The 57,671-nt window shown below is 27.0% G+C and carries 55 protein-coding genes, 4 tRNA genes, 2 pseudogenes and 2 riboswitches (2 of these 63 cut by a window edge); of the genes and pseudogenes, 24 read left to right on the forward strand and 37 right to left on the reverse strand.

Going from position 1 to position 57,671, the window contains the following annotated elements; genetic code table 11:
* The 5 genes from MKD34_RS14120 to MKD34_RS12670 form a co-directional block, all read right to left on the reverse strand.
* A protein-coding gene (locus MKD34_RS14120) for a hypothetical protein (RefSeq protein WP_345795455.1) crosses the window boundary here: on the reverse strand, positions 1 to 71 show its 5' portion. The gene continues 67 nt to the left of window position 1, outside the view; only the first 71 of its 138 coding nucleotides appear in the window; it begins with the start codon at positions 69 to 71; its stop codon lies off the left edge, out of view.
* A 1-nt stretch (position 72) separates the two neighbouring features.
* Positions 73 to 1,302: a restriction endonuclease subunit S gene (locus tag MKD34_RS12655; RefSeq protein WP_240221922.1), complete on the reverse strand. Its 1,230-nt coding sequence runs from the start codon at positions 1,300 to 1,302 to the stop codon at positions 73 to 75.
* Between the two features lies 1 nt (position 1,303).
* A complete protein-coding gene (fic, locus tag MKD34_RS12660) occupies positions 1,304 to 1,909 on the reverse strand; it encodes a protein adenylyltransferase Fic (RefSeq protein ID WP_240221924.1) in 606 nt (201 codons plus the stop codon).
* A gap of 1 nt (position 1,910) precedes the next feature.
* Complete coding sequence (locus tag MKD34_RS12665; RefSeq protein ID WP_240221926.1) at positions 1,911 to 3,461, reverse strand: type I restriction-modification system subunit M; 1,551 nt, start codon at positions 3,459 to 3,461, stop codon at positions 1,911 to 1,913.
* Between the two features lie 177 nt (positions 3,462 to 3,638).
* Positions 3,639 to 3,821, reverse strand: a complete 183-nt coding sequence (locus MKD34_RS12670; protein WP_240221928.1) for a hypothetical protein — start codon at positions 3,819 to 3,821, stop codon at positions 3,639 to 3,641.
* A 771-nt stretch (positions 3,822 to 4,592) separates the two neighbouring features.
* On the opposite strand from MKD34_RS12670, the gene MKD34_RS12675 reads away from it, so the two are divergent.
* Both MKD34_RS12675 and MKD34_RS12680 read left to right on the forward strand, forming a co-directional pair.
* Positions 4,593 to 6,812 carry a MobA/MobL family protein gene (locus tag MKD34_RS12675; protein ID WP_240221930.1) on the forward strand — a complete coding sequence of 740 codons (2,220 nt, stop codon included), beginning with the start codon at positions 4,593 to 4,595 and terminating at the stop codon, positions 6,810 to 6,812.
* Between the two features lie 31 nt (positions 6,813 to 6,843).
* Positions 6,844 to 7,827 (forward strand): S66 family peptidase, encoded by a 984-nt coding sequence (locus MKD34_RS12680; RefSeq protein ID WP_240221938.1) that lies wholly within the window; start codon positions 6,844 to 6,846, stop codon positions 7,825 to 7,827.
* A gap of 177 nt (positions 7,828 to 8,004) precedes the next feature.
* On the opposite strand, the gene MKD34_RS12685 is transcribed toward MKD34_RS12680, so the two are convergent.
* The 13 genes from MKD34_RS12685 to MKD34_RS12745 form a co-directional block, all read right to left on the reverse strand.
* The gene (locus MKD34_RS12685; protein WP_240221940.1) at positions 8,005 to 9,066 is read right to left on the reverse strand and encodes an ElyC/SanA/YdcF family protein; all 1,062 of its coding nucleotides are present in this window, start codon (positions 9,064 to 9,066) and stop codon (positions 8,005 to 8,007) included.
* Positions 9,059 to 9,796 carry a response regulator transcription factor gene (locus MKD34_RS12690; RefSeq protein ID WP_240221942.1) on the reverse strand — a complete coding sequence of 246 codons (738 nt, stop codon included), beginning with the start codon at positions 9,794 to 9,796 and terminating at the stop codon, positions 9,059 to 9,061. The genes MKD34_RS12685 and MKD34_RS12690 overlap by 8 nt, the downstream gene beginning before the upstream one ends.
* A 14-nt stretch (positions 9,797 to 9,810) precedes the next feature.
* Complete coding sequence (locus tag MKD34_RS12695) at positions 9,811 to 11,322, reverse strand: sensor histidine kinase (protein WP_240221950.1); 1,512 nt, start codon at positions 11,320 to 11,322, stop codon at positions 9,811 to 9,813.
* An 88-nt stretch (positions 11,323 to 11,410) separates the two neighbouring features.
* Entirely contained in the window at positions 11,411 to 12,319 is a 909-nt protein-coding gene (locus MKD34_RS12700; protein ID WP_240221952.1) for a substrate-binding domain-containing protein, read from the reverse strand.
* Positions 12,320 to 12,468: 149 nt separating this feature from the next.
* The gene (locus tag MKD34_RS12705; protein WP_240221954.1) at positions 12,469 to 12,930 is read right to left on the reverse strand and encodes a toxin-antitoxin system YwqK family antitoxin; all 462 of its coding nucleotides are present in this window, start codon (positions 12,928 to 12,930) and stop codon (positions 12,469 to 12,471) included.
* 47 nt (positions 12,931 to 12,977) lie between these two features.
* A complete protein-coding gene (locus MKD34_RS12710; protein WP_240221956.1) occupies positions 12,978 to 14,726 on the reverse strand; it encodes a toxin-antitoxin system YwqK family antitoxin in 1,749 nt (582 codons plus the stop codon).
* Position 14,727: 1 nt separating this feature from the next.
* Entirely contained in the window at positions 14,728 to 15,381 is a 654-nt protein-coding gene (locus tag MKD34_RS12715; RefSeq protein WP_240221958.1) for a hypothetical protein, read from the reverse strand.
* Positions 15,382 to 15,390: 9 nt separating this feature from the next.
* The gene (locus tag MKD34_RS12720; protein WP_240221960.1) at positions 15,391 to 16,860 is read right to left on the reverse strand and encodes a hypothetical protein; all 1,470 of its coding nucleotides are present in this window, start codon (positions 16,858 to 16,860) and stop codon (positions 15,391 to 15,393) included.
* Between the two features lie 26 nt (positions 16,861 to 16,886).
* Entirely contained in the window at positions 16,887 to 17,813 is a 927-nt protein-coding gene (locus MKD34_RS12725) for a toxin-antitoxin system YwqK family antitoxin (RefSeq protein ID WP_240221962.1), read from the reverse strand.
* A gap of 4 nt (positions 17,814 to 17,817) precedes the next feature.
* Complete coding sequence (locus MKD34_RS12730; protein ID WP_240221964.1) at positions 17,818 to 18,312, reverse strand: DUF2628 domain-containing protein; 495 nt, start codon at positions 18,310 to 18,312, stop codon at positions 17,818 to 17,820.
* On the reverse strand, positions 18,305 to 20,140 hold the full coding sequence (locus MKD34_RS12735; protein ID WP_240221966.1) for a toxin-antitoxin system YwqK family antitoxin: 1,836 nt from the start codon (positions 20,138 to 20,140) through the stop codon (positions 18,305 to 18,307). Before MKD34_RS12735 ends, MKD34_RS12730 begins: the two co-directional genes overlap by 8 nt.
* Positions 20,127 to 20,318, reverse strand: coding sequence for a hypothetical protein (locus MKD34_RS12740; RefSeq protein ID WP_240221967.1), 192 nt, complete (start codon positions 20,316 to 20,318; stop codon positions 20,127 to 20,129). The genes MKD34_RS12735 and MKD34_RS12740 overlap by 14 nt, the downstream gene beginning before the upstream one ends.
* A 393-nt stretch (positions 20,319 to 20,711) precedes the next feature.
* Entirely contained in the window at positions 20,712 to 21,281 is a 570-nt protein-coding gene (locus tag MKD34_RS12745; RefSeq protein ID WP_240221969.1) for a helix-turn-helix domain-containing protein, read from the reverse strand.
* Between the two features lie 146 nt (positions 21,282 to 21,427).
* Positions 21,428 to 21,524: riboswitch (purine riboswitch) on the forward strand.
* Positions 21,525 to 21,605: 81 nt separating this feature from the next.
* On the opposite strand from MKD34_RS12745, the gene MKD34_RS12750 reads away from it, so the two are divergent.
* Positions 21,606 to 22,355, forward strand: a complete 750-nt coding sequence (locus tag MKD34_RS12750) for a 5'-methylthioadenosine/adenosylhomocysteine nucleosidase (protein ID WP_240221971.1) — start codon at positions 21,606 to 21,608, stop codon at positions 22,353 to 22,355.
* A 23-nt stretch (positions 22,356 to 22,378) separates the two neighbouring features.
* Entirely contained in the window at positions 22,379 to 23,383 is a 1,005-nt protein-coding gene (locus MKD34_RS12755; protein ID WP_240221973.1) for a hypothetical protein, read from the forward strand.
* A 99-nt stretch (positions 23,384 to 23,482) separates the two neighbouring features.
* On the opposite strand, the gene MKD34_RS12760 is transcribed toward MKD34_RS12755, so the two are convergent.
* The 5 genes from MKD34_RS12760 to MKD34_RS12780 all read right to left on the reverse strand — a co-directional run bounded on the left by MKD34_RS12760 (position 23,483) and on the right by MKD34_RS12780 (position 33,851).
* Positions 23,483 to 25,492, reverse strand: a complete 2,010-nt coding sequence (locus tag MKD34_RS12760) for a M60 family metallopeptidase (RefSeq protein WP_240221975.1) — start codon at positions 25,490 to 25,492, stop codon at positions 23,483 to 23,485.
* A 17-nt stretch (positions 25,493 to 25,509) separates the two neighbouring features.
* On the reverse strand, positions 25,510 to 26,394 hold the full coding sequence (locus MKD34_RS12765) for an IS3 family transposase (protein WP_240219284.1): 885 nt from the start codon (positions 26,392 to 26,394) through the stop codon (positions 25,510 to 25,512).
* Positions 26,367 to 26,651, reverse strand: coding sequence for a transposase (locus MKD34_RS12770; RefSeq protein ID WP_240219283.1), 285 nt, complete (start codon positions 26,649 to 26,651; stop codon positions 26,367 to 26,369). The genes MKD34_RS12765 and MKD34_RS12770 overlap by 28 nt, the downstream gene beginning before the upstream one ends.
* Positions 26,652 to 26,724: 73 nt before the next feature.
* Positions 26,725 to 32,127 (reverse strand): discoidin domain-containing protein, encoded by a 5,403-nt coding sequence (locus tag MKD34_RS12775; protein WP_240221977.1) that lies wholly within the window; start codon positions 32,125 to 32,127, stop codon positions 26,725 to 26,727.
* A gap of 14 nt (positions 32,128 to 32,141) precedes the next feature.
* Complete coding sequence (locus tag MKD34_RS12780; protein ID WP_240221979.1) at positions 32,142 to 33,851, reverse strand: hypothetical protein; 1,710 nt, start codon at positions 33,849 to 33,851, stop codon at positions 32,142 to 32,144.
* A gap of 229 nt (positions 33,852 to 34,080) precedes the next feature.
* Here MKD34_RS12780 and MKD34_RS12785 point away from each other — a divergent pair, with 229 nt between their 5' ends.
* On the forward strand, positions 34,081 to 35,589 hold the full coding sequence (locus MKD34_RS12785) for a hypothetical protein (protein WP_240221629.1): 1,509 nt from the start codon (positions 34,081 to 34,083) through the stop codon (positions 35,587 to 35,589).
* 63 nt (positions 35,590 to 35,652) lie between these two features.
* Here the strand turns inward: MKD34_RS12785 and MKD34_RS12790 are convergent, their stop codons facing one another.
* Complete coding sequence (locus MKD34_RS12790) at positions 35,653 to 35,862, reverse strand: hypothetical protein (protein ID WP_240221631.1); 210 nt, start codon at positions 35,860 to 35,862, stop codon at positions 35,653 to 35,655.
* A 208-nt stretch (positions 35,863 to 36,070) separates the two neighbouring features.
* Between MKD34_RS12790 and MKD34_RS12795 the strand changes: the two genes are divergently transcribed.
* Positions 36,071 to 37,117, forward strand: a complete 1,047-nt coding sequence (locus tag MKD34_RS12795; protein ID WP_240221633.1) for a hypothetical protein — start codon at positions 36,071 to 36,073, stop codon at positions 37,115 to 37,117.
* 14 nt (positions 37,118 to 37,131) lie between these two features.
* On the opposite strand, the gene blaOXA is transcribed toward MKD34_RS12795, so the two are convergent.
* Both blaOXA and MKD34_RS12805 read right to left on the reverse strand, forming a co-directional pair.
* Positions 37,132 to 37,929, reverse strand: a complete 798-nt coding sequence (blaOXA, locus tag MKD34_RS12800) for a class D beta-lactamase (protein ID WP_240221635.1) — start codon at positions 37,927 to 37,929, stop codon at positions 37,132 to 37,134.
* 56 nt (positions 37,930 to 37,985) lie between these two features.
* Positions 37,986 to 38,456, reverse strand: coding sequence for a hypothetical protein (locus MKD34_RS12805; protein WP_240221637.1), 471 nt, complete (start codon positions 38,454 to 38,456; stop codon positions 37,986 to 37,988).
* 186 nt (positions 38,457 to 38,642) lie between these two features.
* Between MKD34_RS12805 and MKD34_RS14165 the strand changes: the two are divergent.
* A pseudogene (locus tag MKD34_RS14165) lies at positions 38,643 to 39,739 on the forward strand (RNA-guided endonuclease TnpB family protein).
* Positions 39,740 to 39,842: 103 nt separating this feature from the next.
* Here the strand turns inward: MKD34_RS14165 and MKD34_RS12815 are convergent.
* A complete protein-coding gene (locus tag MKD34_RS12815) occupies positions 39,843 to 40,127 on the reverse strand; it encodes a hypothetical protein (protein ID WP_240221638.1) in 285 nt (94 codons plus the stop codon).
* A gap of 336 nt (positions 40,128 to 40,463) precedes the next feature.
* Positions 40,464 to 40,751 (reverse strand): annotated as a pseudogene (locus MKD34_RS14170) (transposase).
* A gap of 686 nt (positions 40,752 to 41,437) precedes the next feature.
* Here MKD34_RS14170 and MKD34_RS12820 point away from each other — a divergent pair.
* The 4 genes from MKD34_RS12820 (at position 41,438) to MKD34_RS12830 (ending at position 45,463) form a co-directional block, all read left to right on the forward strand.
* On the forward strand, positions 41,438 to 43,216 hold the full coding sequence (locus MKD34_RS12820; protein ID WP_240221640.1) for a replication initiation protein: 1,779 nt from the start codon (positions 41,438 to 41,440) through the stop codon (positions 43,214 to 43,216).
* 296 nt (positions 43,217 to 43,512) lie between these two features.
* On the forward strand, positions 43,513 to 43,644 hold the full coding sequence (locus tag MKD34_RS14110; protein ID WP_023051805.1) for a hypothetical protein: 132 nt from the start codon (positions 43,513 to 43,515) through the stop codon (positions 43,642 to 43,644).
* Between the two features lie 10 nt (positions 43,645 to 43,654).
* Entirely contained in the window at positions 43,655 to 44,746 is a 1,092-nt protein-coding gene (locus MKD34_RS12825) for a ParA family protein (RefSeq protein WP_240221642.1), read from the forward strand.
* Between the two features lie 84 nt (positions 44,747 to 44,830).
* Positions 44,831 to 45,463 (forward strand): hypothetical protein, encoded by a 633-nt coding sequence (locus tag MKD34_RS12830; RefSeq protein WP_240221644.1) that lies wholly within the window; start codon positions 44,831 to 44,833, stop codon positions 45,461 to 45,463.
* A 104-nt stretch (positions 45,464 to 45,567) separates the two neighbouring features.
* Here MKD34_RS12830 and MKD34_RS12835 read toward each other — a convergent pair whose 3' ends face one another.
* Positions 45,568 to 45,765: a YwbE family protein gene (locus tag MKD34_RS12835; RefSeq protein WP_240221646.1), complete on the reverse strand. Its 198-nt coding sequence runs from the start codon at positions 45,763 to 45,765 to the stop codon at positions 45,568 to 45,570.
* 163 nt (positions 45,766 to 45,928) lie between these two features.
* Here MKD34_RS12835 and MKD34_RS12840 point away from each other — a divergent pair.
* The 4 genes from MKD34_RS12840 (at position 45,929) to MKD34_RS12855 (ending at position 46,289) form a co-directional block, all read left to right on the forward strand.
* Positions 45,929 to 46,016 (forward strand) — tRNA-Leu (locus MKD34_RS12840).
* A 12-nt stretch (positions 46,017 to 46,028) separates the two neighbouring features.
* Positions 46,029 to 46,104: transfer RNA gene (locus MKD34_RS12845), tRNA-Met, on the forward strand.
* Between the two features lie 28 nt (positions 46,105 to 46,132).
* Positions 46,133 to 46,208, forward strand: a tRNA-Lys gene (locus tag MKD34_RS12850).
* A gap of 6 nt (positions 46,209 to 46,214) precedes the next feature.
* Positions 46,215 to 46,289: transfer RNA gene (locus MKD34_RS12855), tRNA-Glu, on the forward strand.
* Between the two features lie 92 nt (positions 46,290 to 46,381).
* On the opposite strand, the gene MKD34_RS12860 is transcribed toward MKD34_RS12855, so the two are convergent.
* The 3 genes from MKD34_RS12860 to MKD34_RS12870 are packed head-to-tail and all read right to left on the reverse strand — an operon-like array spanning position 46,382 to position 47,657.
* Complete coding sequence (locus MKD34_RS12860; protein WP_240221648.1) at positions 46,382 to 46,933, reverse strand: YbhB/YbcL family Raf kinase inhibitor-like protein; 552 nt, start codon at positions 46,931 to 46,933, stop codon at positions 46,382 to 46,384.
* Between the two features lie 43 nt (positions 46,934 to 46,976).
* The gene (locus MKD34_RS12865) at positions 46,977 to 47,309 is read right to left on the reverse strand and encodes a winged helix-turn-helix transcriptional regulator (protein WP_240221650.1); all 333 of its coding nucleotides are present in this window, start codon (positions 47,307 to 47,309) and stop codon (positions 46,977 to 46,979) included.
* Between the two features lie 33 nt (positions 47,310 to 47,342).
* Complete coding sequence (locus MKD34_RS12870; RefSeq protein ID WP_240221652.1) at positions 47,343 to 47,657, reverse strand: FMN-binding protein; 315 nt, start codon at positions 47,655 to 47,657, stop codon at positions 47,343 to 47,345.
* Positions 47,658 to 47,832: 175 nt separating this feature from the next.
* On the opposite strand from MKD34_RS12870, the gene MKD34_RS12875 reads away from it, so the two are divergent.
* From MKD34_RS12875 to MKD34_RS12895, 5 genes are all read left to right on the forward strand, one after another.
* Positions 47,833 to 48,474: a peroxiredoxin-like family protein gene (locus tag MKD34_RS12875; RefSeq protein ID WP_240221654.1), complete on the forward strand. Its 642-nt coding sequence runs from the start codon at positions 47,833 to 47,835 to the stop codon at positions 48,472 to 48,474.
* Positions 48,475 to 48,511: 37 nt separating this feature from the next.
* Positions 48,512 to 48,766, forward strand: a complete 255-nt coding sequence (locus tag MKD34_RS12880; protein WP_240221656.1) for a glutaredoxin family protein — start codon at positions 48,512 to 48,514, stop codon at positions 48,764 to 48,766.
* A gap of 128 nt (positions 48,767 to 48,894) precedes the next feature.
* The gene (locus MKD34_RS12885) at positions 48,895 to 49,419 is read left to right on the forward strand and encodes a GNAT family N-acetyltransferase (RefSeq protein WP_240221658.1); all 525 of its coding nucleotides are present in this window, start codon (positions 48,895 to 48,897) and stop codon (positions 49,417 to 49,419) included.
* A complete protein-coding gene (locus MKD34_RS12890; protein ID WP_240221660.1) occupies positions 49,409 to 49,873 on the forward strand; it encodes a YbaK/EbsC family protein in 465 nt (154 codons plus the stop codon). Before MKD34_RS12885 ends, MKD34_RS12890 begins: the two co-directional genes overlap by 11 nt.
* Positions 49,861 to 50,406 carry a GNAT family N-acetyltransferase gene (locus MKD34_RS12895; protein ID WP_240221662.1) on the forward strand — a complete coding sequence of 182 codons (546 nt, stop codon included), beginning with the start codon at positions 49,861 to 49,863 and terminating at the stop codon, positions 50,404 to 50,406. Before MKD34_RS12890 ends, MKD34_RS12895 begins: the two co-directional genes overlap by 13 nt.
* Before the next feature lie 46 nt (positions 50,407 to 50,452).
* On the opposite strand, the gene MKD34_RS12900 is transcribed toward MKD34_RS12895, so the two are convergent.
* The gene (locus MKD34_RS12900; RefSeq protein ID WP_240221664.1) at positions 50,453 to 51,859 is read right to left on the reverse strand and encodes an ABC transporter substrate-binding protein; all 1,407 of its coding nucleotides are present in this window, start codon (positions 51,857 to 51,859) and stop codon (positions 50,453 to 50,455) included.
* Between the two features lie 370 nt (positions 51,860 to 52,229).
* On the opposite strand from MKD34_RS12900, the gene MKD34_RS12905 reads away from it, so the two are divergent.
* Positions 52,230 to 52,451: a hypothetical protein gene (locus MKD34_RS12905; RefSeq protein ID WP_240221666.1), complete on the forward strand. Its 222-nt coding sequence runs from the start codon at positions 52,230 to 52,232 to the stop codon at positions 52,449 to 52,451.
* Positions 52,452 to 52,508: 57 nt separating this feature from the next.
* Here the strand turns inward: MKD34_RS12905 and MKD34_RS12910 are convergent, their stop codons facing one another.
* Entirely contained in the window at positions 52,509 to 52,709 is a 201-nt protein-coding gene (locus MKD34_RS12910) for a cold-shock protein (RefSeq protein ID WP_023052431.1), read from the reverse strand.
* 256 nt (positions 52,710 to 52,965) lie between these two features.
* Complete coding sequence (gene add / locus MKD34_RS12915) at positions 52,966 to 53,970, reverse strand: adenosine deaminase (protein WP_240221668.1); 1,005 nt, start codon at positions 53,968 to 53,970, stop codon at positions 52,966 to 52,968.
* Between the two features lie 67 nt (positions 53,971 to 54,037).
* Positions 54,038 to 54,137, reverse strand: a riboswitch (purine riboswitch).
* 173 nt (positions 54,138 to 54,310) lie between these two features.
* Between add and MKD34_RS12920 the strand changes: the two genes are divergently transcribed.
* Positions 54,311 to 54,790, forward strand: coding sequence for a DUF1971 domain-containing protein (locus tag MKD34_RS12920; RefSeq protein ID WP_240221670.1), 480 nt, complete (start codon positions 54,311 to 54,313; stop codon positions 54,788 to 54,790).
* Positions 54,791 to 54,929: 139 nt separating this feature from the next.
* On the opposite strand, the gene MKD34_RS12925 is transcribed toward MKD34_RS12920, so the two are convergent.
* The gene (locus MKD34_RS12925; RefSeq protein ID WP_240221672.1) at positions 54,930 to 55,316 is read right to left on the reverse strand and encodes an arsenate-mycothiol transferase ArsC; all 387 of its coding nucleotides are present in this window, start codon (positions 55,314 to 55,316) and stop codon (positions 54,930 to 54,932) included.
* A 14-nt stretch (positions 55,317 to 55,330) separates the two neighbouring features.
* Positions 55,331 to 56,383: an ACR3 family arsenite efflux transporter gene (arsB, locus tag MKD34_RS12930; RefSeq protein WP_240221674.1), complete on the reverse strand. Its 1,053-nt coding sequence runs from the start codon at positions 56,381 to 56,383 to the stop codon at positions 55,331 to 55,333.
* A 184-nt stretch (positions 56,384 to 56,567) separates the two neighbouring features.
* Between arsB and MKD34_RS12935 the strand changes: the two genes are divergently transcribed.
* Positions 56,568 to 57,554 carry a permease gene (locus MKD34_RS12935; protein ID WP_240221676.1) on the forward strand — a complete coding sequence of 329 codons (987 nt, stop codon included), beginning with the start codon at positions 56,568 to 56,570 and terminating at the stop codon, positions 57,552 to 57,554.
* Between the two features lie 15 nt (positions 57,555 to 57,569).
* Positions 57,570 to 57,671: the 5' end (the start) of a thioredoxin family protein gene (locus MKD34_RS12940; protein ID WP_240221678.1), read on the forward strand. Its footprint extends 135 nt past the window's final position; 102 of the gene's 237 nt are visible here — the first part of the coding sequence; the start codon lies at positions 57,570 to 57,572; the stop codon falls past the right edge of the window.

Consider the following 57,671-nt stretch of genomic DNA (forward strand, 5'->3'; position numbering starts at 1 on the left):
TCTAAAATATTTTTTACTCTAACATATAGATTTTCTACTAATTCTAATTTATCTATTTTTTCATTTCCCATACTATTTCTCCAACTTTTTAAATGTAAGTAGTTTATCTCTATAGTATTCATACTGCTGTTTTCTTGCTTCTATCTCTGCTGGTAACCCCTCTTTAATATCATTCACAAGAGTGTCAAATCTATCCAGAATATCAACGATACGTTGTTGCTCTTCAAGAGAAGGGATAGGGACTAAAATTTTAGATAGTTTTGGTCCTGTTGTTGTTGCTCTTGTAGTAAATGAAGCATATCTAATGATTGTCTTTCTAGCTTCATTTGTTGAAAAATAATATGCTGAAAATTTAGGTAATAGCAAATCAGTAATAGGTCTTGCTCTCAGTACAAAGCCACTAAATACACAATTTGGAATATCTTCTATTAAAGTACACGACATTCCTATATCTTCTTTTGTTTCTGATGTTCTAGTAAAAAAAACATCTCCTTTTTTTGCACTATATCTTTCAATTTCATCAGAATTTACATCTACTAACCCTGAAAATTTCTCGTTTGTTAACCATCGATTTTTATAAACATCAGTAAAATTTATAATAGGTTGTCCATGACCAAAAGCATCTTTTTCTTTATTTAATCCATTTTTTATTTCAAATAGTTCACCAACTGATAAATATTTAATGGATTTATCTTTAAAATCAAAAAGTGAATTATGATAATATTCATACTGCTGTTTTCTCATTGTAAGCTCTGTTGTAAGCTCTGTTGTAAGCTCTGTAAATGTATCTAAAATACGCACAATTTCCTCTTGTACTGGTAATGGTGGTATAGGAATAACTATTTCTTTAACAATTTGTGCATTTATATTTGTTTGACTTCCTTGTCCCAGAGATTTTATGTATTCATATTTGCTCCATAAAAAATAAAATACATACCTATATAATGCTTGATTAGTGTCTACATCTATATTACAACACGCTTGATTTGTAGTCATTGGAATTTTATTTATTCCAACTTTCCCAACTGTAGCACCATACATTGCAATAATAACACAATTCTTGGGAATCCATTTAGCTGACGAATTATCTAAGCCTTGTTGTGTTATTTTGATCCCAGTATCTGGTATATCACCAAAATCGATCTCTTGAGTTCTTAACCATGGAATATCTCCACCATAATAACTATTAATATCTGTTTTTGGAGTTCCACCTGAAGTTATTTTTTTACTTATATCTTTTATTTTTTTATACTCCACCCCGTCAGGACATAATTCATCTATTAGTTGCTCTAACTTATTCATCTTAGACCTCCTCTGTAGTATATTCGCTGTAGCCTTCATAGTAGTAACTAACGTCAATACCTTTCATAAATAGAGTACGGTCATCTATTTCAGTTGTAAGAGCCTGCTTTAAAAGATATTTAATCTCAATATCTTTAATAACACTTCTCTCCATAGCTGATAGATATTCATCTTTATCTACTAAATTCCAATCAATTACTTGTTTAATATTTTCTTTTAATATTAAATCAAGCCATATACGAGTTGCTCTTCCATTCCCTTCACGGAAAGGATGAGCAATATTCATCTCTACATATTTCTCAATAATCTCTTCAAATGTTGTTTGTGGCATAGTATCTATATATTTTAACGAGTGCTCAAGATACATTAGTGGTGCAAAACGAAAGTTATTTTTAGCTATATTAACCGTTCTAATTTTCCCAGCAAAATCATAGATATCTTGGAATAGATATTTGTGGATATATTGAAGCCCTTCAAAAGTTCCTATCTGAACCGCTTTAATATCTCCAGAGTCAAAAAGTTGCTTAGCTTTTTGTTTGCTGATTTTCTCTTCCACTTTTGAAAGCTCTATCTGGCTAGTAATATGCAGTTTATTTTCTAAAATCATATTACTCCACCTCAATCTCTGCAACTATCTTATCTATTTCAATACGAAGCCTGTCTATATTGCTTACCGTCTTTTCAATTTTAGCATTTAGTTCTGTTATATCTATAACCTCTCTTGTATCTTTTGCTTCTACATAAGTGTTTACAGAAAGATTGTAATCCTCTTCAGCTATTTTAGAGTTATCAACAGATTTTGAAACATGGTCAATATCCTCTTTAGTATCAAATATTCTCAGAATCTCTTCAATATGCTCATCTGTTAAGATGTTATTATTTGTTTCTTTCTTGAAGAAATCCTCTCCACTAGCATCTATAAATTGAGTTTTAGAATCTTTTTTACTCTTAGAAAGAATTAAAATATTAACAGCTATTGAAGTTCCAAAGAAAAGATTAGGTGCTAACGATATAACTGTCTCAACAAAGTTATTTTCAATTAGATACTTTCTAATTTTCTGCTCTGCTCCACCACGATAGAATATTCCAGGGAAACAAACTATAGCAGCACGACCTTTACTAGAAAGATAATTTAAACAGTGAAGAACAAAAGCAAAGTCTGCTTTAGATTTAGGTGCTAATACTCCAGCAGGGGCAAAACGCTCATCATTGATAAGAGTTGGGTCATCACTACCAATCCAATTAACTGAATATGGAGGATTTGATACAATAGCATCAAATGGTTTTTCATCTCCAAAATGTGGATCTAAAAGAGTATTTCCTAATGCTATATCAAACTTATCGTAGTTTACATTGTGTAAAAACATATTCATACGAGCAAGGTTATACGTTGTGTGATTAATCTCTTGTCCATAGAAACCATCTTCAATAATATGGTCATCAAATTGCTTCTTAGCTTGTAGCAATAGTGAACCTGATCCAGCAGCAGGGTCATAAATTTTATTTATTGTGCTTTGGTTATGTGTTGCTAATTTTGCAATAAGCTTAGATACACTTTGAGGTGTAAAGAACTCTCCACCAGATTTACCTGCATTGGCTGCATAGTTAGATATTAAAAACTCATATGCATCACCAAATAGATCTATATGATTGTCTTCAAACTCTCCAAAGTTAAGACCTTCAACACCTTTAATAACAGCAGCTAAACGACTATTTTTATCTTTAACTGTATTTCCTAATCTATTACTTGTAGTATCAAAATCAGCAAACAATCCTTTTATATCAGATTCAGAAGGATAACCATTAGCAGAACTTTCAATAGCTGAAAATATTGCTGCTAAATCTGTATTTAAACTTTCATTACTGTTTGCATTTTTAGCAATGTTAATGAACAGTTGGCTTGGATAGATAAAATATCCCTTTGTTTTTATTGCGTCCTCTTTAATATCCTCTGTTATAACATCATCACTTAAATCTGCATATTTAAAGCTATCATCTCCAGCTTCAATATAATTAGAAAAGTTCTCACTAATAAATCTATAAAATAACGTTCCTAAAACGTATTGCTTAAAATCCCATCCATCTATTGAACCACGGACATCATTAGCTATTTTCCAAATCTGTGATTGCAATTCAGCTCTTTGTGCTATACTCGACATTTTTCTTCCTCCAATTTATATACAGTAATTTTATAATCTAATAATAATATAAAATTACTTCCTTTTATTATAATTTATTATATCATATGCAACTTAAAAATCACATACTGAAGACCTCTTCTAATAAAATTTGTATTAAAAAAGCTGTCAATAATGACAGCTTAAAATAGAATTAATTTATTCTAATTTCCATTCACCAAATTTTTCCCATTTTTCATTTCTATTTTCATGAACTACAATTTTTCTATTTTCTCCTAATTGTTTTATTAATTCATTAATGTAAACAAAGGTATTTTCATAGTCTTCTATCTCTTTAAATAATAAAACTTCCTCTTTTTCTAATAAACATACTCTATACATTATCTACCTGCCTTTTTTATTTTATATTCCCTATATAACACATTTAAAGAATTTTTTTTAATTTGTCTATTATTTTTATTATACCATATACTTTTTGACTATTACTGCATCTAGTATTATAGCTTACTAAGACTAAACTTAAATTAGTAGTATTTAACTTTAAATACTTTAAAAAATATATAACTCCTGCTTTAACATTTACTAAAATCTTAAATAGATTTACTTAATATTTTATCTTTTTTATACATAAGCTACACTGTAACAGTTCTTCCATTCTATTGATGCTACGTTATGATTAAAACCCTTTTCAACTTTCACAGTAGAAATTACCAGCAATATACTAATCTCATATTCACTTAAAAATATCACAATATCTTCGTAGATAAACTGAGCATTTTCTGAATTAAAAATATTTTCAAAAATAAACTTTTAAAAAAATACTCCTTTGGAAAAATATATATAAATTGCAAGTACAATAGTTAAATAATAGTACTTCTCCATTAGATTAAATCTTTCTTTGAAAAGTTAAGTAATTTTATGCTATTTATTTAAAGTATTAAAATCTTCATTTTTTGAAAAAATAGGAAGAATAAACAATTCAGAAAAATACAAAGAAATTGATCATTAACCTTGTATAAATACTCAACAAAAGTCACCAGAGTGCACGCTTAATAGTTTCTAGTTTTTGCCAAGGCAAATTTCTAGAAACTGCGTGTCTTAATGATAGGTTTGACCTTTCAGGTGTCTTCGACTTTTTTAGGAGGTGAAATCATGGCAAATTATCATTTGAATATATCTTATGGTACAATTGGAAAAGGTGGACCACATATTGACTATATTTTAGGACAAAATAAATATGCTAATAAACAAAATGAAATTAAATATACTAATCACAATTTGCCTAATTGGTGCAAATCTCCTAAAGAATTTTGGGTAGCTGGTGATGATAAAGAAAGAATAAATGGTACAGTGTATAAAGAGATTAGAATATCTCTTCCTAATGAACTATCTCACGAGAAGAATATTGAGCTTTTAAATGAGTTTATAGATACTATTCTAGAGGGAAAATATCACTATTCTGTATCTATTCATAGTAAAGAAAGTTCATACAAAAAAGAGATTTTAAATACTCATGCTCATATAATGTTTTCTCCAAGAGAACTTGATGGAATTGAGCGAAATAAAGATATTTTTTTTAAAAGAGCTAATGCTAAATCTCCAGAACATGGAGGTTGTAAGAAAAATACAAGTTGGAATAATATAGAAAAGTTATTAGAGATAAGAAAACTTTGGGAAGATATACAAAATAAATATTTAGAAAATGAAAAAAGTAATGAGAGAGTTTCATGTGAAACTTTAGAGAAACAAAGAGAGATTGCTTTAGAAAAAGGAGATATTTTTTTAGCTAAATCTTTAGATAGAGACCCCGTTCAAATAGATGGTTATCTATTAAAAAAATCTAAAGATAAATTAAATAAAATGGATAAAGATAAAATAGAATATTTTAAAATAATTAGAGAAATAAAAGAATTAAAAGATGAAATTCTAAAATTAGAAAGATTAGAAGCTGAAAAATCTTTGAAAAAAGACACAATAAAAGAGATTGATTTAGAGTTAAATACTTTTAACGATAGTAAATACCAAGATATTTTAGACACTCATGAGAAGTTAGAAGGAATTAATATGCAGATCTTAAAAGTTGAACATGAGCTTTTAAGTAGTTTTAATATGGAGAAAAATAGATTAGATTCTTTAAATCTATTATTGAAAAATTTAAACAATGATAAACTTAATTTAGAAAAGTATTTGGATCAATTTGAAGAAACAATACAAGAGAATGAGTTTAAAGTTTATGCAGAAGAAAAATTAAAAAATAGTTTCAATACTATGTTTAATATATTTAATCAAAGTAACTATGAAATAAAAAAAGCTGAGAAGATCTTAAAAAATATTCCAAGACAGTTGGAAAACTTAGAAACTACAAGTTTAAATATTCTGACTAAAGGTGAGTACTCTAAGTTAAAGAGAGAATTAGATTCTAATGAATTAAACTTAATGATATATAAATCTGGTTATAAGTATAAAGATGGTAGCGAGAAGAAGTTAAATTTCTTTAAAAAAGAGATTGAGAGATTAAGCGAATCGAATAAAATTATTCTATCTCAAATTAAGAAGATAAAAAGCGATTATTCCACTCCTGAAATGAAAAATAAAAAGATTAGAATTGAAAAAAGTATAGAGTCAAAATTGCTAAAAGAAAAAGAGTTGCAAGAATCTATCCTGTTGGATAGACAAATAACAGCTCTTATCCTTCGTAAAAAGCTCGTTAAGGTGGATAATAACGTTTTCGAGCACTATTTATCTAAAGTCGAGTCAGAACGCTTTAAATCGCATTTAAAAGCCTCGAAGTCATCTGAGATTTATAATTATTTTAAAAATATGAAATTTGAAGATATAGAACGACTAGCTTTAAATAGTTTAAGTAAGGGAAGATACTTTAAAGCTATGAAAGAATATGAAGTTTTAGATAAGAAAAGAATTGAGTTACAAATAAAAAGAGATTCATACTCAACTCTATCTAAAAAGTTATTACATTTAGGGGCTTTGTCTAGAGTGAATAAAGAACTTAAAAATGTTAATGCGTCTCTTTTAAAATTAGAAAAAGAGTTTAAAGAGATTCAAAGATCAATTGGTGATAAAAAATTTCATGAAGAAATATCTAAAATTAATAATTTAAGAAATAATATTGCTGATAGGTACTCTAAACAGAGTGATATGTTCAAAGAGAAATCTAAGCTTAATGAATTTTTTATTAAAGAGACAAATAAGCTAAAAAGAGATTTAGATTCTGAAAAAGATATATCTAATAGATTTACTAAAGCATCTTTAAAAACAAATTATATTAATTTAAGAGGAAAAATCTTAGGTAACTATTTAGTTGATTTTGAAATAGAGAAAAAGAAAAGAAAAAGTTTTGAAATGGATTTTTAAAATATATAAAAAATAAAACACAGGAGGCTATATGTTTAAATTAAAAAAAGGAGATCTTATTGGATATTATTCCCCATCTGCTCCAGCTACTTTTTTTGCACCTACACGATATAAAAGAGCTCAAATTTTTTTAGAAAGTAAAGGATTCAAATTAATTTCTGGAAATCTTTCAGGAAAAAGTCAAGGCTATAGATCTGGAAGTATTGTTGAAAGAGCCAATGAACTAAATACTCTTATTGAAAATAAAGAGGTTAAATGCATAATGTCAACTATTGGTGGAAGTAATTCAAACTCTATTTTGCCTTATTTAAATTTTGAGGAAATTAAAAAAAATCCAAAAATATTTATAGGATACTCTGATGTAACTGCAATTCTATTGGGTATATATGCCAAAACAGGTATTATAACTTTTTATGGTCCCGCTCTTGTGGCAAGCTTTGGAGAGTTCCCACCATTAGTCGAAGAAACTTTCTCATACTTTTCAGATATTTTAATGAATAACTTAAATCTACCTTATACATTTAAAACTCCTGACAAATATACTGATATGTTTATAAATTGGGAGGATCAAAATACCTCTAAAACTACTTACGAGAACAAATTAGTTACTGTTACTCCAGGGAAAGTTTCAGGACGATTAATAGGTGGAAATCTAAATACAATGTATGGAATTTGGGGAAGCGAATATATGCCTGAAATTAAAAAAGGGGATATTCTTTTCATTGAGGACTCTTTAAAATCTGCTGCTGATATAGAACGAAGTTTTTCCTTTTTAAAGCTTAATAAAGTTTTTGAAAAAGTCAGTGGAATTATTTTAGGTAAACACGAGCTTTTCAATGATCAAAACAGCGGAAAAAAACCTTATGAAATTTTGCTAGAGGTTCTTGGAGATACAAAGATTCCTTTTTTAGCTGAGTTCGACTGTTGTCACACTCATCCTATGATAACTCTTCCTATTGGAGGAGAAGTTGAACTGGATTCTACAAACAAAAAAGTAACACTTTTGAAGTTTTAAAAAATTTATAACTTTTAAAACTTTTTTATAAAATCTATGGTCCAAGTATTATAAAAAGTGTTAAAAGTAAAATAATTTTAATCCCCCCATTGAAGCCTCTCCCCCCCAGAGGCTTCTTTATTTTTTTATAATAGTAAAAATAAAATGAGGAAAATATTTTTCTCATTTTTTATCTGATTATTGCTGAATTCCAGGGTACGCCCAGATTCCAGATGTTCTAATTAAATCTCTATAGATAACTAATTTTTCAGCTTCAGAAACTTTTTGCGCTTCCTCTAAAGATGGATAATCTAAGTAAACTAAGTTTGAGTACTCAACATTTAATCCCTTTAAGTTAGCAGCCTCTTGGAACACACTTAGCCCTCTTCTAATATGGCTTGCACTACTTATAAGAGTTACCTTCTCAGGTTTTAAAGTTGCTAAAATCTCAGTTGAATAGATAGCATTTCCAACAGTATCTTTAGCTAAGTCATCCATATAGATCTGTTTAGCTGGAACTCCCTTTGAAACTAACCAGTTTCTCATTAGGAAAGCCTCTGTAACTCCACCCTTTTGAACTCCTCCTGAAACAATTATTGGTGACTTTGGATTTTTCTTGTATAACTCATACCCCTTCTTTAATCTCTCAACTAAAGTCGGTTTCATAACTCCACCCTCACCTAAAGCATATCCTAAAATTACAATGGCATGGTTCCCATTAACTTTGAAAGCCTCTGTGTTTAACTTTGCCTTTGAAAAGTTATCAGCCATAGCAAACTTCTCTAAGTATGATTGAGTTTTTTCTGGATGATTCTTTTTTAGAACCTCAATTGTTTCGTTAAATGTTTTCATATCCCCCATCTGTTTAGAGTACCCTGCAAGAAGAATTCCAGCCTCAAAATTATCTGGATACATAACTAAAATATCTCTATATGTTTGAAGAGCTTCTGGTGTTTTCTTTTGAATTATTTGAGTTGATGCAATACCAAATCTTAAATCTGTTCTGTAAGGACTAAGAGCACTAGCTTCTGCAAATGAGTTTTCAACTACATCGTATTTCCCCTTTAATGTAATCCCTTTGAAGAACTCCTTTTCAGCTTTACTTAAATCTCCACCATGCCAATAGTAGTGGATCCCTGTTTGTGTCAACTGAGCAATCTTCTCTTGATCATTTGAACTTGGGTACTTACTTGTTGAGCTACACCCTGTTAACATAATAAACCCTAATACCGCTGATAAAACTTTAATCTTTTTATTCATCTCTCCTCCTTAAAAAATCCCCTGGGGGTATATTAAAATATTTTTTAAATACAGTGCAAAAATGTTTATAGTCAGAAAATCCAACCATCTCAGAGATCTCATAGAGTTTATATATCTCCTCTTTTAAAAGCAAAATACTTTTAGAGACTCTATGTTTATTTAAAATATCTAAAAATGTTTCATCTGTCTCTTCCTTAATTTTTCTACTCAGATAGCTTGCGCTTACATCTAGCTCTAAAGCAATCTCTTTTATACTCAGCTTTGTTACATATCTATCTAAAATTATCTGAACTGTTTTTCTAACAAAAATATTGTACTCCTCACTCAGATATCTACTTATGGAATCACTTTCACTTTTATAAAAATTATTTCTAAATTTTTCAATTGTCTCTAAAAGAATATCCTCATCTAAAGGTTTCAGTATATAATCTAAAACTCCAAGTTGAATCCCTTTTTTTGCATATTCAAACTCACTATAGCTACTTAAAATTATAGCTTTAAATTGAAACCCCTCTTCCATGGCCTGCTCAATCATTTCCAGTCCATCTAGTATCGGCATCTTTATATCTGTTATCACAAGGTCAGGATTTAAAGTTTTTATGAGCTCCAATCCCTCTTTACCATTTTTCCCCTGCCCAACTATTTTACAATTTAATAGATCCCAAGAAATACTTTCTATCAGACCCTCTCTTATTATCTTTTCATCCTCTACAACTAAAACTTTTATCATTCTTACTCCATATCCTAAGGTAAAACTATTTTCACAAGAGTTCCTCTTCCCTTTCTACTCAAAATTTTTACCCCGTATTTCTCTCCATAGTGTAACTTTATTCTTCTGTTTACATTATATAGCCCTATGTGGTTAGTCACATTATCTTTTTTCAAATTTTTTCTTATCTCCATTAACTCATCTTTAGAAAGTCCATCTCCATCATCTAAAAAGTAGATAACTAGTCTTCCTTTTTGTAACTTTCCTCTTATATCTATATGAAGTTTATCCTTTGAAGAGAACCCATATTTTATTGAGTTTTCAACTATTGGTTGAAATATAAGTTTAGGTGTTTTTTGATTATTTAAATTACTCTCTATATCTATGGTGTAGGAGAAATCCTCTCCAAATCTATATTTTTGAATCTCTAAATAGCTCTCTATAAACTTTATATTTTCATCTAATGAAACGATAGTCTTTCTATTATCAATACTGAATCTAAGAATAGATGAGATATTTAAAATAATTTTATTGCTCATTTTCACATCTTTTTTTATGGTGTACTTTAACATCTCCAGTGTATTAAATAGAAAATGAGGATTAAATTGACTCTCCAACTGTTTAATCTCTAAATTGATGTTGTTTTCAAACTCTCTTTTATTTATCTCAATAAGATTTTTTATATCTAGTAACATCTTATTGTAAGAGGTCGCTATAATTCTAAGCTCATCATTGGTTTCCACCTCTAAAAAGTTATTTAGCTCCCCTTTTCCAGTACTTTTTATAGCACCGATTATCTTATCAATCACAGCTAGTTTTTTATTGATAAAATAGTTTATTGTCAAAAATATGCACGTAATTAAGAATATAAAAATCGTTATAAAATAAACAATCTGCTCAAAAATTTTAACTAACATAAAATCTAAATCTCTGTAGATATAGATATACAGTTTAGAATTATATACTCCTGATTTAAAAAAAATATTTTTCTTATTAACTGGCAGCTTCACTCTATTTAGATTATCTGAGTAGTTATTTGTATTTCTCTTTAAAATATATCCATTTTTATCTGTAAAAATATAGTTGCCGTTGATCTCAATTTTTTTAAAAATATCCTCAATTTCTGAATCTGAAACATAAAAAAGGATGTAGTTGTAACTTTTATCCGCTAAATTTTTAACTTTGCTACCCATTGTCAATATGGTTTTTTTCTCATTTAGAAATCTCATCTCTTCAGACTCTAAAATTATCCCCTCACTATTTTTCAGTTTTTTTAAAATCCCCCAATTGGGATTTAAACTGCTTCCCCTAACAAGAGGGCTGCTTTCAATAGTTGGTTTAAAATTTTTATCTAAAACTATGAAATTTCCTTTTAAATCAAACTCGTTTTTTATCTTATAAATATTTTCAAAATCTAAACTCCTATTTTTTAACTCTTTCAGCGCTAAATCATATTTAGATAGCAACTCATCCAAACTCTTTTGGATAAAGTTAAACTCCTTTTGACTCTCCTTTTTTATAGCTGAATATTGTAGAGAGTAGATCACAACATACCCAATTAGAGACAGGAAAATAATAGGAAATATAAAATAAAGTATCAGAAAATCTTTTATCTGTTTTTTTAAACTCACAAATTTATTTTGAGACATGGTTATTTTCCTTTAATAGGTTATCAAAGTTTTCAATCCAAAGAGATCTATTTTTTTCTATCTCAAACTGGTTTGGATCTATGAAAACCCTATTTTTTAATGTATTTAATTTTCTACTGAAAAATATATCATCTCTAACACTTCTTCTATTCAACGAAATGTTGGAAAAAAGTTGAGTGTCATAGCTACTTAAAAATTTTGTAAAAGCCTCTTTGCAAGAGTTTTTGTTTAAAACATAGACTCCGTCACTTTCAGCTAGCACACCCTCTTTCATATATACAATCTCTAAACTACTGTTTTTTCCCATAGCTTTTATCGCTGCAACTTCATGAGTTAACCCCACTATACTCTTTCCATTTACAACTTTTTCCACCACATCTTGAGAGGATTCTAAGTATATATTATCTGTATTTTTTAATAATTTTTTTATAAAGCTCCAAGGTTCATCCATTACATATAAAATATTTACTAAATGTTCAAAAGATGAGGACGACACCTTTGGGTTTGAATAAGCTATTCTCCCTTTTAGTCTAGGATCTAAAAGATCCTTGTACCCTTCAATAACAATATCTTTTTTTATATTTTTATTCACCAACAAGACATTTGGAATTATTGAAAAAGAGTATGACTCTTTTATAATGTGATTTAATGGAGCTACAGAAAGAGTTGTTCCACCAAAAAATACGTCAGGATAGTCTTGCTTTTGTTGCTTTAAAACTTTATTGACCAACTCCCCTGTTCCTCCAATCTCCACTTCAACCTTGCAATTATAATTCGATTCGAACTCTTTGATTAGGGGGTATAAAGTTTCTATCGAATGTGAAGAGTAAACTTTTATTGAGTTAGAGTAAGCGTATTGTATAACAATAATAAAGAAAATAATCAACTTCTTCACTGTAACCCTCCATTAAATAACATATATTAATTTTAATGTATTTATTGACTGATTTCAATACTTAAAAATATTATTTTATACTAAAAAATGAACTAGGATAAAATACCCTAGTTCATTTTCAAATTTTTTATTTTTTGCTCTTCAGTATCTTAATTTTTAATCTTTCCATTCTCGTAATAGCTTTCAATAATTCTATCTGCTTCTCCAACTTTACAAAACATTTCAGTTTTTAGTTGTCCATTTTCATAATATATTTTAACAACTCCATCCTCTATATCATCCTTATAAAATGCTTCTGTTCTCAATTGACCATTCTCATAATAATCCTTTGCAATACCATTTAACTTTCCATCTTTATATGTGAACTCCCCATATACTTTACCGTTTTTATAATATATTTTAGTCACTCCATTTAATTCTCCACTCTTATATACTCTTTCACTTTGAAGTTCTCCACTTTCAAAATAATCTTTAACAATCCCATTATCTTTTCCTTTTTCATAGATTAACTCAGTTTTTAATTGCCCACTTTTATAATATATCTTTGTCACTTCATTTTTATCACACGCACTAACAAATAATAGTATAATCAAAATTAAATATTTTTTCACATCTTCCTCCTAAAGCAGTTTTTTATACAACTCCAACTTTACTTTAGCTAATATGATGGCCAGTACTGAGGTCCAGCTTCCCACAAAACAACTTTTACCCCATTTCTATACTCACCATTTTCTTTTAATGCTCCATTGGAAAAATATATTTCATATGGACCGTCTAATACTCCTTTAACATAGTTAAGAGATGATATTAAATCACCTCTAGAAGAATCATAATTTTTCCAAATTCCACTTTCTAATCCATTTTCAAAGTATCCACTTTTTATAACAGTTTCTGCGTTGTATGGTGACCCTGTTATAGATGCTGCCCCTGGGAAATACCCTAAATTAAACTCTTCAAAATACCCATCTTTAACTATATCTTCATAAGATTTTATTTTTTCACTTTTTCTTTTTCCATAAAAAATTTCTTTTATTCCAAAATATTTAAGTGGGTCTTCATACCAACGAATCCCATCTTGAGAAGTTTTTCCAGGAGAGTAGTTTTGAAATACTATAAAAATCTCTTTATTATTAGAGTTCTTTAGAGAATACAGATTAAGCTCCTCATTTTCCAATTTTGCATCTAAAAGATTTAAATCTTTAAACTGTGTTAAAGACTCACGAGCTTTATAATACTCATATCCAGTTTTAGGATTAACTAATTTATCATATATTGAGTACGCTCTTTTATAGTGAGAATAGTTTATAACCTTCTCCAAAATAGAGTCTTTATAAGTTTTAATTTGTGATACCTCTCCATTTTCTTCAGAATACTTTATCTCCACTACTTCATTTTTAGAATTGTAAGTAGTTGAGGAAAATATGTGTAGCTCTTCTGATCTTCTATATAGAATATCTTTTCTAATCAGCACTCCATTAGTAAAATATTTTTTCACAGGAAGATAACGTTTTAAATCCTCTGAATACTCATAGGAGTTCCAAACTCCAGTTTTCCTATCCCTTTCATAGTTTCCATTTTCATATTCATTAAAATATTCTCCATTTTTTAGAATATTTTTCCCTGTTATCTCCCCTTGAAAAACTTCTTCTAAAGTTATTAGCCCCAATCTCTGAATTTGAAAAAGAAAATAGTAATTCCCATCACTAAATATCACACTACTTCCAATATTTTTTATAAAATTCAATTTATCAAGTGAATAGATTTTAAAATATTTTTGGAGATCAAATTTTTCATAATCTTGAGGAATAAGTTCGTATTGATAGAGATAAGCCTTACTATTATACTCATCTCTTCCCACTCGTTTTGAAACATCCCAAATATTATAATCATTAAAATTCACAACTTTATAGTAAGGTATCAGCTGTTCTAGCTCTTTTTTAGCTAAACTAGCATTAAAATTTTGAATATTTTCAATTTTTTTATTTAACTTTTGAGATGTAGCAATATTAAGTGTTTTAAAAAAGTCTATCACTTCCTCGCCTTCATACTCATTCTCTCCTATATATAAATTCCCTAACGAATACCCCTCTAAAGAGTTTTTATTATTTTCATTATAAATAACAAATATCTCTTTAATATTATCTTTGTTAAGGTCATATAAAAAGACACTTTTAATCTCTTTTTTCATATTTAAAGTATCTAAAACTGTGCTCAAATTTTCTTCTGGTATTTCAAAAATAACATCATATTTATTTTTATTTTTTTCAAACTTTAAAACTCCGTTAATTCTCATTGTCTCATCTTTATACAACTCCAACTCTAAATCTTTGTGGATTGAATCTCCATATAAATTTAATTGAAACAAAAAAATCATAGGTATTAAAAGTTTATAATAAAATTTCTTCATACTACACCCCTATTTTTAAGTAGTCTTCTAAAACATTCACATAGTTTTCTGGAATAAGAACATAATTAGCTTTATATATAACTATTCCTTTTTGAATCTCTTCTTCAGTACTAGTTGTTATTGCCCACTTTCCATTAATAACTCCTATCTCTCCCTTATATTTAGTTGGAACGTATGTGTCTTCATATGCAACATATAAGTTCCTCATAACTAAACCTGGTTTTAATCTAAAAAGTGGATCTTCTGATTCATATCTATTTATTTCTAAATTTTTAATCTCTTCTAATATTTTAGAAATAGTATCACACAACTCTTTATCAGTAAAAATTTTATATCCCCAAGATAGTTTGGTTATCTTTCCCTCTGTAGGTATTTTAAAATCCTCTTTTACATATAGTGCATTATCTAAAAAAGATCTATAAACTATAAATGTTTCTGTTGGGTCCCCTGTACTAAAGAGAGAGAATCCATCTCCTTTAGCTATTCTTTCTCCCTCTTTATGTCCACCTTGAGAGATAGTATAGGTATTCCCTTTCCAATGGATAGTATCTCCAAAAATTTCAGGAGGATTTTTTTCATAATTGAAGCAACTTTTAAAAAAAATAAAGATAATAATTCCAAATAAAATAAACTTAAATTTTTGTTTTTTCTTCATATATCTCTCCTAAATATCTTCAGCTTCTTCCAATTTATTTTTTATAAACCAATATTTGTATAGATATGTAAAAAACAGACATAGATATAGCAAAGCGATTAAAATATAAAGTTTAAACATCACTCTTAAATTTTGAAACTCCTCTTCACCAAAATCTTTTTTAGAGGCATCTAAAGTTATTACTTCAGTCATTTTATTTTTTTTTGTTATAATCCCTGCTGTGCTAAACTCCGTTCCATTTATAAATTCTAAAACTTGTTTTGAATTTTTTTTTAATAGATCATAACTGATACCTCCATTTGAAAAGCTATAGTAACGCCTTATATTTTCAGGTATCAAATCTATTTTAAGCATAAAATCATTTTTTCTAATCTCTCTTTGCTCTTTAAAAAACTCAATCTCTTTTTCATAAAAATTATAGACGTCACCTAGAGAAATATTCCTTTCATTTCTTAAAGGGTATAGTGGAAGTTCTTTAAGCAGAGTCAATATTTTCCTATCTTCACTCGGATTTTCTTTTTTTAAAATATAGATTATATCAGTTGAATCTTTTGACATAGCTCGAACTTTTTTTAAAATTAACTTGTCCCCTATTCCAAAATCTGAAAAGCTATACTCTTTCCCCTCCTCGATGATAATCTCTTTTCTAGTATCTCTATGTAATCCATCCCCATAGATTCTAAAAGTTTTAAATGAAAAAATTAAACTCACTATTAAAGTTGCAAAAATGAAGATCTCAATACATCTAAGACGACTAACTCTTGTAGTCAATCTCCCATTGGTTATAACATCATCTATTGAAAAAGTTGGAAAGTACCCTACCTTACATAGTTTATCTCCAATTTTATATAGTTTTGAAAAAAATATACCTCTTAAATTAAAAACAATAGCACACCCCACAACAACCGAAGTAAACACAGTCGTTAGTTTTGAAAAAGGATTAAAAAAAGCAACAAACAAAAGTATAAAAGATAAAATAAGATTACTAATATTTGGATCAGTTTTATCTCTTTCGCTTGGAAAACTTTTAATCTCTTTAACATAATCTAAAATATTAAATCCATCTATCTCAATAACATAAAAACTCCCAGAAGCGACAACTCCTTTTAAAGTTACCACCTCCCCTTTTTTTAAAAAGAACTCCTCTTTATTTATAAAATGAGTATTAAAAATATTTATTTTCCAATCATTGATGTAATGGAAGGGATATGTATATTTAATCCCATATTTCCCACGAAAACTTCGATCTTTTATCTTGACCTCTCCCTCTAAAAGAGTAACCGTACCTCTACTTTTCAATAAAAATATATTTTTATAAATTCTGCTCAACATAAGTAAATCTTTTTTAGATAAAATATCCCTAGTCTCTTTAATACTCTCTAACTTTTCCTTAGTCACTGGCTCAGAATAAAAACTATCATAAACATAGCACAGATAGCACCAAATAATAAAAAATGTAATTATTAAAATCTCTCCCATTTCCCCTCGCTTCAATAGATCTCTATTTAATTATCTAATTTATAAAACTTTTTATATAACTCGTTTTCTTCCTCTTCACTTAAAACACATTCATAAATAATATCTCCATTTTCTGAATACTCAACCTCTTTAAACCCTGTTCTTTTATCGCCATCATAAGTATCCATAACTTCATAAACCAATCTATTATTTTTAAAATTTTGTGTTTTTATCCATGTTCCACTTCCAAATCTGTTAGCTCCATTAATATCAAAGACAATTGGAGAGTCATATTTCAAAACTTGAACTATTGTAACATCCTTTAAATATTCATACTCCTCTTTCAAAAATCTATTTAAAGGTATATCATTAAAAATTTTAATCAATATCTTCCCATGAAAATCATAGTAAACTAAGGATATCAATTGATTATCTTTCCAAACCTCATCTGTTTGAATCTCTTTAGGTGAGTAATATGTTTTTTTTACTCCATCTAACTTCCCATCTTTCCAATTAGAAAACTCTTTGATACTACCATCCTCAAAGTACTCATAGTATTCACCTACATATTTCCCATTTTTTAAAGTGTATTCCAATCTTTTTTTATCAGTGTAAAGTGACTTTATTTTTCCTCTTCCAACCCATTCAACTCTAAACTCATCCTCATAGTATTTAATAATTTTTCCATTGTTAGCTCTAAACTCCTTATAGGCATCCACAGGAAAGAGAATAGTATCATATATAAAAGAGGATGTTCTATCTACTATATATACTGGAAAGGCTAAAGGACCTAAGGTCATTCCAAGAACAATATATAAAGTCCCTTCACTACTATTGCTACTCATCTCGAAATTAAGAGAGGGATATACACCAATATATCCCTCTCTTCTTTTAATTTTAGATGTAAAAGATGTTAAAAATATAAAAATAGCTATACAAATTCCTATTATTAATTTTTTATACGACCGCTTCATAATATTAATCTCTCAGCAAAAGCATTAAAATAACTCCAGTTGCTCCTGAAATGGCCATTGGCATTAAAACACCTAAAAGAAATCCATATAAAATTCCTATTTTTGAAACTCCTATTTTTTCATCACCCTTAGTTATTCTTCTTTTCAAAGATAGGAAATAGATATAGTTACCAAAAAATCCCATCAATCCCATTAAAGCATAATTTAAACTTCTGATAGTAGAAGTAGAAATAGTTGTTAAAGAAAATAATTCATACATCATCGCTAAGAATCCTAATAAAGCAACACAACAACCAACAATAAAAGTTTCAAAATACATCTGTCTATATCCCATCCATAGAGGACCTAAAAATAAGGCACAAAAATTAATTTTATTTTTTGGTCCTTTGAAAATGTTTAAATAGTATTCACCTTTTTTATCCACATATTTTAAAATATTTTCTTCGTTGCTCTCTAAAAACTCATTATTTTTTTGATTTGATTTTATATAATTACTCATTTATGCTCTCCTTTTTCTGAAACTGTCCAAATTCATTGTAATATTTTATTTCTGTAGGATTATATTTTTTTATAATTTCATCCCACTCAAATAGCAAATCTTTATATTCAATTTTATATACTTTCACTATAAAAGAATCATCTTCTAAATATGTAAATAGCTCCCTTATATAACTATCTTCATCATAATCATTAAGCTCTTGATATACTAAATCTCCAAAATCGTTATATTCAAACCTTTCAACAATTCTATTCTTAGCATCAAAATCTAAACTATAATCTAACTTCTCGTTCTCTTTAAAAAAATTAGAAAATGTTAATTTGCCATCTGCATCATATCCATGTTCCTCTTTCATAATCCCATTTTCTGAATAATTCATTACTATTTTTAAAGATTTATTTTGATTGAATGTCAGTAGCTCTCCTATCCAATAGAAAATATTTTTATCTCTAAAGAAAGTTCCTTTTTGCATTAAAATCCCATTTTCATCATAACGCTCTATAGAGTATCTATTTTCTTCAACTATCTTTTGTTTTTTTCTTAAATTTCCATTTTCATAGTAAGAGACACTTATCCTCTCATATCCTCTTAGCATATTGTATGAATAGTCCTCTTGGTTATGCTCACAAAGAGCCTCTTCCCACTGAGTATAACTCTCTATTGCTCCAGATTTATAGTATGATTTGGAATAGTTTAAATATGAATATCCCTCTATTAAATCATATTTGTTAATAGTCTTTAGTTCTCCTGTTTCATAAAACCACCGGGATATTCCAACTCTTAGTCCCTCTTCATAAGTCAACTTGGCATACAAACCTCCACTTTCATAGTAAAGATATGAGTCACTTATTGGAGCATTGTTAGTATAGTAAGTCTCATCCTCTAATTTTCCAGACTTATAGTATTTTAAAAACTGTCCACAACGTTTTCCATCTTCTAAATCTATAATACACTCCACCTGGCCATTGTTATAAAAACTTCTAAACTCACAATTTTCTTTTCCTAGAACATAAAAACTATCCGTTTTCAAAACTCCATTATCGTAGTAATCTTTATACTCTCCATCGATTAAGTTGTCCACATAGGAACAGATTTTTTTTAGCTGACCATTTTCATAAAAGGTCCAGCCCATTCCAATGTATTCATTATTATGGTTAAGAGTTCCTACACTCATCAAATTTCCATTTAAATAGTATTCCACAATTTTTGAAAACTTTTTAAAGTTATATGCTTTACTTTTTAATTCACCAGTTTCGTAAAATTCTATTGTTTGATTTAAATTTATTAAAAACTTTAAACTTCCATCCTCATAATAATATTTAGAAGTCCCAACAATCTCACCATTAGAATACTCCTGCTCTTCTAGTAAAACGTCCTTTTCATTATAAAGATAACGATAACCATTTTTTACAAATTCAAAATTTTCTACACAGTACTCCTTTAAAGCTGGATTAATAACAAGAGTATTGTATCCACTAGATGTTACAATTCTCTGAGATATTAAATTGTTTGTAGCATTTTCAAAAACTTCTATCTTTATTATATTTTTATCAGTTATATCAAAAGTTATATCTTCATAAGAGGATTCATTAAAAATACTTCTAATAACTCCTACATTCTCTAGAGAAAATTCCCAATACTCTAAAGCGTATTCATCATCTAAATAATACTCTATGTATTTATATTCATCTTCATTTCTATTAATAAAACTATTATAAGAAATATTTAAATACTCTATCTCATCATCATTGTTTAAATAATATATTGAATAGTATCCTTCTTCACTACTTAATTCAATTCTTCTTAAAAACATATTATTTTTCTTCAATTCTTTCCCTCTCTTGAATTCGATACCATAATTCATCTATAAAAAACGGAGATTTTATCTGCTCCATTATATTTTCTATAATAGTCATATCAATTTCATCTTTTTGAACTGCCTTTTTAGTATCTCCTATCTTTAAATATAAATTTTTAATCTCGTAATCTTTTATTATTGCTGTCAATTGTTCTCCACCATCTAAAATTAAAATCTCCTGAGGAATCTCCTCATTATCAAAACTTATTTTAATTTGAAGTCCAAGTTCTTTAGAAAACTCTTTGTATATTTTTATTTTATTCTCTTTTATCTGGACTGCTTCAATACTATAAAAATTATTTTTTAATATTATACTTTTATCTTCAAACTCAATTGGTGAAGCATCAATTGTAAATAAAAATAAAATATATATTGAAATTACAACAATTTTATTTATAGCACTCTCCCCCTTTCTTCTAATGAACTTATTCTATAACTTATTTTCCTTTTTAACAATCCCTAACACCCGACATTTTTTCTCTTAAAATTGACACTTGTCTAACATCTTTTAATATAAATACGACATGCTATATCTATAATTTTAAAACTTCATTTCTAACTCTTTAAAAACTTCAATATATTCTCTCTCTTCATCCTTTTTTATTTTTTTAGAACTACTATTTAGAAAGTATAAATTTAACACTCTTATATTATCCTCTGTAAACACGTTGTAGTACCCTCTTCCACCAAGTTCTTTTAGCTTTTCATTTTCTAAAATTAAAGATCTTTGTGCTCTTAGTTTTATTGAATTAGTTTCTATTCTTAAATCTCTTTCAAGAATTTCAACTATTCTTATAACTATATCTAATTTTTCTATATCAAAATTAACTGGATGAACTTTTAATATATATCCCTTAGATATCTCTTCCATTAAACCCCAAGTTTCATCTAAAGAAAAAGCTTTTTTATGTAAATACCCTTCAATCTTTATCTCTAATTTTTTAGCGATTAATAGAAGTGTTTCAAATTCTACCTTTTCTGCCTCATTTTCTGCTCTATGAATAGTCTTTTCAGAAATATCACAAATTTCAGCCAATTCCCTCTGTGTGATTTTTTTTACATTTCTAGCACTTTTTAATTTGTCTTGAATTACAATAAATTCAGCTTTCACCAATCTCTCCCCTCTTAATAAATATGTCTGTTTTATATAATATGTCTTAATTCTAATGTATTTATATGCCAATTTCAACATTTAAAAATATTATTTTATTGCATTGTTAAAAAACTTATGATATCATTTTCTTAGAAAGAAAAAGTTATAAAAATCACAATTAAACTCATATATACTTGGGATTGGCCAAGAGTTTCTACGAACTACCGTAAATAGTTCTCTATGAGGGATAAATATAATCGCTAATAATGAGAGTATGTATTCCCATAGGATTTATATGCTCTTTTTTTATTTTCTATAAAATTATTTAATGGGGAGAATTTAATGAAAAAACTTACACTACTTTTAACACTATTGACATCTACTTTAACTTTAGCTGAAAGAATAGCTATAATTGGAGCAATGGACTCTGAAATTAAAATTTTACTTTCTCAAATGAAAGATGTAAAAAAAGAGGAGAAAGCTTCTGTTACATTCTATAAAGGAAAATTAGAAAACAAAGATGTTGTAATTTTTAAATCTGGAATTGGAAAAGTAAATGCTGCTATGTCAACAACTATTGCCATGGAAGAATATGATGTAAATAAAATCATATTTACTGGAGTAGCTGGAGCTATTAACAACAATCTTAATATAACAGATGTAGTTATCTCTGATTATTTAGTTCAACACGACTATGACACTACAGTTTTTGGAACTAAAAAAGGTGCTGTTCCTGGTTCAGTAGATACAAAATTTTCAGCTGACGAAACTTTAATTAAAATTGCAAAGAACTCTGCAGAAAAAGTTTTAGGAAAAAATAAAGTTTATATTGGTACAATTGCTACAGGAGATCAATTTATTGCTGATAAAGCTACTGTTCAATCACTAGAAACAACTTTTGGTGCATGGGCTGTTGAAATGGAAGGTGCTTCTGTGGCTCACGTTGCAAATTTATATAAAGTTCCTGTCGTAGTTATTAGATCAATGTCTGATAAAGCTGATGGTAGTGCTCACATGAATTATAATGACTTTGTTACAATTGCAGCTGATAACTCTGCTAAAATTGTAATTAATATGCTTACACAAATGTAATTAAAATTCGGAGGGACAATAAAATGAAAAATAAAATCTTACTTACTCTTGTACTTTTAAATCTAACAGCTTTTGCTGCCACTGAACCTAGTTCAGCTATTGAAAAATTAAAACTTCAAGAGTTAGCAAAAACTTATCCAAAAGAAAAAATTGAAAAAAGTTTAAAAGGCTATAAAAATATTAAAACTGAATCTTCTGAATCTCTTTCACATAAAGCAGTTTTAGTTGATTTAAATATAACTTCAGTAGAAATGCTTAACCAAAAAAATTACTCAACTATTACAGAATATGTTTCTGATTTTTTAGACAACAACGAAAACTCTTTAGGAAATATTTCTGATAAAAATATTTTTGAAAAAGTTTTAGTAAAATGGAATAATGTTGTTCCTGCAAAAGATGATCTTTTACTTGAAAAATTAAATATTGCTTTAGCTAATGGACTTATGACTGGCTATAATTTAAAAAATATCAATAACTATGCTCATTTTGATAAAAATCTTTCAGTAAGTTATGGTCATAATGATATTACACACGCTATACAGTTAATAGCTCTTTTAAAAGGTGAAGGTATTGATGCCAAAGTTCAACTAGAACCTAAAACTTCTGCTTTCTTACATAATCCAAATTGGGGAGCTCCAAACTATACTCATATTATTTTAGAAGATGGGAAAATTGTTGTTACTCCTACAGAGTACGATTTAAAATTCCAATTCTCAAATAATAACGATAAAATTAAATTCACAAAACTTGTTGACCTTTATGCAAAAAAAGATTCTAAAGATCAAGAAGGATTGATTTATAAATCATGGTGGCAACCATTTATACAAACAAATAAAATTGAGGGATATCAAATGTTAATATCTCATCTAGTTAAAAATGGAGATTTTGAAGCTAATGTTCTAACTCTTCCTAAAAATTCAAAAGCTTTCACTGATTTTATGAAAAACGGATCAAACTTAGAAGTTACAACTCAAGAGATTTGGGTAAATCCTGCTTTCTATAGATTCATGGAAGGAGATTATAAGTAAATTTAAAAATCCCAAGAGAATTATTCTTTTAAAAGTCTAATCTCTTGGGATTTCTTGTTTTTTATAATTTTAAAATTATTTTAAGAAAGTTCTATTAATTTATACTTTCTCTTTATAAATTTGATAAATTCTATTTTTTTCCTCTTCTCTGAATTCCTCTTGATTATCCCAGTTTATTTTAGTTATATCTATAGTAAATTTAGGGTATTTACTAGATATCTCTACTGCTGATTCAGTTATTGGGAATTTATGTCTTAAGAAATAATCAGAAGTATCTCTTCCAATAATCATTGATGCCATTATCATCAATCGATCAGGAACACTAAATATCTCCAATTCTGTAGGTAAATGTCTCATTATATTATGATATTTTACAAAGAAATCTCCATCGTTATAATAAAGTCTTAATTTAATCCAGAATGCTAGCCTATCAAAGAATCCCATATCATAAATAGACACCTCTGTATCCATAATATTTACTAAATTAGGAGCACATCTTGGATTTTTTAAATATTTAATTCTTCCTTCTTCTGCAAACCAGTTATTCATTACTTCACCAAAAATTCCCATAAGATAACTATTAGAATCCATTTCATGACCGACTTCATGTCCAACAACCCATCCTGATGCAAAACTTGATAAATCTTTATTTAAAATTGCCAAAGGATTATTTGAATACGCTGTATATGCTCCTGCGTAACATCCTCCTGCATGAGGATTTGCAGTTCCTCCTTCCCACATAAGTCTTTTGTATGGTACTGCATTTTCAAAATATGTTCCAGCTTCAGCTATATAATATAGAAAGTCTAAAAATTCATCTAATGCTTTTACTCTGTTTGTTAAAGTACCATAAGGTATATTATCTCTTATCCAATCATACCTTATTGCTGATGTGAAATTCTTTCCTTCAATATAAGCTGTATTTGAACTCACATGATTATCTTCTTTATATGTTAAATTTCTCTCTTTACTATAAAATTCCTCTTCAGTTATAAATCCATATTTATAATGTAATCCTGTAACTTCATCAGTTGTATAAAGTTTTATTTCTTCCTCTCTTCCTCCATTACTTCCTCCATTTATAAATACATGCCCTGTTTTATCTCCTAAATTAACTATATTGATACCTTTTTTTATATAGAAAGTCTGCTCACTTAAAGGTTTATGATCAGCTAAACTTAATTCTAATCTTAGATCCTTATTACTTATAAATACATGATCAGTATTTGGATAAACATAGTAAGGAGTTGGATAGGTTCTTCCTGTAGTCCCTGTTTGTAATTTTGTAAAATAGTAATTTGTATCATGTTCTAAAGCTTTCAGTGTAAAAATATCATATTCTAATTCGTTATTATTATTTAAAATATTTTCTGCTATTTTTAATTTTGTAGAGATAATACTTGTAGATGATGATATTCTTGACTTTAGTCTTTCCACTAAATCTTTTGTTATATTTGAATTTAATTTTGTAAACATCTCTTTATCTTTAAATATTTTTTCAACAGTTTCATCAAACTTATTGTATACATTAAATTCAACCTTATTTACAACTATTTGAGAGTCTACTGTTCTTTGAAAAATAACACGTATCTCTTTTGCTAATGTAGGTGTAAACTCTATGTGCATCGATGAAATTGGCGAAGTATTTTCATAATTTGCTAACTTCTCCCAACTATTTTGATTTTCACTTCTATAAAAAATTGAAGCACTATAAATTTTTCCAGTGTTTTGACCTACTACTTCACTTAAAAGAGTTAAGCTATTAAATATTTTTTTATTTTGGAACTTAAATACAATATCTCCTAGCTCCAAATTTTGATAATAAGTTTCGCTATTTCCATCTAAAATATTTTCTAGCCCATTCTTTTCTACACATGATGTTTCAAGAGTTATTAAATCATTTGAATAAATATTTGAAACATCCTCATTGTTATAAAACTCTTTCTGATTTATTATATTAAACTCTCCTGATTTAACTTTCCATTTTTCATCTTCATCTAAAATTAATTGAATTTTAGGATCCATTAAAACTTTTTCACTAAAATAACCAATAAGCTTTTGATTTTCTAAATCAGCAGTTAAATTCAATATGGTGGGCTCTTTTGTCAAACAGTTTCTCTTAAAACCTAAGCAATTTTTTTGTACTCAAAAGTTGATAATTCAAAAGCTTCATTTGGAGTAGAATATCCTAAAGAACTATGTCCTCTTTCTGAGTTGTAAAAATTTAAATATGATTGGATTCCTTTGTATAATTCCAGTGTTGTTTTATGCTCGTAAAGATATAAATAATCATATTTAATTGTTCTCCAAAATCTTTCTATCCAGACATTGTCTAAACAACGGCCTTTTCCATCCATACTTAATAAAGCGCCTGATGAAAGCACTGTTTCGATAAACTCATTACTTGTATATTGACTACCTTGATCCGTATTTAATATTTCTGGTGAACCATAAGTTTTTACTGCTTCTTTGTAACAATTAATGCAGAAATCTTTAGACATACTGTTTGACAATTCCCAAGTTAGTATTTTACGACTATAAACATCAATTATTGCAGTTAAATACATAAAACCTGTTGGTGTTTTTAAATACGTAATATCAGTTGACCATACTGCATTAGGCTTTTCAATCTTTAGATTTCTCAAAAGGTAAGGGAATTTCTGCGCTCCAGCTTTAGGTTTACTTAAATTTCTTTTAGGTGCAATTCCTTTAAGGTTTAGCTGCCTCATGAGTCTTCTAATGACTGATCTTTTTACAGGTATTCCAGCTCTATTCAAAGCTGCAGTAATACGTCTAGAACCCGCTGAAGGATCTAGACTGTATTGTTCCTTTATTTTTTCTTTTAATTGAACCTGAATATCAACTTTAGGCCTAGGAGCGTAATAGTATGAGCTTCGACTAGCGCCAAATATTCTACATTGTTCTGAGATGCTAAAATAAAGGTTTTCTTCGATTAAAGAAACTGGATTACCTAATAAATCAGCTATCTCTCGAGCTTTTTTTTTAACCAATCGTTCTCAGAGCTAAGTTTACCAATTTTAGCATAAAGCTCATGTTGTTGCTCTTCAAGAAGTTCAATCTTTTTAGAGCTAGACATATCTTTAGAAAAAACAGAGATACCCGCCGATTTAAACTCATCTACCCAACGAGATATTTGAGAAGGTGCAATATGATGTTCTGAAGCGATTTCTTGAAGAGTTTTTCTTTCTTTAAGTGCTTCCAAAACAACTGCAAATTTAAATTCTGGTGAATATGATTTTCTAGCCACAACCTCATCCTCCTAGTTTATTTTATGATATATTATACCTCAAAATTTTGCTTAAGGTAAGAGGGAAGCTGTCTTAAATCGTTAACCCATTATACAAATCCTTTATTACTTTTTTATTTCCTAAAGAATCTTTATAATATACAGAAATATCTAAAATTTTATCTGGTAACTCTTCAAACTTTATTTCCAGACCATTAGCTACTAAAAATTCACTATTTTTTACGTGGAACTCTATCGGTTGAAATATTTTTTCTATGTATATCTGTTTTGCTAAAATTAGCTTATCTATATACTCTTGCTTAAATAAATCTTTAGCTAATAAATTATTTATATCATCTATTGTCACTGAATCTTTTAATTCTAAACACTCAGATGTTTTAAATAAATTATTTATTTTTTCTTCTAAAATATTATAAGCAAATACTTCTACTTCATTTATTAATGCCCAGTTATTTTCACCCTGTTCAAAGTCAAACCAAACTTCATCTGTCAAATATTTTTGACCTTTTATCTCTAACCAATCATTTAAATATTCTCCTCTTTCAAAACTTCCTAAGTCTACCCAACTTTCATCGAAACTATTTTTTAAAGATACCTTATACTTTTGTAAAAAACCTGACGTACCATTTCTATAGCTCATGACTCTTCCAGCTTCAATTAGCATCGGTTTATTTAACTTTAAGTATATATAAGCTCCTGGAGTTTTCTTAAAATGTACCTGTCCTACTAAATCACCATCAAAAAGTTTTTCTATATCGTTATATCCACCACTTAATGCTGAATGTCTTATACTAAAACTTTCTCTTTGAAGTCTTGTATCTATATCTTCATCTATTGCAAACTCTTCTAAATTATATGAGTTTGTTTTTATTTGATAAATTTTTTGAATTCCATAAATCTGAGATTTTCCATAAATTATTATAGAAGCTTTATTTGTCATAATTTTTTCAAAGTTTATAGAAACGTTATCTCCCTCTATCTCAAATGGAACTTCTTTCTCTCTTTCAAAACCAAATGTATCCTTATATTTTAAATGAATTTTAGAAATCTGTCCCTCTGTTATAAATTCCACTCTATCAAATATTTTTATTTCTTTTAATGGAATATCAAACTCTTCTAACTCTACACTTTCAAATAAAAATTTAGCTAACTGAGTTTTCTTTATAAGAGCTGAATCTTTTTTAATTAAACCTTCTAAAGTTAATATTTCCTCTAAAGTTACTCCATCTCTTAACTCCATAAAACTATTGTTTTTAAATAATTTATCTACATCGTATCTCAATGTATTAATTGGACAAATTTGTATCTCGTTGATACAAGCCCAATCACTTTCAGCATCAGTTACTCTTATTTTAATCTCATCTGTTAAATAAGCATTATTCTTTACTGTTGACCAATTATTGATAAACTCTTCATTTAAATATTTTCCAAACTCTTTCCACTCGTCTGTTAACATATTTTTTATAAAAATTGAATATCCCTTTACTATTCCAGGATTTGCACTTCTAAAACTATATAGATTTATACTTTCTATAAGTGTCTCTTTTTTAAGCTTTATCGTTATGTCAGAATACTCTTTAAATCCTTTCGAACGATATTCTGTATTCATGTTTCCATCAAAAGCTCTTTCTATTAAATAGGAGTTAGAAGTCGGATTTGATTCCGTTACCGTTATCTCATTAGTTGGAACACATATTTCTATATCATTATATATAGAAAACTCTTTTACAGGATATGTATTTGCATTAATTGATAAAATAGAATCAACACCATAAACTTTTACTAAAACATTTTCTCCATGGACTTTAGGTAAATTTAAGCTAAAATTATCACTCTCTTGATCTAAATAATCAAATGTTTTTTGAATTATACTTCCAAGGTTATCCTCATATTCAAATACTATTCTCTCTATTTTTCCGATAACTTCTAAATCAACTCTATCAAAAACAACATTTTTATCAACAGGAACTGCATCTAATATTGGAATTTTACTTTTAAAATATAGTTCTAACGCTATAGCTAGTAATTTTTTTAAATCTTCTGAATTAGTCGCTCTCTCTTTTAATGATCTAATTAATTCATAATTTACGCTCTCTTTTAATGCTGCGTAAGTTTCATCTGTAAACAGATTTTTTATTTCAGCTTCAAGTAAACTATACTTATTTATAGCAAGTTCATTTATTAAAGCCCAACTTCTATCAGCTTCTAAAATTCTTATACACATTTCATCTGTTAAATATGGCGAATTTTTTAAAATATGCATCTCTCTTACAAACTCTTCTATTTCTAAATATCCAAACTCTAACCATTTTTTAGAAACTGTATCTTTTATTAGTATGGATGCTTTTTTGATAAGTCCTGTTATTCCATTTGGACTATCAAATCTAAAACTAGTAATTCCAACTTCATCTATAATTGTTGGTTCATTTAATTTTATATTTATGTCTATAGAGGTAGTAAAAGCCTTAGAACGAAAATCCGTTCTTTCGTTTCCATCAAACATATTTGAAAGTGGATAACTCTCATGTCCATTATCACAACTTACAATCAATTGCTCATAGGCTATTCTTTGTTCTAAATCTTCTGCCAATGCAAACTCAGATATCTGATGTTCTTTAAACTTTATATTTGCTAAATCTCTTGCACCATAAACATCTAATTTTATTCCTCTTGTATAAGCAAATCCGCCAAGAGATATTGTTCCTTTATTTTCTAAAATATTAATACTGCAATCTTTAACTTGCAAATTATTGTATGTATCATAATAGTTTAAAATAACTTTTTCTAATCTCCCGTCAATATCAAATTCTATCTCAGAAAATATTTTAAGTTCTCCAAACTCTATTTCTATACATTTTGGAGGTACACCTTCATAATAAAGTTCAAAAGCTTTATTTATTAAATCTCTATACTCTTGATTCGTTATAATCATATCAGCTAATCTTTTTATCTCTTCAAAAGTTACATCGCTTCTTAAAGCTGTTTGTAACTGATCAGCAAATAAATAGTATATCTGCGCTCCTAAAGTACTATAGTTAAATATTTCAACTTCATTAATACATACCCAATTTTTATCTGATTCATAAACTCTTAATATAATTTCATCTGTTAACGCTGGAGCAAATTTTAACTCATGCCACTCATCACTATATTCCTCAACTGTATAATTTCCCAAAGATATCATTCTACAACTACTTGAATCTTTTCCTAAAACTTCAAACCTTTTTATAGAACCTGAGGTAAAGTTTGGGTTAAATCTTGTACTTAGAATTTTAAATTCATCAATTATTCTCAAGCTATCTAATTTAAAATTAAAGTCATGATGACCACTATAGGTTCCACTAATATGGGATTCAGATTTTTCATTTCCATCTAACATATTAGTTAATGGAAAACTTAAATTTTCATTTAACGTAGTTATTGTTATATTTTCTTTTAATAATTTTCTCTCTCTATCTTCTACTATTGCAAAATTTTCAAATGGATACTCATTATAAGTCAATTCTCTTATCTCTGTTATACCATAAAGCTGAATATACAAATTTTTCGTTAAAAATTTAGAAGTATCAATTATTATATTCTCACCATTTTGAACTAATGGAATTATTAACTTTATATTTTCATTTTGTGTATTTAAATATCCAATATAATTTTTCTCCACAATTCCATCTACTTTAAATTGAATATTATCTATAACTTTTAAAGTTTCAAAATTTAACTCTAATGTCACTGGAGTTTTATTAGTATAAAACAATTCTTCAGCTTTATTTAAAAGGTCTATATATTCTTTAGTGTTTAGAGCTATTTTTCTTAGCTCTTGTATCTTCCAATAAGTTACATTTTCTTTTAAAGTTGTTAAATTATCATCTGAAAATAACTCTTTTATAGCCTTTTCTAAAAGACTATATTGATATATTTCAACTTCATTTATACATATCCAATTTCTATCAGACTCGTATACTCTTAAAATAATTTCATCCGTTAAGACTGGTGCAAAGTTTAATTCACGCCACTCATCATTAAACTCCTCAACAGTGTAACTTCCTAAAGATACTAACTCTTCACTACTTAAATCCCTATTGAAAATTTCAAATCTTTTTATAGAACCTGATGTAAAACTAGGATTGAATCTTGTACTTAGAATTTTAAACTTATCAATTATTTTGAAATTATCTATTTTAAAAGTATAATCATGATAACCGCTATAAGTTCCACTCATATGAGATTCAGATTTTTCATTTCCATCTAACATATTAATTAAAGGAAATTTGGAATTTTCATTTAATGTTGTTATATCTATACTTTCTTTTGATATTCTTCTTTCATTATCTTCTATCAAAGAAAAATTTTCCACTGGATACTCCTCATATCCTATATCCTCTATACTATTTACTCCAAAAATTTCAATACAAATCTCCTTTGTAAAAATTTTAGGAATATTTAAAAGCTTTATCTCTCCCTCTTCTAAAATAGGTGTAGATATCTTTATACGTTCATTGGCTGAATTTACATATTCAATAGTATATAACTCCATTTCTCCAGAGGCTCTAAATCTTAAATTATCAATTACTTTCAAATTTTCAAAAGTCATTCTTAAAGTTGCTGGAGTTTTTTTACTTAAATATATTTCTAACGCTTTATTTAAAAGTTCTTTATAATGCTCTGTACTTATAACTCTTTCTTTCAAACTAACTATATCCCAATATGTAACTTCAGATTTTATATCCATTAAAGACTCATCAGTAAATAAATTTAAAATATCTCTTTCAAAAGTAGAGTAATTATATATTTCTATCTCATTTATATATGCCCACTTATTTTCAGAATCTTCAACTATTAAAGTAATCTCTTTAGTTAAATAAGGTGTTGTTTTAATTGTCATCCACTCATTTTTAAACTCTTCAATAGTATAAGTTCCAGCTTCAACCCATGATTCATCCATAGGATTTTTTACTAATATTTTAAATTTCTTTATAAGTCCAGAAGTGCTACTTCTATAACTCAAAACTCTTGCACAATCAATTAATTTCTCCTCTGATAACACCATGTGTATCCAACCATAATTTGAATACTTTTTTAATTGTGCTTCTGAATTTAAATTTCCATCAAAAGCTCTTGATATTGGTTTTGATGCCTCAAAGGCTGAAGATGTTACAGCTAAAGAATCATATGGTATTTTCTTCTCTACATCCTCATTGATACTAAAATTTTCTATAGGATGTGTATTAATTTCAATATTTCTAATTTCTAAAACTCCTAAAACTTCAATTGATAACTCTTTAACTAATGTTTTAACAAAACTTACTGTTATTAGATTTTGAGTTTGATTTACAGTAAACTCTTGAGTCTTTTCATTTCCATATCCATCTAAATATTTTAAAATAACTTTTTCTATAACTTCATCACATAAAAAACTTACTCTATCAACTATACTTAAAGTTTCAATAATTTTTCTTGTGTAACTATTTTTTAGCATCTCTTCAACTCCTATTAATTTCTTCTTAAAATTTCATTAAATCTTCTAATTTCTTCTAAATGATATTCTCTTTGATTTTCATAAGTTATCCAATTTATATCCACATGAAGAGATGGATATTTTTCACATTTTTGAATAGTTTCTTCACTCAACGAATATACCTCTTTGAAATAGATTGATAGATTTCTCTCTAATACCTGTGAAGCAACTAAAACTAAATTATCTAGAGTCGGTTCAGATAATCCTCTAATTAATTTAGGAATTAATCTTTCTGTTCCATAAACTAATCTAATTTTAGCCCAAATATTTAAAGTCTCCTCCTCTACTTCTGGTTGCATTCTTAAATACCGTATATATAATTCTTGTTTTAATAAAAATTTAAAGACTTTAGAAACTTCAATTCCAATGATGCTTTCATTGATAAATAGCTCTCTAATCACATTGCAAAAATCCTCATTAATAATATTTTTAATATTTTTATTGAAAAACTTTTCTGGAGCATTTGCAAAACTTAAATAACTCCCCAAATCTAATTTCTCATAACTAACTTCTCTATTAATACTTTCTCCCTGTATAAAAAATATTTTAAAAGGTATTATATTTTGACTATAGATACTTGTCCTATCCATTAAAAAATAAACATATTCTAAAATTGTATCTAAATTTTCTATTCCTTGAATAAATTCACTTTCATTAAAATTTTCTATTATCCATTTTTTAGATAAGTTAGCATTAAAGTTTTTCCCTTCTACAAAAATATTTTTACTTACTTCTCTCTCTTTTAATATTTGTGAAAATTTGTTATTCCCTATCTTAAAGTTTATTCTTTCAATTGGATTATAAACAACTATTTCAACATCTACTTTATTATTAATTAAACAAAGTTCTCCGAAAGCATCCTTTGAATAAATTATATTCATTCCCTTCCCTAATCTTTGTTTTTTCCATGTTATCTCTTTTCCAATGAAGTTAACTATATAAACATCAATAGATTTATCAGCTATTAAAAGAATTTCTTTTTGTTTTTCTATAAAAATATTAAGCGGTGTAATAAATAATGGTTTATTACTCTTTAAACTTTCAAAAAATTCTACAGCTGAAATATCTTTTTCTGTTCCTTGAATTCTTATAGTTTTTATAGCTTTAACAGCTCCATTTAAACGTGTGTATTTTCCAACTTCACACAATTCTCCTATAAAGCCATAATCCTTATTATCAAACTTAAAATCTCTTATTTTCTCTAAAGAACAACTTTCTAATATATTTTTGCAATCTATATTTTCGAACAATTCTAATAATTTTTCTTTTAAATCTTCTCTTATATAAAACTCAATATTATTTATTGCTACTTTTCTTGCTGCTGAATCATGAATTCTTAAACATATGCCTTTAGCTAAAATCGGCTCAATTTTAGCTATTCTAATTCCTTTAGAACCATATGTATTTGATATGTATATACTTCTCCATTCTTTGGCAGAACTATTATTTTTGTATAAGATTTCGTACTTAGTTATTTTTCCTTCATCACTTGTTGGATGATTTGTAAAAAAATCAACTCTATCTAAGACAATGCTTTCAGGAAATTCAAAATAAATATCTTTTGGATATTTTCCATCTGCTATTGAAAGAAATAATGTATCCATCTTATTATCAACTATATGTTGTAAATAATTTTCACCATCTGCTACTAGTTCACTTGAAATTTTAATTAATTCTTTATTCATTTCCCCTCCGCTTTCAAAACTTGTATGAATTAATTCTACATAAACATATATATTAAGTCAATTTTTTTTACACTAGCAATAATAAAATTTAAACTTTTTAATCTTATAAAACCTATATTTAAAAAGAAATTTAAGAAGTATATAAATTTTATATAAAGTTTTTTAAAATAAAATGATATTATTATATTAATAACAATTTTGAATTTTTATTACACGGAGGTATTTAGATATGAAAATTTTTTGGTATGATGATAACAAAAATAGTTTTAATTATTTTGAAGAGATTATTAAAGATGGAAGTATTGATCAAACATCTTTAATCCAAAATATAATTGATTCGCATATAGGAGAAGAGATTAAAGTTCCTACAGGAACTTATTTAATAACTCATTTAAATATTCCCAATGGAACCTTTTTAAGAGGAGAATTTAATACTATTTTCAAAAGCAACTTAAACAGTAATATCATTAGAATTCTTTCTAATGTAAATTGTATCATTGAAAATATTCATGTTCTTGGAAATAACGAAATCATAAGACCCTCAATAAAAGGAAATCAAGTTGGGTGGTATTTAGACGGATGTTTGTCTGTTACCTTAAATAACTGTTCTGCTAGTGGATGTAATGACTCTGGTATAAAAATTAAAAATACTGGTGCGCAATCAGCTCCTCAATATTATAAAATACCAATTTTAAATAATTTTAAAGCTTATAAAAACTATATTGGTATAAAAAATGACGTTAGAGGTGAATACTCTCAATTAAATGGATGTATAGCTGGAGAAAATTACATTGGATATTTTACTGGTGGTGGAAATAATATGGCATCTAATTGCCAATTTAACAGAAATCAAAATGGTGCTAGAGTTGTAGGTGGAACAACTGATGGAATCAACTATCCTAATAATTCGCACGCTTCATTTACAGGGTGTCAATTTAATCATAATATTGAAGAATCTATACGATTTGAAAATGTTGAAGTTGGTTATATGTTAAATGGATGTCAATTTTTTGATGGAGATATGATTTTTAAAGGAAAAACAAAGGGTGTTGTTATCAACGGAAGCGAAGGTGGAACTTGGAGTATAAATAGTGATTCTAAAGAACAAAATATGATTGCAAACTCTTTCTTTTATACAAAACCTAGTGGGAATTGGAATACAACAATCATTCATAAAAATAATATTGGATCTGGAGCAATTATAGAAGATAATAATTCACCATCTTTTAATGAAAAATCTCTAATTTTTAAATCTAGATATGATTTATTCAAAACTTCAAATAGAGGCATTAATAGTTGGAAAAGTGGAGGTCCTTATATATTTTGGGGTTCTAAAGACATTGTTGTTCCCCCCAATAAATATGTAGGTTATATTTTAGTTAGATTAGAAAATATTAGTGCTAATTTTGAGAAAGAATGTTTTTTAGCTGCTATTGATGCTTCTTCTGAAATTTGTATCGAGATTTTAGCTGAAAGTTATTTTCCTGAAGTAATTAATTTAGATGATGTAAATTATGCTTTAATACCTGTTAAAAAGCAATTTAACACTCATATCTTCTTTATAGCTGGAGTTAATCGAGGTTCTTCTAGCAACGAGGCTGGAATGGCATATGGTAGAGTCTCATCTACTAATAACTTTGCTTTTTTCTCTGACAAATCTCCATCCCTTGAACAAAAGATTATTTTGAATACAAATTCAATAAATTGTGAATTAATTATTTGTCAAGATTATCGATAAATAAATTTATTAATAAAAAAATAAAACTGTTAACAAAAATTAAAAATTGTTAACAGTTTTTTATTATTTGTATTGATATAATAATTTATTATTTGAGTTATTATCTTTTAGATTATATTCATATATCAATTTATTATTTAAATCATCAGTTTTTACATTGTATTCATATGCCAACTGATTTCTAGTATTTTTTAACTTTTGATTTTTTTTATTTTGAGATGAATAATAACCAACTATAATTAAGCATAAAATGAAACTAGATACTTTCTTCATAAAATACCTCCCTTTATCTGCTATATTATAAGTATAGCTCTCACTTTTCTCAAAGTCAAATTTAATTAAACTAGTTTTTTTTATTTTCATGTAACACATGTGTTACGTGAAAATTTATTTTTTTATTATTGATTTTTCCTCTTATTTTTGTGCTATAATTCTCATAAATTCAAAGATAAATTTCAATGGATATTTGTTGGAGGGATTTATGAAAGCTTATAAATCAAAATTTAATTTAATTAAAACTTTTCAAAAAAAATATCTAATTTTATTTTTTTTAATTTTATTGACTCCATTTAAGTTACATGGAAATACTATATACCCAAATTTAAAATTAGAACTATTTAAAAATGAAATTACAACTGTCAACGGACTTCTTAAATTTGAAAAAACTAAAAATAAATATAATATTATTTTTGAAATAAATAAAAATAATAAACCTATTGTCTTAGATACACAAAATATAAAAACAAAAGTTAAAGAGGTATTTTTATACGATACTAATAAAGATAGTGTTAATGAAATTTTTATTATTTATTCTAAAGATGATAAAAATTATTTAGAAGGATATTCTCTTACTAATTTAAATATGGAAGAAGATGAGTACGAAGAGGATGAAGTTATAGAATTCTTTAAAACATTTAATACTATAACCTCTCATAAAATAAATAGTAAAATTGCAAATATTAAAAACTTCAATGTTAATTTAGCAAAACAAGAATTAGATAAACTAGCTCCGTATTATAAAATCATAAATTTTAATAATTATGATTGGAATACTCTTAATACTATTGAAAAAGAGGACCAACCTGATAAAAAAATTTTTAACAAATATGAAGTTTTTCCTCAAGATTATGAAAGATTTAATCTTCAAAAATATTTTCAAATTTATTCACTTGATAATTTAAATTTTATAAAATATCTTAATAGTAATGATGTTTTATTTAGCAATGGAAAATACTATTTTCTTTTTCATATTCATCATTTGGGAATAGTGACTTTAGAAGAGGTTTTTCAAGGTAAAATTACAGATGAAATTATTATAAAAAATGGGAAGTATTTTAATTCATTAGAAAATGGTTATTATGAAAAGAATATTAAAGTTGGAACTTGGAATTCGTATGAATATCTAGAAGAATTAAAATGCTATCTTCCAGTTAAAAAATATTTTATCAAAGGAACTTTAACTAGAAAAGATTTTTTTTATAGAAAATTAGGAAAACTTTATAAATTTTCTTCCCGCTCTAAATTTTAGACGGGAAGATTTTTTTATAATATACCTAAAGACTTTAAAGATTCTTTTGCAATTTTTTCACGTTTGAATAAATCTTTTCCATCTTTCATTTCTAAGTTAATAGCAAAACTATAAATTTGTCCATTTTTCTCTACCCAACCAACAAACCAACCTACAGGTATTTCTATGTTTGATGTTGCCCAGCCAGTTTTTCCATGTAAAGTCCAATCTTTTGTATTTTCTAAAATAGTTATGTCTTGAATTTGTTTTTGATTGTTCTTAGAATATGGAAGTTCATTATTAGCTAATTTAGCCAATAACTTACACTGTTCTACTGCACTAATTTTTAGAGGTCCTCTTAACCAAAATTGATCAACTTTTTCTCCTAGCTCTTTATTTCCAAAATTTAATTTATTAATTTCATTTTGCATTTTTTTCATTCCAATTTTTTTAGCTAAAAGTTGATATGCTGGAACTTGTGAAACTTTTATAGCATATCTTAAGTTAGAATCTTGTGCCCAACTCTCTAAAAATACTTTTTCACCATTATATTTATAAAAAACTTCATCTACATCTTTTACAGCTCCTGTCTCTAATCCAATCAAAGAATTATATATCTTAAAAGTAGATGCTGGATAAAATCGCTCCTCTGCTCTATTTTCATTATATCCTATAAAACTATTATTTTGAGGATTATAAACTACAAATGTTCCTTTTACTTCATTTTGTTGAAATATTTGCTCAACCTTTTCACTATTTGTAAAGTTTAATGCTAATATTTGTATCGATAAAATAAAAAAAATATTTGTTAAATAAAAAATTCTTTTTCTCATAATAAATTAACTCCTTTAATTTTCTTGTTATTTATTATACATTATTACTTATTAATTTAATAGATACTAAAATGTTTTTTTATATATTCACATAATTCTTCGCTATTTTTAAAATTTATATTTATATCTAATTTAGTATTAATAAATTGAACTACTCCAAAAGGTTTAAAGTATAATTCATAATCATTATAAAAAGCATTTACATTATTTAAAATTTCAAATATTTTATCAATTTTTGTAATTGGTTTGATATTTTTAGTTAACGCCCATCTTACATGGATTCCAATAGCAGTATAACTATTTACTTTAATACTATCTTTTATATCTTCATAATCTTTTATATTTTTTAAAGAAATTACTTTAATTTCTTTTATAGGTTTAAAAATTTTTTCATTAATTAAACTTTGTTTAACTTTAATTTCTATACCCTTTATAGTTAATTTACTTTCTAATAAAAAATTTTCTTGATAATCATCTAATATAACTTTTATATATTTTATATTATCTTTGTTCTTAAATTCAATCATTTGTTACCTATCCTTAATTTAGTGTATATATACTAATATTTTTTTATCAAAACATCCTGAGAAAATCTCTTCTTCTGTTAGGTGGAGGATGAATTAGGGCAATCTTTTTAGTTTTTTAGATTAAAATATTTAGAAATTATGGTATAATACAATAATAATAAAATTTAAAAAATGGAGGTGAAATCTATGAAAATATATAACTTAACTTATAAATATAGGATATATCCTAATGAAACTCAAGCGAATACAATTAATCAAACTTTTGGTTGTACTAGACTTGTATATAACAGATTCTTAGCTCAGAGAAAAAAATTGTATGAGACAGAGAAAAAATCTGTAACTTACAATACTCAAGCTAGAGAACTCCCCCTACTAAAAAATAAATTCCCATTCTTGAAAAAGGTTGATTCAATAGCGTTACAACAAGCACTTAAAAATTTAGAAATTGCATATAAAAATTTCTTTCAAAAGCGTACAGTATTTCCCAAATTTAAATCTAAAAGATCAAGTAGAAAATCATATAATACAGTATCTACAAGTAATAATATCAGAGTTGAAGGTAACTATTTAAAGCTCCCAAAGCTAGGTTTAAAATTAAACTTCATAGACAGACCTCAAAATTATATAATTAAATCAGCTACCATTAGCCAAGAGCCTAACGGTGCTTACTAACTGAGTTTGAAAAGGATATTAAAGAAGTTCCAAGCGATAATAATATTGTTGGGTTTGATTTTGCTATGTCTGAACTTTTTGTTAGCTCCGATAACCAAAGGGCTGACTATCCAAGATTTTTTAGAAAGTTAGAAGCTAAATTAGCTAAAGCTCAAAGAGAATTATCAAGAAAAGTTAAATTCTCACAAAATTGGTGTAAAGCAAAATTAAAAGTTGCTAAAATCCACCAAACTATCAAAAACAGTAGAAAAGATTTTCTACATAAATTGTCAAAAGAACTTGTTACAAAGTACAATGCCATATGTATTGAAGACCTCAATATGAAAGGTATGAGTCAAGCATTAAACTTTGGTAAATCTATCGCTGATAATGGTTGGAGTATCTTTACAACCATGCTTCAATACAAATCAATGTTTTTAGGTAAACAAGTAATTAAGATTGATAAATGGTTTCCGTCATCTAAAACTTGTTCATTTTGTGGTGCTATAAAAACTGAATTGTCACTATCTTCAAGAGTTTATAAATATGATAGATGTAACTCAGAGATAGACAGAGACCTAAATGCAAGTATAAACGTTCGTGAGGTAGGTAGAAGCCTACTAGCCTATTAAAATATATATCAGGGTAGGAACTATCCGCAGAGTGTAATTAATATATCTGACATGAGTCAGATACTTCTCACGAAGCCCCGCCCTCTATTAGGGCGGTGGTAGTTCACTTTATTTCTTTAGGAAAATTAGGATTATACATTCCCATAAATTCATATTTAGTTGATAATTTTTTTTCTATTAATCTAGATATTTCTTCTAATGTAAATTCTAAAACTTCATTTCTCAAATCTTTTTTCTTTAAAAATTCAATTAATGTATTGGAAGTTAAAAATTTATTTGAATCTATTTTTAAAATATATATCGAAGATTTTGACATCTTTTCTCTTTTTTTTATTTCAAATATATTTTGTTCATCCATATTTTTTAATTTAGTTAATATTAAGTTCATAGATCCCACCTTTTTTTATTTTATTATTTCTAATTATTTTATAAAAAATAAAAACTCTACGTTTGAATCATAAGTCAAAAAACATAAAATTTCAAGCTTTTTTTGACTTTGTATTCAAATTCTTAGATCTAACTTTGAAAGTTCCATTTTTTCTATTTTAAATCACTTAATTTTAATACGCTCTAATTTAGAAAAAATTGAAAAAACATTTTCTAAATAAAAACACTATTGACATAATAGTGCGAATATGGTATTATTAATTGAAACCGATGATTAAGTAAATTTAATACCCCCCAAAAATTTATTTAAATCTTTTTATTTTAACACTCCCCCGTGTTATAAAAACCTTCCTTTTCCCCAAAAGGAAGGTTTTTTATTTTTATATCTTCTAGAATATAGCCCAAATCTTCTAATTATTTTAAAGTTTTTAGGTGGAATATGTGCTAATAATCTTCCAATGAATTGAGTCATGGAAAGAGTTAGAAATATTTTCTTTGGAGAGTCAAGTTTTTGATATCAAAATGTAATAGAGGAGTCCGTAATATCAGTAATCCTATATTCAGCTATTGTAGGGTGCGTGAGATATCGTCCAATATATTTAGTAATTTCAAAAACATTATTAATTTTTTTATCAGATTTTACATAGAATCCATCGTTTTATTTACGATAACACAAAGAAATTTTATTTTTTATATAGAAAAATTTGTTTTAAAAATAAATTTAAACCAAGAATTTTTGCTTTTAAAAAGCTTAGTTTTCTTGGATTTTTTATTTTTTGTTAATTAATAAAATATTATATATTTTTTAAGTTACCCTCATTAATAAGTGTTTATTTTTATCAAAATATTAGAAAATTAGAAAAATTACATTGTTTATAGTTGTTTATATTGTTATATATTGTTTATATTGTTATGTACAAAAAAAAATATAAAAAAAGCTTGTTTAAGCATTGATTTTATTATGAAAAGTAATGTTTTTATTACCACGTATTACTGGGGACTTGTTGCACGCATTAATGAGGGTGTTTACACGCATTAATGAGGGTACTTACACGTATTAGTGAGGGTACTTACACGTATTAGTGAGGGTTTTTTAAAATTTAAACGTATTACTGGGGGTAATTTATTCATTTATTATATTTGCACGCATTAGTGAGGTATATTTTATAAGAAAAAATGACTGTTTTTAAGAATAATTTATATATTTTTATAAGAAATTATGTTAAAATATATAAAAAATTGAATGATTTTCTAGATAACCCCCATTATTAAGTGTAAAAAAATTTAGATTATTTTTAAGGAGATAAATTAATGAGTAAGTGGTATGAAGAGGAAGTTATAGATACACCAGAAACAGAGATAGTAGAAGAAAATATCTATGTAGATGAAGATTTTATTAAAAATAAATCCTTAGTTCGTGTTGATATGAACGTTATACAATATCCACTTTTTTCTAAAAATACAAGAAGAAAAGTAAATCAAATTGTAAAATATTATTTTAATAAAAATCGTGATACATATATAAATGTTACACCAAAAGCAGGAGATTATATACCTGGAGAATTAGAAGAAAAAGTTTTTATAGCCTTAATGAAAGTTATGAAAAATAAAGGTATGCCAAGAAGATTTATTGTAACAGCAGCAGAGCTAAAAAAAGAACTAAAGCTAACAACTAAAGATTATGTAAAAAGGATTAAAGAAAGTTTATCAAGATTAGCAACTTCTAACTATAACTTTAAAAATACAATGTATTCTTCTGTGAATAAATCAATCTTAACTCAAGATATTGAAACAACAATTCTATCACTAAAAACAATTAGACTTGATGATAGAAAAAATAAAACTCTTAAAGATCAGATCAGTGATAACAGAATAAAAGAAGTTTATGAAATATCCGTATCAGATCATTTTTACAATAATATAATGACAAAAGGTTATATGGTTTATAATTCTGATATTTTATTAGATATAGATACCAGTACGGCTCGTACAATTTATATGTTAATAGAAAAGCTTAGATATCATGAGCTTTACTTAAGAATAGACACACTTTTTTTAATAAAAAGAATTCCATTAAAGTTTAATCCTAAAAATCCACATAATACTATAAAAATTTTAGAAAATAATTTAAACGAATTAAAAATAAAAAATTTAATTAAAGAGTTTAATTTTGTAAAAGATAGTACTTGGGAAAAATCAGAGATAGAGATACATTTTTATGAAGATTCAGCTGAAGAAAAACAAGAGAGATTTTTCGATGATTTTAATGATTTTAAAAATATTTCTACTCAATTAACAATATCTGCAACAGAGCACGATACATTAACTGAAAACGAAAAAGAACAATTGGAAAAAACAATTATAACTAAAGAGTTGATAGAAGAATTATTTAATAAGTTACCAAATATAGCTAAAAAATTGAAATCTATGCCAAAAACTATAGCAGATAGTATTGAAAAATATGGAGAAGAAAAAGTAAGAGGAACAATAGCTTATTTAAATAAGCAAAAAAAATTAACTAGTCCAAGAGCATTTTTCTTAAAAGCTTTAGAAAATGATTGGGCAGGAGATATTATTATAGAAAAAACTAAAAAAGAAAATTTATCTCAAGAAAAAATTGAAATAAGAAAAGATGAAGTAATTGATGAAAAATTTCTTCAATTAGAAGCTTCTTTTGAGTTATTAACTCAAGAAGAAAAAGATGAGATAGAAAAAAATGCATTTAAAAATTATATAAAAATATGTGGAATGAACACTAAAATACAGAAAATGGCTTTTAATGCTGGAAAAAAAAGAATAATTTTAAACTATTTAAATGAAATAGATTATTTTAATTGTAACTCTTCACCAGAATTAGAGGTAATAGAAATAGAAGAAAAAAATAAAAGCTATTCAGAGCCTTTAACTAAAGAATTTTTATCATTAGCAAAAGATTATATAAATAATGTGTTAATAATGCTAGAAGGAGATTTCTCTAAAGAGGAGTTACTAAGATTGAAAATGAGATTAACAAAGGAAGTATTAGCAGGGAATATTCAAACTATAGATGATGTTCAAAATAAAGTTGAGGAAATTTTATTAGGAAAATAATTTAATAAGTAATTTTAAGATAAATAAAAAGCACTTTTTCATTAGTTGAAAAAAGTGCTTTTTTTATAAAAAAAAGAGATTATCTTAAGATAAATCCCTTCTACTCGCGGACAAATTATAACATTAAAAATATTTAAAATCAATAAAAGTGAGAAAAAAATATTTTTTAGGCTTGACATAACACAATAAAAGAAGTATTATTTTATTAAAGTAAAATATAGAAAATTTTAATGTAAAGTCCTTTCTACTCGCAATAGAAAATTCATTAAATTTTTCTAAAATTTAGGAGGATAATAATGAAAATAAACTATCGTGAAAATTTGATAACAGTAACATTAAATTTAAATGGAGCAAAGATATCTTTAGAAGGAAAAAATTCAGATGAAATTGAAAAAGCTCTTAAAAATTTAAAATTATTGTTAAGTTAAGGAGTTAAGAATGATAAAAAAATTATCGTTTTCATATAAAAAAGATGGAAGATTAAATGGGTGTAGATTAAATTTATCTAAAGACATTTTAAATTTTTTATCTATAACTGAGGAAAACAATAACATTATTTTTGAATATAAAAATGATGAAATTATTTTAAAATATGGAAAAACTTTAGTAGAGCAAGAGCAAAAAACGGAAAATGGAAAAATTCTTTTATTAATAAAAAATTATAAAGTTAAATTTGATAAAGTAGGAAAATATAAGTCACCAAAATTAGTAATTCCGTTGCCTATTATAAATAGTTTAGGCTTAACGGAAGAGAAAAAAGATGTTGTAATTACACTATTAGATGACGCTGTGAGTATAAAGCCAAATGTGGAGGGAAAAGTGGATAGAAAAGGAAAAGTATATACAATAAAAGTTAATAAAGGTGGAGTAGGAAAAACTTTTTTAACAGTTCAATTATCAGTTGGACTATCATTAATTGGGAAAAAAGTATTAATTTTAACATCAGATTCTCAAAATAATGTGTTAGACTATACAGCTCCACAAGAACATAAACCTATTTTTGATAGTGGTTTAAAAGCTTTTGTAAAAGGTGAAGATGGAGATATTGTAAGAATAAGAGAAAATGTTGATTTTATTCCACTTGAGGATTCTAAATTTTCTACAACATTTTTAAATAATCTTCCTAAATTTATAGAAAAAATGAAGACAGAATATGATTTTGTTTTAATTGACAGTATTCCAACTATGAAATTGGATACAATATTTGTAGAGTGTTCAGATAAAGTTATTATTCCTTGTTTCTGCGATAGAGTTACAGTTGAAGGAGTTATAAATGTAGTAGAAGAAGCTGGTATTGATAAGATATTTTCGATAATAGTTAATAAATATAGGAATACAACAAATCAAAATAAATATTTAGATGATTTAAAAAATGTTTTAGGACAAACAACAATACTTCTTCCTGAGCCAATAAAAGAGTTATCGCAAATTGAGACTCTTTTAGAAAAAGGAAAAAGTATTTGGGAAACAAATTCAAAAGGATTACAAGAAGTTCAGGATAGTTTAATAGAAGTTATAAAAGGGATGTAACACATGTGTTACAAGAATAAAATTTGTGTTACAGTGTTATATTAAAAATTAAGTTTGCTTAAATTATACAATGAGGGGTGTTCAATGGGAGCAATAGATAGATTGAGAAGAGCTACTGAAGGAGCTAGCAAAGAAGTCATTGAAAAAGAGAAGAGAAGTGAAGCACTAGAAATAATAAAAAATGTAGCTAAAATAGAATTTTGTGAAACTAAAGAGGAAAATGAGTTTTTAGAAGTAAAAACTAAAGAGATTTTAAATTTACAAGCTAATGCTTCAATTCAACTTGGAAAGATTTTTAAAGAAGTTTCAGAAAAAATACAAGAGGAGATGACATATTGTCAATGGTTAGAATTAGTTGGTTTTAATAGAATGACAGCTTTGAGACATAGAAGAAGATTTGAACTATTTGAGAATACTAGTACTGACACGGCAAAAGAAATTGTAGGATCTTTAACTTTCAGAGAGATAGAAAAAATTTATAAAAATTTAGAAGAAAATTTAACATATTTAAACACATCAAATAGTGTGATTGAGTTTAAAATGTTTTTAAAAGCAGAAAATTCAATTAAGAGTGAAGAGATTAGAAAAGAGATTGGAGTAAATATAAATTTTGAGATTTTTAATAATATAAAAGAAAAAATTCAGTATGTTGATGATAAAAGAAAAGAAGAGATAGAAAAATTATTATTAAAAATAGAAAAATTATTAAAAGGTTAAAAATTTAGATGTTTATATATTAATTTTTAAAATCAAGAAAAATAATTAAAATATAATTGAAAAGACCACAGATTAAGAGCTTTTTTAATCTGCGGTCTTTATTTTTAAATAGTTTTGATTTGTTGGATTCTACCAACAGTTCCATCTTGAAGTCTAACTTTTATTCCGTGAGGGTGTGTGCTCGAGTTTGTAAGAATATCTTTAACAACTCCTTCAGTAAGTTTTCCAGTTCGTTGGTCTTCTTTTTTTACTATCATAACTCTTAATCCTGCTTTAATATCTTTTCTATTTTTTCCTGTCATATTATTCTCCTTAAAAATAATTAAATTCTTATGTATATTATATATCAAGAAACAGAAAAATAAATAAAATATTTAAATTAAATAAAAAATATAGTTGACTTTTTTTAAAAAATACGGTATAATAATTTTGTTCGTGAGAGAAATGTAAGTTTCTAACTAGGACGCCTGGGTGGCGGAATAGGTAGACGCACAGGACTTAAAATCCTGAGCTATCTGATAGCGTGCCGGTTCGATTCCGGCCCCAGGCACCATTAATGTAATATCGCGGGATAGAGCAGTTGGCAGCTCGTCGGGCTCATAACCCGAAGGTCGTTGGTTCGAGTCCAGCTCCCGCCACCAAAAATTAAATAAAAAACTAACAAGATATGCGTCATTAGCTCAGATGGTAGAGCACACGACTTTTAATCGTGTTGTCACTGGTTCGAGCCCAGTATGACGCACCATCACCTGCCCCGTTCGTTCAGTGGTAAGGACAATAGATTTTCACTCTATAAACAGGGGTTCGATTCCCCTACGGGGTACCAATACGAACTTTGAAAGATGTAGAAATACATCTTTTTTTTATAAAATTAAAAAGATGAAGTACGCATATATTTATTGCATACTTCATCTTTCTTTATTTTTTATATTTAGCGTTTAATGTAACTTTATCTAGAATATGATCATTCATCTTAGCATAAAGTTCATTTAAATAAAATCCAGGTTGTAAATTGATCTCTTTGTCTAGAGCGTAGATAGTAATGTTATAAGTATGATCTGTATCTGGTGGTGCAGGACCTCCAAAATGTGAGGCATCACTTTTATTTAATCCTCCTATAGAAGAGATCCAGCTATTAACACCTTGAATTATCTCTTTATTTTCTAAGCTAGCATTTTCTTGAAGTTTAGTAGTTGTTTTAGGAATAATTGCAATCCAATGTATCCAAGAAAATCCTGTAACAGGAATAGCATCAAAATCTTCCATAACTAAAGCATAACTTTTAGTATTTTTAGGAGCATTTTTCCATTCTAAAGGAAAAGATAAACTAGGCATACCATTTAGATTTTGAGCTCCATGTTTACCATATTTTTCTTTTATATATCCATTTTCTATACCATTGCTTTCTAAAGTAAATCCAAAAGCTGAAATAGATAAAGCACTTAATGTTAATAAAATATTTTTTTTCATAATAGATTCCTCCTAAGTTTTAATTCAACTTAAGAATAACACACTATTTATCATCTGTTAATAACTCACTTTTTTGTAAGTATTTAATTCCTAACTCTTGAAATTTTGCAAAAGTAGGAATTAGCTCTTTTCCAAACTCAGTTAATCTATATTCAGTATGTTTTGGATAAACATTATATTCAATTTTTTCTAAAAGTCCATTTTCAATCATATCATTTAAATGTTGGATCAACATTTTTTCATTACAACCAATAATATCTTTTTTTAAATCAGTTAGACGTTGATTTCCTAAACGCATTCTCCATAAAATAATAGGGGTCCATTTTCCTCTTAAGATAAAGAAAACAGCTTCTAAAGGACAAGTTATTTCTCTCATTTATTCACCTTTTGATTTGAAATTATTTTTACTTTATTTGGTATTTTCAAGAGCAGCTTTTAAAGCCTTTTTAAAAACATCAGATGTATATGTGGCTCCAGCAACTGAATCTATATCTGCTGAATTTTTAATTTTTGCTTCTTCTATTAATTTAGGAAGTACTTTTTTCGAAATACTTTTCTTTGTATTATCTTCTAAAAGTTCAATATTTTTAATTTTACCATTTGAATCTTTTTCTAGTTTTAATTTAATTTCGTATCCATATTTATCATCTTTACCAACTCCAATAGATTCACTACTAAAAGTTACAGTTGAAATTAAAAAACTAAAGATTAATATTTTTTTCATAATAAATACCCCTTTTAAACATGATTATCTTTTAGAATATCATAAAGCTACATAATTTGTAAACTAATTACTTCTAGGTAACTGGTAACAAAATAGTAACTAATTGTTTTTATACTTATCTTATATTATTCTTAAAGTATAAGAAAGTCCAATTAAAAATTTAGAGAGGTGATTAATGGTGAATGTTCTTGAAAAAAAATTATCAGAAAGAAGAGAGTCAGCTAAAAATAGGATAAGTCCAGAAATATTATCTAAAATGTTAGAAGCTACTCAAAGTTTAAAAAATAGTGAATTAGAAAAAGAGGCATTTAATATTGGAGATAAAATAGAAGATATGATTTTATTAAATAATTTAGGAGACAAAGTGTCTATAATGGAAGTTTTAGGAAAACAACCAGCAATTATAAGTTTTTATAGAGGAACTTGGTGTCCATATTGTAATTTAGAATTATCTACATACAATAAGTTATTAAAGGATAAAAATAAAATTAAAATGATAGCAATCTCTCCAGAAAGACCAGAGAGTTCTATTAATGTTGAAAATCTCAACTTTGAAGTTCTTTCAGATATTGATAATAAGTTTGCTAAAAAATTAAATCTGACATTTGATATAACTGAAACAATTGAAAGTATCTATGATGGATTTGGAATTAACTTAGAAAAATCTCAAGGCAAGAAAAGTAGAATTCTTCCAATTCCTGCAACTTATATAGTAGATTCATCAGGAGTTATTGTGTATGCCTATATAGATGCTGATTATACAAAAAGGGCAGAACCAAAAGATGTTATAGATAAGTATTTAGAACTTATAAAATAAAAATTTAATGTCATACAGTGACGATGGAGGAAAAATTATGAAAATTATATTATTCACATTACCAACTTGTAAGTATTGTATACCGGCTAAAGAATTATTAAAGGATAGAAAAGATATCAAAATCATTGATTTAGAGTCTCACGAGGAATTAGCTATAAAATATGGAATTAGATCTGTTCCAACTTTAATAGAAGAAAGATGTAATGAATTTAAGTCATATGTAGGATTAGATCAAATTCAAGAGTTTATTAAGAAAAATACTTGTTCTAAACCATGTTGTAAAGATAATTAATTTAATGTAAATATATTAGAGAGGAATTAAAATCCTCTCTATTTTATTAGTTGAAAATTAAGTAAAAAAAATTTATACTAATATTAGTATAAATTTTTCAATAGTAAGAAATTATGTAAGGAGATATTGTGATAAGAAAAGCAAAAAAAATAGATATTACAAAAATTATGGAAATTATAACAGCGACAATAAGTGAGATGAAGTTATATAATAATACTCAGTGGGATGAAACATATCCACAAGCGATAAATTTTTCAAAAGATATAGAGGCTGGAGATCTATATGTAGATGAGCTAAATAATGAAATAAGAGGATTTGTTTGTGTAAATTATGTTGAACCTACTGAATATAATTGTATCAATTGGCAATCTTTGGAAAAAGCTATGGTTGTTCATAGAATGGCAGTGAATTCAAATTTTAGAAATCAAGGAGTGGGAATCTCTTTGTTAAAATTTTCTGAAGAGTTAGCATTAAAAAATGGAGTTTCATATTTAAAAACAGATACATATTCAATAAATGATAAGATGAACTCTCTTTTTAAAAAATTTGGTTTCAGATTAGCTGGGGAGATGGAGTTTTTAGGAAAAGAGAAACCGTTTTATTGCTATGATAAAATAATAAAAAATATAGAGGAGGAGATTGATGGCAATTGAAAAGGTTAAAGAATATTTTAAGGGATTTGGAATTGAAAATAGAATTCAAGAGTTTGAGGTATCTAGTGCTACGGTGGAGTTAGCAGCAGAAGCCTTACAGTGTGAACCGTGTAGAATAGCAAAGACGCTATCTTTTGTCATTAATGATAATCCTATTTTAATTGTGACTGCGGGGGATACAAAAATTGATAATTCAAAATACAAAGAGCAGTTTAAATCAAAAGCTAAGATGCTTAAATTTGATGAAGTATTAGAAATTATTGGACATGAAGTTGGAGGAGTTTGTCCATTTGGAGTTAATGAAAATGTAGATATTTATTTAGATAGTTCTTTAAAAAGATTTAAAACTGTATTTCCAGCTTGTGGAAGTAGTAACAGTGCGATTGAATTAACAATAGAGGAAATAGAAAAATATACACCTTTTATTTCGTGGGTTGATGTATGCAAAAAATAGATGTTAGAGATAAAATAGTTAGTGAAAGATTAAACTTTCGAGAGATTACTGAGGAGGATTTTCATTTAATATTTAATATTTTAAAAGATAAAGAAATTATGTATGCATGGGGTCATGGATTTTCTGAAGATGAAACTCAAGAGTGGATTAAAAAAAATAGAATTCGTTATAAAAGTGAGGGGTATAGTTATTTTTTTGTTACAGAAAAGAAAACAGGAAATTTTATTGGACTCATTGGACCTTTGATAGAAAATATTGATGGTAAAAAATATATAGGAGTAGCTTATATATTGGATAAAAAGTATTGGGGATTTGGTTATGCTACAGAAGCAGTAAAGGCGTGTATAAAGTATTCCTTTGACATTCTAAAAGCAAATAAAGTAATTGCTGAAATTAGACCAGAAAATGTTAACTCTTGTAAAGTGGCTGAAAGAGCTGGGATGAAGGTTGAGGGAAAATTTGTAAAAGTTTATAAAGGGGAAAATATGTTACATTTAATTTATAGTATTTTAAAAGAAAATAGAAATAAATAAGAGAAAACTTATGTCATCTCTTATTTATTTTTGAAAAATTTAAAATCTAATTTTTAAAATTTAATTGAGAAAAATTATAAAGTCCTCTTTCGTCACCTTTAAATCCTGCAATATTATTTGTAATACCAACAGAGTAATTAGGATAATACAATGGTAAAATAGCATAATCTTCATATAATTTCTCGGCAGATTTTTTTAGATAGTCTTCTCTTTTCTCTAAATCATAAGTTCTAGAAAGCTCTAGAAGAGAATCGAACTCTTTATTACTATATAGTGTCCTTCTGCCTGCTTCAGGAGCATTTTGAGAGTGAAACAAAGGATATAGTACTCCTTCAGCATCGAAAGTTCCATTAACCCATCCACCAAGAAGAAGATCGTGCTCTCCTTTAGCAGAAGAATCTAAATACTTAGCCCAATCTAAAATTATAATTTCAGATTCAATTCCAACCTCTTTTAAATTAGCTTGGATTATTTGAGCATTTGTTTTTCTGGTTCCAACGTCATTTAAAATAATTTTTAAGGTACGATTTATTTCAACATCTTCTACTTCTATTTCTTTCGTGTTAGGAGAAAAACCATATGAATTTTTAGGAATCATAGACGTTGCAATAGTTCCACTTCCTTCTAAAGAAGTAGCTATTAAATCTGCTTTATTTATTGCTTTGGATATTTTTGCTCTTTCTTCTAAAGTTAATTTTTCATTATTAAACCAAACCATTTCTGTAGTTACAGAGGGAGTTTCAATAACTTGTATTCCTTTACTTTTTACTAACTCTTTATCAATAGGAGGAACATTGGTGTTGATTTGAATTTCCTCGGCCTCTAAAGCCATTGTTCTAGCATTATCTTCAGGAATAGCTCTAAATATGATTTTATTTTTCCCAGGATTTTTAGAATAATTATTTGGTGATAATTCAATAGTATCAATATCTTCTTTATCCAATTTGAAAGAACCAGTTCCAACTAATCCTTTATTAGTTTCTTTTAAAAGAACAATCATTGGATATGTCATATTATTTAAAATTGAAGGTGTGGCAACTTTAAAAGTAATTACAACTTTATTTCTATTTATTTTTATAGTGTCAATATTTCCAGTTAGAAATTTACATCCAGGATGAGTTAAAGTTCTCTCAAGACTATTTTTAAAATCTTCAATAGTAACAGAATCTCCATTGGAAAATTTTAAATCTTTTTTTGGAGTAAGTTCTAAAGTATCGTTTATAAAGATGTATTCATCAAGTATATTAGACTTTAATTCTTTATTTTCATAGTATAAAAATGTTTCAAAAATTTGATTAGTAACAAGTAATGAAGGAATATCATTAGATACCATAGGATCTAGTTTTTTTATTCTAGATGGCGTTCCGATTATAATATTTTTTTCCTTTTCTTTTTCGCAACCTACTAATGCTAAACTTCCTAATAAAATTCCAGACAAAATAATTTTTTTCATGTTAATATTCCTCCACATTTAAATTTATTGTATAAAAATAAAAAAGCTTGAGAGAATCTCCCAAGCAACGTGTTGTTAACATATTTCTTCGGGAGATCTCATTTAAGTAAATCAAAATGAGTTCGTCCCAAAATTAAAAAATTAATTTTTGGTATCAACTCCCAAAGGCATCATATTCATCATTGTAGTTTTCATTGTTATTTTAAACATAGTAACCACTCCTATAAAATATTTTTGTATACTTTATCATAAAAAAATATGTTTTCAAGTTTTTTATTAAAAAAATTAGAAAATATATTTTATACTGACATACTCATGTAACAAATTTATATTATTATAAACTATATAATTTAAATAAGGATGTGATTTTATGTTTTTAGTTTTAATAGTTTTACTTATATTTTTAATTGTTGATAGAAGAGAATGTTGTGGAAGAAGTGATGACAATAAAAGAGGTAAATCTTATAATTTAATTTCAAAATTAACTGTTATTGGATTAATTGTTTGTATAGTTTATTTTTTAATAGGGAGATTTTTTTACTCAAATTTATTTATGATGAGGGGATTGAATAGTTTTTTAATTGGATGTTAGGTGAGAAAATAAAAAAAATCCCTTATAGAAATTTCTATAAGGGATTGTAAAATTCAATTACTTTGCAGAAACAATGTTCTCAGCTTGTAATCCTCTGTCACCTTTAACAACATCGAATTCTACTTCTTCGTTTTCTTTTAAAGACTTGAATCCGTCTTTTTTGATTTGAGAGAAGTGTGCGAATACATCTTTCCCATCCTCACCAGTGATAAATCCAAATCCTTTTTCTTCGTTAAACCATTTTACTGTACCTTTCATTTAAGTACCTCCGTTATTTTTAATTGTTAGTAACTATTTACCCAATCAATATTATTATAAAGAAGTACTCGTTAAAATAGTTCCTTAAAAATCTTTATCTACTTGTGTTATTTCCTTACTACAAAATTAGTATAACATATAATTTTCAAAAAGTAAACATTTTATTTTAAAATATTTTATTATGTTTATTTTCTTTATGTTTTTAATTAACTATATTTTAAAAATGAACAGAGACTTAATAGGTTAATATCGTTGATTAATCTAGCTCTTTTAGTAAATTTTTTAATTTTTCTTTAGTTTGACAATCTGTGAAAGCTGCGTCAACACTATTAAAATAAATATTTTTATAAGTATCTAAATCAATTTCAAAATTTTCTTTTATAACATGACACTCGTTAGTTAAAGTTGTGTTTGACACAGTTCTATTATCTGTGTTTATTGTAACTTTAATTCCATCCCTATGAAAGTCTAAAATTGGATGAATATCAAATGATTCGATAGCTTTAGTTTGAACGTTGCTAGTTGGACACATCTCTAGAAAAATATTTTTTTCTTTTACTAGTTCATAAGCTTCTTTACAATTTTTAATATGAATTCCATGTCCAATTCTTTCTGCTCCAAGAGTTTGAATTGCATCTAAAACATTTTCACCGATTCCAGTTTCACCAGCATGAATTGTAATGTTGTATCCATATTCTTTTCCCAATGAAAATGGATGAATGAACTTCTCACAAAATCCTCTCTCTTCACTAGAACAAAGATCGATTGCTACAACTCCATCTCCTAAATATTTTTTTCCAACTTCAATAACATCATAAATTGTCTCAGCAGGCATATGTCTTAAAAATGATAGAATTAAATTCCCTTTTATATCATAATTTTTCTCGCCATCTTTTATTCCCTCTAAAACACTTTGAATGATCTCTTCAGGAGATAGTCCTTTATCAGTATGTAGTAATGGAGCAAATCTAATTTCTATATATTTTATATTTTCTTTTGCTGAATCCTCCATTAACTCATATGCAACTCTTTTTAAGCTTTCCTTTGATTGCATAATAGCTACAGGAACTTGGAATCTTTGTAAATATTCGTTTAAAGATGTACATTCCATAGGGGCAATTAAAATATTTTTTATTGTTTCAATATTGGAAGTGGGTAGGTCGACACCCTCTGTTTTTGCTAATTCAATTATTGTTTCAGGTCTTACACTTCCATCTAAATGACAGTGTAATTCTATTTTAGGTAACTTTTTAAAGTTCATACATCCTCCTCTAAAATTTAAATTTTATAAATAAAAAAATCCCACTCACAAAGAAAATATGACATGATATGTGACATATTTTCTTCGTAAGCAGGAATTAAGGTTCCACGGTAGATACCCCTATACCAAATTAATAGGGTTATACGAAGGGTTTTTATATAATTTGTTCCGTATATTATATAATATAAATTATTTATATGTCAATAAAAAAATATTTAAACTATTCAAAAAATTTAGAATGAAATATTTTATTATAAGATATTACAAGGAAAAAATATTTTTTTCTTGTACATTTAATTGTCTTAAAATTTTAATTTTTTAATTAAAAGGATGTGATTTTATGAAATGTAACTGTGAAAAAGAAAAAATAGATTTAAAAAGACTAAATCCAGATATTGAAGGGGATGCTAGTGAAGTTATTGAAGAGGAGATACAGGAAACAATTGAAGATGACAAGTTGGCAGATGTAAAACTTTATGATAATTTAATTTTCCCAGAGGGATTGGAAAAAGTTGGAGAAACACCGTGGATGAATGAACAAAATGTTTTCCCCGATATTTTGAAAAAACATATGGCTCCAAAGGATAAGTTAGGTTACCTTATTGTAAAAAAAGGTGAGCTTGAGTTTGTATGGGAAGATGAAAAAGAAAAAGTCTATACAGTAGATGCAAAACATCCTCTTATTATTTATCCAGAAAGATACCATCACGTTATTTTAAGAGGGCCAGTGGAATTTAAAATAAAATTTTATAAATTTGATGTAGATAGAGTTAAAGATATGAGTGCTCTTAGACCAGGAGAGGAATTTATAAAAAAATAAAAAATAAAAGAGACAGCTTTAATTTTAAATTAAAGTTGTCTCTTTCTATATAAAATTTAATAATCCCCACACATAATATACCATATTTATATATAACTTTACAATTACTAAATAAAATTTTTATATTTAAATGAAAAAATTATTTAGAGATTGATTTTATGAATTCTTTAACTTTTTTTTCTAGAAGATCCACTACAATTTCTTTCTCTTCAAAAGTTTTCGCAGGGTATTTATCCATATCGAAATCAATAGTTTCTTTGGCAGGAACAAATGGACACTCTACAGCACATCCCATTTTAACAAGATAATCAATATTTTCTGGAAGGCTATCTAGAGAATGAGGTCTATATCCATCCATAGAAAGTCCTCTTGCTTCCATAATTCTAGCACCTTCTACATTTACTTTATCTGCAGGGTTTGTACCAGCACTAACTATTATAAAATCATTTGTTAATTCCTTTGCAAATCTCTCACAAATTATACTTTTAAAAGAATTTCCTTTACATACAAAAGCGATTGTTTTCATTTTTATGATTCCTCCTAAATTTTTATTATTTTCTTTTCTTTACAGTTTTCTATAAAATATCCTCTTGTTCTATTAGATATATTAACTAATATAAGCATAACAGGTACTTCAACAAGAACTCCAACTACTGTAGCTAAAGTTGCTCCAGAATTTAACCCAAATAAAGATATTGCTACAGCTACGGCAAGTTCAAAGAAATTACTTGCTCCAATCATTCCTGCAGGTGAAGCAATCTCATGAGGTAGCTTCCAAATTTTAGCCCATCCATATGCAAAGAAGAATATAAAGAATGTTTGGATTGTTAATGGAATAGATATAAGTAATATATCCATTGGATTATCGATTATTTTTCTTCCTTGGAAAGAGAAAATAATTGTCAGTGTTAAAAGTAAACCAGCTATAGTTATTTTATCAAACTTTTTAAGAAATATCTCTTTAAAGTAATTGATTCCTTTAGTTTTAATAATGTAGTGTCTAGAAACTATTCCTAAAATTAAAGGAATAACAACAAATAACACAACAGAAAGAATCAAAGTATCATAAGGAACAATAACATTATTTATTCCCAATAACAATGCTACTATTGGTACAAATCCAATAAGTAAAATTAGGTCGTTAACTGCTACTTGAACTAATGTGTATGCAGGATTACCTTTTGTAAGCTGACTCCAAACAAAAACCATAGCAGTGCATGGAGCTGCTCCTAAAAGTACTGCTCCTGCAATATATTCATCAGCTAAATTAAGTGGTATTAAATTTTTAAAAATTACTTTAAAGAATAAAACTGATATTAAATACATTGTAAAAGGCTTAACTAACCAGTTAGTTACACAAGTTACTGTTAGTCCTTTTGTATTTTTAGTTGCATTAATAATCGATGTAAAATCTATTTTTAACATCATTGGATAGATCATTAACCAGATTAAAATTGCAACAGGTATAGAAACGTTCGAATATTCAAAAAGCGAAAGTGTCTCAGGTACTGCAGGTATAAAAACTCCAATAGCCACACCTAAAACTATACATATTCCTACCCAAATAGATAGATATTTTTCAAAAAATCCCATTTTTCCTCCTTTAATTAAAAATTTTATATGAGTATACGCTCATATGTTAACATAAGCTAGCGACTTTGTAAATAACAATATTAAAAAAATCTAATTTAGTTTTTTCTAATATTATTTTTGACAACGCTAAAATTATATGATATAACAATATTAGAAATTTCTAATATACTTTGAGGAGGATTTTATGAGATTCATTGAAGATTTTTTTTTAAAAATGCTATGGCTTAATAATATGGCTGGTTATTTAGTTTCAAAATTTTTTAATATATCTCTAGATACAAAGCTTGGAGGAGCTCTACAGTTTTTTATCTATGACACAATTAAGATTTTTATTTTATTAGGTGTATTAATATTTGGAATTAGTTATATCCAAAGTTTTTTCCCACCAGAAAGAACGAAAAAACTTTTAGGAAGATTCAATGGAATAACTGGAAATACTTTAGCAGCTCTTTTAGGAACAATTACACCTTTTTGCTCATGTTCTAGTATTCCTTTATTCATTGGATTTACGTCTGCAGGATTACCAATTGGGGTTACTTTTTCATTTTTAATATCATCTCCTTTAGTTGATATTGCTTCTTTATTATTAATTAGCTCTTTCTTTGGATTCAAAATAGCTTTTATATATGTTATTGTGGGAATAATCCTTGCAGTTATTGGTGGAGTTATAATAGATAAGATGAATATGACAAAATATGTAGAACCATTTGTTTTAAATGTACAAAATGTAGATGTTGAAATTGGAGAAATGAATCATAGAGATAGATTTTTATTTGCCAAAAATCAAGTGAAAGATATTTTTAAAAAAGTTTGGCTACCTATTTTAATTGGAGTTGGAGCTGGAGCACTTATTCATAATGTTATACCAACAAAAATTATTGAAACTCTTTTAGGGAAAGACAATCCCTTTGCAGTTTTATTAGCAACTTTAGTAGGAGTTCCTATGTATGCTGATATTTTTGGAACTTTACCTATAGCTGAAGCCCTTTATCTAAAAGGTGTTGGAATTGGAACTATTCTAGCTTTAATGATGTCTGTTACAGCGTTATCTTTTCCATCAATGGTTATGTTAAGTAAAATCATAAAATTTAAGTTATTAGCTTTGTATGTTGGATTAGTTACTACTGGGATTTTAATTATAGGATATTTATTTAATTTTATTAACATATAAAATAGGAGGAATAAAATGGAAATTAAAGTATTAGGTGGATGTTGCAAAAGTTGTGATGTATTATTAGATTATGTTAATGAGGTATTAGTTGAACTAGATAAGAAAGCAAATGTTGAA

Source organism: Cetobacterium somerae (assembly GCF_022430525.1).
Lineage (GTDB): Bacteria > Fusobacteriota > Fusobacteriia > Fusobacteriales > Fusobacteriaceae > Cetobacterium_A.

What these genes read in the sequence shown, in the direction of transcription:
- MKD34_RS12815 (WP_240221638.1), bottom strand. Translation starts at nt 40,127, where the DNA reads ATGAACTTAATATTAACTAAATTAAAAAATATGGATGAACAAAATATA.
- MKD34_RS12775 (WP_240221977.1), bottom strand. Translation starts at nt 32,127, where the DNA reads ATGCTAAAAAATAGTTACACAAGAAAAATTATTGAAACTTTAAGTATA.
- MKD34_RS12870 (WP_240221652.1), bottom strand. Translation starts at nt 47,657, where the DNA reads ATGAAAAAAATATTAATCTTTAGTTTTTTAATTTCAACTGTAACTTTT.
- arsB (WP_240221674.1), bottom strand. Translation starts at nt 56,383, where the DNA reads ATGGGATTTTTTGAAAAATATCTATCTATTTGGGTAGGAATATGTATA.
- MKD34_RS12890 (WP_240221660.1), top strand. Translation starts at nt 49,409, where the DNA reads ATGGCAATTGAAAAGGTTAAAGAATATTTTAAGGGATTTGGAATTGAA.
- MKD34_RS12825 (WP_240221642.1), top strand. Translation starts at nt 43,655, where the DNA reads ATGATAAAAAAATTATCGTTTTCATATAAAAAAGATGGAAGATTAAAT.
- MKD34_RS12670 (WP_240221928.1), bottom strand. Translation starts at nt 3,821, where the DNA reads ATGTATAGAGTATGTTTATTAGAAAAAGAGGAAGTTTTATTATTTAAA.
- MKD34_RS12865 (WP_240221650.1), bottom strand. Translation starts at nt 47,309, where the DNA reads ATGAGAGAAATAACTTGTCCTTTAGAAGCTGTTTTCTTTATCTTAAGA.
- MKD34_RS12830 (WP_240221644.1), top strand. Translation starts at nt 44,831, where the DNA reads ATGGGAGCAATAGATAGATTGAGAAGAGCTACTGAAGGAGCTAGCAAA.
- MKD34_RS12880 (WP_240221656.1), top strand. Translation starts at nt 48,512, where the DNA reads ATGAAAATTATATTATTCACATTACCAACTTGTAAGTATTGTATACCG.
- blaOXA (WP_240221635.1), bottom strand. Translation starts at nt 37,929, where the DNA reads ATGAGAAAAAGAATTTTTTATTTAACAAATATTTTTTTTATTTTATCG.
- MKD34_RS12655 (WP_240221922.1), bottom strand. Translation starts at nt 1,302, where the DNA reads ATGAATAAGTTAGAGCAACTAATAGATGAATTATGTCCTGACGGGGTG.
- MKD34_RS12935 (WP_240221676.1), top strand. Translation starts at nt 56,568, where the DNA reads ATGAGATTCATTGAAGATTTTTTTTTAAAAATGCTATGGCTTAATAAT.
- fic (WP_240221924.1), bottom strand. Translation starts at nt 1,909, where the DNA reads ATGATTTTAGAAAATAAACTGCATATTACTAGCCAGATAGAGCTTTCA.
- MKD34_RS12755 (WP_240221973.1), top strand. Translation starts at nt 22,379, where the DNA reads ATGAAAAATAAAATCTTACTTACTCTTGTACTTTTAAATCTAACAGCT.
- MKD34_RS12905 (WP_240221666.1), top strand. Translation starts at nt 52,230, where the DNA reads ATGTTTTTAGTTTTAATAGTTTTACTTATATTTTTAATTGTTGATAGA.
- MKD34_RS12790 (WP_240221631.1), bottom strand. Translation starts at nt 35,862, where the DNA reads ATGAAGAAAGTATCTAGTTTCATTTTATGCTTAATTATAGTTGGTTAT.
- add (WP_240221668.1), bottom strand. Translation starts at nt 53,970, where the DNA reads ATGAACTTTAAAAAGTTACCTAAAATAGAATTACACTGTCATTTAGAT.
- MKD34_RS12685 (WP_240221940.1), bottom strand. Translation starts at nt 9,066, where the DNA reads ATGAATAAAAAGATTAAAGTTTTATCAGCGGTATTAGGGTTTATTATG.
- MKD34_RS12680 (WP_240221938.1), top strand. Translation starts at nt 6,844, where the DNA reads ATGTTTAAATTAAAAAAAGGAGATCTTATTGGATATTATTCCCCATCT.
- MKD34_RS12875 (WP_240221654.1), top strand. Translation starts at nt 47,833, where the DNA reads ATGGTGAATGTTCTTGAAAAAAAATTATCAGAAAGAAGAGAGTCAGCT.
- MKD34_RS12725 (WP_240221962.1), bottom strand. Translation starts at nt 17,813, where the DNA reads ATGAAGCGGTCGTATAAAAAATTAATAATAGGAATTTGTATAGCTATT.
- MKD34_RS12750 (WP_240221971.1), top strand. Translation starts at nt 21,606, where the DNA reads ATGAAAAAACTTACACTACTTTTAACACTATTGACATCTACTTTAACT.
- MKD34_RS12795 (WP_240221633.1), top strand. Translation starts at nt 36,071, where the DNA reads ATGAAAGCTTATAAATCAAAATTTAATTTAATTAAAACTTTTCAAAAA.
- MKD34_RS12730 (WP_240221964.1), bottom strand. Translation starts at nt 18,312, where the DNA reads ATGAGTAATTATATAAAATCAAATCAAAAAAATAATGAGTTTTTAGAG.
- MKD34_RS12690 (WP_240221942.1), bottom strand. Translation starts at nt 9,796, where the DNA reads ATGATAAAAGTTTTAGTTGTAGAGGATGAAAAGATAATAAGAGAGGGT.
- MKD34_RS12805 (WP_240221637.1), bottom strand. Translation starts at nt 38,456, where the DNA reads ATGATTGAATTTAAGAACAAAGATAATATAAAATATATAAAAGTTATA.
- MKD34_RS14110 (WP_023051805.1), top strand. Translation starts at nt 43,513, where the DNA reads ATGAAAATAAACTATCGTGAAAATTTGATAACAGTAACATTAAATTTA.
- MKD34_RS12835 (WP_240221646.1), bottom strand. Translation starts at nt 45,765, where the DNA reads ATGACAGGAAAAAATAGAAAAGATATTAAAGCAGGATTAAGAGTTATG.
- MKD34_RS12665 (WP_240221926.1), bottom strand. Translation starts at nt 3,461, where the DNA reads ATGTCGAGTATAGCACAAAGAGCTGAATTGCAATCACAGATTTGGAAA.
- MKD34_RS12910 (WP_023052431.1), bottom strand. Translation starts at nt 52,709, where the DNA reads ATGAAAGGTACAGTAAAATGGTTTAACGAAGAAAAAGGATTTGGATTT.
- MKD34_RS12710 (WP_240221956.1), bottom strand. Translation starts at nt 14,726, where the DNA reads ATGAAGAAATTTTATTATAAACTTTTAATACCTATGATTTTTTTGTTT.
- MKD34_RS12785 (WP_240221629.1), top strand. Translation starts at nt 34,081, where the DNA reads ATGAAAATTTTTTGGTATGATGATAACAAAAATAGTTTTAATTATTTT.
- MKD34_RS12720 (WP_240221960.1), bottom strand. Translation starts at nt 16,860, where the DNA reads ATGGGAGAGATTTTAATAATTACATTTTTTATTATTTGGTGCTATCTG.
- MKD34_RS12925 (WP_240221672.1), bottom strand. Translation starts at nt 55,316, where the DNA reads ATGAAAACAATCGCTTTTGTATGTAAAGGAAATTCTTTTAAAAGTATA.
- MKD34_RS12780 (WP_240221979.1), bottom strand. Translation starts at nt 33,851, where the DNA reads ATGAATAAAGAATTAATTAAAATTTCAAGTGAACTAGTAGCAGATGGT.
- MKD34_RS12820 (WP_240221640.1), top strand. Translation starts at nt 41,438, where the DNA reads ATGAGTAAGTGGTATGAAGAGGAAGTTATAGATACACCAGAAACAGAG.
- MKD34_RS12860 (WP_240221648.1), bottom strand. Translation starts at nt 46,933, where the DNA reads ATGAAAAAAAATATTTTATTAACATTAAGTGCTTTATCTATTTCAGCT.
- MKD34_RS12715 (WP_240221958.1), bottom strand. Translation starts at nt 15,381, where the DNA reads ATGAAGAAAAAACAAAAATTTAAGTTTATTTTATTTGGAATTATTATC.
- MKD34_RS12920 (WP_240221670.1), top strand. Translation starts at nt 54,311, where the DNA reads ATGAAATGTAACTGTGAAAAAGAAAAAATAGATTTAAAAAGACTAAAT.
- MKD34_RS12675 (WP_240221930.1), top strand. Translation starts at nt 4,593, where the DNA reads ATGGCAAATTATCATTTGAATATATCTTATGGTACAATTGGAAAAGGT.
- MKD34_RS12900 (WP_240221664.1), bottom strand. Translation starts at nt 51,859, where the DNA reads ATGAAAAAAATTATTTTGTCTGGAATTTTATTAGGAAGTTTAGCATTA.
- MKD34_RS12895 (WP_240221662.1), top strand. Translation starts at nt 49,861, where the DNA reads ATGCAAAAAATAGATGTTAGAGATAAAATAGTTAGTGAAAGATTAAAC.